The organism is Acetatifactor aquisgranensis (assembly GCF_943193215.1).
Lineage (GTDB): Bacteria > Bacillota > Clostridia > Lachnospirales > Lachnospiraceae > Acetatifactor > Acetatifactor aquisgranensis.
The window spans coordinates 115,343-167,297 of record NZ_CALPDH010000010.1; the positions used below are offsets into that span (position 1 = coordinate 115,343).

Annotated in this window: 31 protein-coding genes (1 of these 31 only partly in view); 21 read left to right on the top strand and 10 right to left on the bottom strand. The window is 54.1% G+C overall.

Features of this window, described 5'->3' with window-relative positions:
• Window positions 1-2,466: the 5' portion of a phospholipid carrier-dependent glycosyltransferase gene (locus NFS35_RS10630; protein ID WP_251207103.1), read on the bottom strand. The gene continues 621 nt to the left of window position 1, outside the view; the window shows 2,466 of its 3,087 coding nt (coding positions 1-2,466); it begins with the start codon at window positions 2,464-2,466; its stop codon lies off the left edge, out of view.
• A gap of 165 nt (window positions 2,467-2,631) precedes the next feature.
• Here NFS35_RS10630 and NFS35_RS10635 point away from each other — a divergent pair, with 165 nt between their 5' ends.
• The 10 genes from NFS35_RS10635 to NFS35_RS10680 all read left to right on the top strand — a co-directional run bounded on the left by NFS35_RS10635 (window position 2,632) and on the right by NFS35_RS10680 (window position 19,610).
• Window positions 2,632-3,336, top strand: a complete 705-nt coding sequence (locus tag NFS35_RS10635; RefSeq protein WP_251207104.1) for an ABC transporter ATP-binding protein — start codon at window positions 2,632-2,634, stop codon at window positions 3,334-3,336.
• Between the two features lie 4 nt (window positions 3,337-3,340).
• Window positions 3,341-6,730 (top strand): FtsX-like permease family protein, encoded by a 3,390-nt coding sequence (locus NFS35_RS10640; RefSeq protein WP_251207105.1) that lies wholly within the window; start codon window positions 3,341-3,343, stop codon window positions 6,728-6,730.
• 39 nt (window positions 6,731-6,769) lie between these two features.
• Window positions 6,770-7,561 carry a PHP-associated domain-containing protein gene (locus NFS35_RS10645; protein ID WP_251207106.1) on the top strand — a complete coding sequence of 264 codons (792 nt, stop codon included), beginning with the start codon at window positions 6,770-6,772 and terminating at the stop codon, window positions 7,559-7,561.
• A gap of 171 nt (window positions 7,562-7,732) precedes the next feature.
• A complete protein-coding gene (locus tag NFS35_RS10650; protein WP_251207107.1) occupies window positions 7,733-10,018 on the top strand; it encodes an extracellular solute-binding protein in 2,286 nt (761 codons plus the stop codon).
• A gap of 40 nt (window positions 10,019-10,058) precedes the next feature.
• Entirely contained in the window at window positions 10,059-10,991 is a 933-nt protein-coding gene (locus tag NFS35_RS10655) for a carbohydrate ABC transporter permease (protein WP_251207108.1), read from the top strand.
• The gene (locus NFS35_RS10660) at window positions 10,988-11,947 is read left to right on the top strand and encodes a carbohydrate ABC transporter permease (RefSeq protein ID WP_251207109.1); all 960 of its coding nucleotides are present in this window, start codon (window positions 10,988-10,990) and stop codon (window positions 11,945-11,947) included. Before NFS35_RS10655 ends, NFS35_RS10660 begins: the two co-directional genes overlap by 4 nt.
• 31 nt (window positions 11,948-11,978) lie before the next feature.
• On the top strand, window positions 11,979-13,865 hold the full coding sequence (locus NFS35_RS10665) for an HlyD family efflux transporter periplasmic adaptor subunit (protein WP_251207110.1): 1,887 nt from the start codon (window positions 11,979-11,981) through the stop codon (window positions 13,863-13,865).
• A gap of 21 nt (window positions 13,866-13,886) precedes the next feature.
• Window positions 13,887-15,188: an ABC transporter permease gene (locus tag NFS35_RS10670; protein ID WP_251207111.1), complete on the top strand. Its 1,302-nt coding sequence runs from the start codon at window positions 13,887-13,889 to the stop codon at window positions 15,186-15,188.
• The gene (locus NFS35_RS10675; RefSeq protein WP_251207112.1) at window positions 15,185-17,863 is read left to right on the top strand and encodes an extracellular solute-binding protein; all 2,679 of its coding nucleotides are present in this window, start codon (window positions 15,185-15,187) and stop codon (window positions 17,861-17,863) included. The genes NFS35_RS10670 and NFS35_RS10675 overlap by 4 nt, the downstream gene beginning before the upstream one ends.
• A 97-nt stretch (window positions 17,864-17,960) precedes the next feature.
• A complete protein-coding gene (locus tag NFS35_RS10680) occupies window positions 17,961-19,610 on the top strand; it encodes a beta-L-arabinofuranosidase domain-containing protein (protein ID WP_251207113.1) in 1,650 nt (549 codons plus the stop codon).
• Between the two features lie 21 nt (window positions 19,611-19,631).
• Here NFS35_RS10680 and NFS35_RS10685 read toward each other — a convergent pair whose 3' ends face one another.
• Window positions 19,632-20,060 (bottom strand): M48 family metallopeptidase, encoded by a 429-nt coding sequence (locus tag NFS35_RS10685; RefSeq protein WP_251207114.1) that lies wholly within the window; start codon window positions 20,058-20,060, stop codon window positions 19,632-19,634.
• Window positions 20,061-20,080: 20 nt separating this feature from the next.
• Entirely contained in the window at window positions 20,081-21,247 is a 1,167-nt protein-coding gene (locus NFS35_RS10690; RefSeq protein ID WP_251207115.1) for a cation diffusion facilitator family transporter, read from the bottom strand.
• A gap of 276 nt (window positions 21,248-21,523) precedes the next feature.
• Between NFS35_RS10690 and gpmI the strand changes: the two genes are divergently transcribed.
• From gpmI to eno, 5 genes are all read left to right on the top strand, one after another.
• Window positions 21,524-23,065, top strand: coding sequence for a 2,3-bisphosphoglycerate-independent phosphoglycerate mutase (gene gpmI / locus NFS35_RS10695; protein WP_251207116.1), 1,542 nt, complete (start codon window positions 21,524-21,526; stop codon window positions 23,063-23,065).
• A gap of 238 nt (window positions 23,066-23,303) precedes the next feature.
• Window positions 23,304-28,886 (top strand): fibronectin type III domain-containing protein, encoded by a 5,583-nt coding sequence (locus NFS35_RS10700; protein ID WP_251207117.1) that lies wholly within the window; start codon window positions 23,304-23,306, stop codon window positions 28,884-28,886.
• Between the two features lie 12 nt (window positions 28,887-28,898).
• Window positions 28,899-29,882 carry a hypothetical protein gene (locus NFS35_RS10705; RefSeq protein ID WP_251207118.1) on the top strand — a complete coding sequence of 328 codons (984 nt, stop codon included), beginning with the start codon at window positions 28,899-28,901 and terminating at the stop codon, window positions 29,880-29,882.
• 27 nt (window positions 29,883-29,909) lie between these two features.
• Entirely contained in the window at window positions 29,910-30,932 is a 1,023-nt protein-coding gene (locus tag NFS35_RS10710; protein ID WP_251207119.1) for an aldo/keto reductase, read from the top strand.
• A 145-nt stretch (window positions 30,933-31,077) separates the two neighbouring features.
• On the top strand, window positions 31,078-32,403 hold the full coding sequence (gene eno, locus NFS35_RS10715) for a phosphopyruvate hydratase (RefSeq protein ID WP_251207120.1): 1,326 nt from the start codon (window positions 31,078-31,080) through the stop codon (window positions 32,401-32,403).
• 245 nt (window positions 32,404-32,648) lie between these two features.
• Here the strand turns inward: eno and NFS35_RS10720 are convergent, their stop codons facing one another.
• From NFS35_RS10720 to NFS35_RS10750, 7 genes are all read right to left on the bottom strand, one after another.
• The gene (locus tag NFS35_RS10720) at window positions 32,649-32,840 is read right to left on the bottom strand and encodes a hypothetical protein (protein WP_251207121.1); all 192 of its coding nucleotides are present in this window, start codon (window positions 32,838-32,840) and stop codon (window positions 32,649-32,651) included.
• Between the two features lie 164 nt (window positions 32,841-33,004).
• Window positions 33,005-34,744 carry an ABC transporter ATP-binding protein gene (locus NFS35_RS10725; protein ID WP_251207122.1) on the bottom strand — a complete coding sequence of 580 codons (1,740 nt, stop codon included), beginning with the start codon at window positions 34,742-34,744 and terminating at the stop codon, window positions 33,005-33,007.
• The gene (locus tag NFS35_RS10730; protein WP_251207123.1) at window positions 34,719-35,738 is read right to left on the bottom strand and encodes an ABC transporter ATP-binding protein; all 1,020 of its coding nucleotides are present in this window, start codon (window positions 35,736-35,738) and stop codon (window positions 34,719-34,721) included. Before NFS35_RS10730 ends, NFS35_RS10725 begins: the two co-directional genes overlap by 26 nt.
• Window positions 35,738-37,681 (bottom strand): ABC transporter permease subunit, encoded by a 1,944-nt coding sequence (locus NFS35_RS10735; RefSeq protein WP_251207124.1) that lies wholly within the window; start codon window positions 37,679-37,681, stop codon window positions 35,738-35,740. Before NFS35_RS10735 ends, NFS35_RS10730 begins: the two co-directional genes overlap by 1 nt.
• 17 nt (window positions 37,682-37,698) lie before the next feature.
• Complete coding sequence (locus NFS35_RS10740) at window positions 37,699-38,727, bottom strand: ABC transporter permease (RefSeq protein WP_251207125.1); 1,029 nt, start codon at window positions 38,725-38,727, stop codon at window positions 37,699-37,701.
• A gap of 81 nt (window positions 38,728-38,808) precedes the next feature.
• Window positions 38,809-40,995 carry an ABC transporter substrate-binding protein gene (locus NFS35_RS10745; RefSeq protein ID WP_251207126.1) on the bottom strand — a complete coding sequence of 729 codons (2,187 nt, stop codon included), beginning with the start codon at window positions 40,993-40,995 and terminating at the stop codon, window positions 38,809-38,811.
• Window positions 40,996-41,381: 386 nt separating this feature from the next.
• Window positions 41,382-42,623: a tyrosine-type recombinase/integrase gene (locus NFS35_RS10750; RefSeq protein ID WP_251207127.1), complete on the bottom strand. Its 1,242-nt coding sequence runs from the start codon at window positions 42,621-42,623 to the stop codon at window positions 41,382-41,384.
• A gap of 338 nt (window positions 42,624-42,961) precedes the next feature.
• On the opposite strand from NFS35_RS10750, the gene NFS35_RS10755 reads away from it, so the two are divergent.
• The 6 genes from NFS35_RS10755 to NFS35_RS10785 all read left to right on the top strand — a co-directional run bounded on the left by NFS35_RS10755 (window position 42,962) and on the right by NFS35_RS10785 (window position 51,885).
• Entirely contained in the window at window positions 42,962-45,271 is a 2,310-nt protein-coding gene (locus NFS35_RS10755; RefSeq protein WP_251207128.1) for an ABC transporter substrate-binding protein, read from the top strand.
• Window positions 45,272-45,532: 261 nt separating this feature from the next.
• A complete protein-coding gene (locus NFS35_RS10760; RefSeq protein ID WP_251207129.1) occupies window positions 45,533-47,113 on the top strand; it encodes an ABC transporter permease in 1,581 nt (526 codons plus the stop codon).
• A gap of 5 nt (window positions 47,114-47,118) precedes the next feature.
• A complete protein-coding gene (locus NFS35_RS10765) occupies window positions 47,119-48,090 on the top strand; it encodes an ABC transporter permease (RefSeq protein WP_251207130.1) in 972 nt (323 codons plus the stop codon).
• A gap of 10 nt (window positions 48,091-48,100) precedes the next feature.
• Window positions 48,101-49,858 carry an oligopeptide/dipeptide ABC transporter ATP-binding protein gene (locus tag NFS35_RS28990; protein ID WP_275564677.1) on the top strand — a complete coding sequence of 586 codons (1,758 nt, stop codon included), beginning with the start codon at window positions 48,101-48,103 and terminating at the stop codon, window positions 49,856-49,858.
• Between the two features lie 8 nt (window positions 49,859-49,866).
• Window positions 49,867-51,171, top strand: a complete 1,305-nt coding sequence (locus tag NFS35_RS28995; RefSeq protein ID WP_275564678.1) for an ATP-binding cassette domain-containing protein — start codon at window positions 49,867-49,869, stop codon at window positions 51,169-51,171.
• A 93-nt stretch (window positions 51,172-51,264) separates the two neighbouring features.
• The gene (locus tag NFS35_RS10785) at window positions 51,265-51,885 is read left to right on the top strand and encodes a hypothetical protein (RefSeq protein ID WP_251207131.1); all 621 of its coding nucleotides are present in this window, start codon (window positions 51,265-51,267) and stop codon (window positions 51,883-51,885) included.
• The last annotated feature ends 70 nt before the right edge of the window (window positions 51,886-51,955 follow it).

Consider the following 51,955-nt stretch of genomic DNA (forward strand, 5'->3'; position numbering starts at 1 on the left):
GGCAGGCGCTGCCACGAAGAAAATCAGGCAGAACAGCACGGTTTTGCGGACATTTCCCGGGAAAGAGCGGATGATATGGGCATGGGAGATGCCGGAGGTTTCCCCGAGAGGATACTTTTTTGCGTAAAGATATTCGCGGTATCTTCGATACAGGGAAGAGAAGAACAACAGCGCAAGCCCTGCCCCGGCGTATATCCCTGTCCATTTGGAGGCGATGCCGAGCCCCATGCTGATGCCGCATGCGCCCAGCGGGAGCCAGGTCTTCTTCAGCGGCGTATCGTAGAAGCTTAAGGTAATATACTGATACATGAAATAATACATCAACAGCACAAAAAACGTTATGTAGACATCGATGGTGGCGATCCGCGTCTGGGCGAAGTGCATGAAATCGAAAGAAAACAGCACGCAGGCCAGAGCCGAAGAATAAGTCTGCCCGGAAATACGCTTTGCGAACAGGTACAGGACAGGCACCATGGCGATGCCGAAAAGCGTGCCCACGATGCGCCAGCCAAAGGGATTCATGCCGAAGAGGGCCACTCCCAGGGATATGAAAATTTTCCCCATGGGAGGATGGGTATTCTCATAGGAGGTGAGCCCGTGCAGGAATTCATAGGCTGTCCGCCCGTGGTAGATTTCATCGAAGTACATGCCGTTCCGGAAAGAGGGAGCTTCGGGGCATAGATCGGTCTCATCGAAAAGGGCAGGATAGTCCGCCGCATTCTCAGGCATGAGAGGCTTCCCGGCAGCATCCAGGAAGACCAGTTCCAGCAGCGAGGCCTGGGAGTCCGTAAGAGTGAGGCGGATATGCGCCATCGGCGTGTCCAGGGCAGCCTTCTGCCAGGTGAAGACCTTATTCAGGGACAATTCCCCCAGATAGGACCATTCCCTGTCCTTTTCGCTTTTCCCCTCCAGAATAAAAGTCCGTTCATGCCAGGGTGCGATGTAATAGGAAAGAGAGACAGGGGCCGCAGTCCCGAAATCCAGCGCTATGGACTGGTCCCGGTCCATGTCATAAGCGGTGACAGGGGCTTTCCTTTCACCCAGATCGTACAGGGCAAAACAGCTGTATACAGCGGTGACAGCCAGCATGCAGAGGACGTCCGCCTTTTTCAGGGAAGAACATTTGCGGGAGCCCGACGGGGGGATATCATGAAGAGGGATGGGGCAGCTGTAATGCCTGTAAGTAATGAAATAAAGAAAAGCCCCGCACAGCAGCATCCCCGCGGACACCAGCAGGATGGAGGCCGATTTCCTGTCATAAGCGGCAGGATTATAGAAGAACAGCACATCTGCCGTGTTGTAGAAATGCAGGGCGCTGAGGCAGGTATAGCAGACATAAGTGAGAGGGACAGGCTTATGGATATAGGCCAGCAACAGCAGCACCAGCGCAGGATAGAGATAGCGCTCATGCATGCGTACGGAGAACAGGAAGACGCTTACCACCATAAAAGCCGCCAGAAAAGGGTATTTCGCTTTTTCACGGCGGTTTTTCAGGCTGAGGAACAGGGTCAGCGCGACGGCGGCAGCGATGGCCAGCATGCCGAAGACGCGGTAGGGGACCCCTAAGAACGTGTTCTCCTGACTGATCCAGTTCAGGCCGAAGAGCCCCCAGAGATTGCAGGCGTTCACAGCGGCGTAAGGGTAGGAACCTAAGGTGTCAAGAAGCTGTGATATCACATTGGAGAGCCCGAAAGGGAGGCAGAGGATAATGACGCCCGCGGCCACGGAAAGGCATTGGAACAGGCAGTGCAGGAGTTTGGGCAGAAAAGGAGCCGCATGCTGTCCCGGTGCTTTCTTCCCGGGTAGGATATAGTCGATTGTGCCGGCCAGGAGCACAGGGCCCAGCAGCAGCATCTGGGGCTTGATCAGAAATCCTATGCCAAAAGCGGTGTACGCAGGATACATCTTTCCGCGCATCAGGGAAATGCACATGATTACTGCCGCCAGCGCTGTCAGGGAGTCCACCTGTCCCCACACAGAGGAGTTCAGAAAGACAGCCGGATTAAAGAGATAAGCGGCGCACAGAAAGAATGCATGGCGTACAGACAGCTTTTTTTCGGTTTCCCGTACAAGCAGCATGCCGCATGCCATGTCGCAGAGAATGGAGGGGAGCTTCAGCAGAATCAGATGGGCAGCGGAATAGCGCCCGATAGAAATAAGTCTGCCGATGCCTCCCAGGAGCCACAGCACATAGAGATATCCCGGCGGATAGTCGGAGAACGTATCCGGAGAGTAGAAACCTCCGGGCCCTGTCACACAGATTCTCTCGGCCCAGGCCGCGAAACAGGCCGTGTCGGTGCCGAAGCCTCCCGACAGGGCGGCAGAGACGAGCCTGATGAAAAGAGCGGCCCCGAACAGGGCGGCAAAGCATCCGGCGGAGGGAGCCGGACGTTGTTTCCCGGAGGCGGCAAAGCACGCTCCCATGATAAAAATTCCCGATATTGCGGCAAGGTGGATGAAAATCATAGTCTTCTGCTTCCTTTTTTATACTTGATAATGGATTTACAATCATTTCAGATATATTTTTAGATTTATTATAGCAAAAAAAGTGGTAGAAGAAAAGGTTTTGTGTTATACTAGTCAAATGTGAGTTAGTTCGATGCTATGGTACTTTAAGCTGGGGTAGGATACATGTGCGCGTTTGTGAGTTTTCAGAATGTAAAAAAGGTATACAGGACTGGCGAGGTGGAAATCACGGCCCTGCACGATGTGAATTTTGAAATCGAAAAGGGAGAGTTCTGCGTCATCGTAGGCAGCTCCGGCGCCGGGAAGACCACCATTCTGAACATTCTGGGAGGCATGGACACGCTGACAGAGGGGGAAGTGTCCCTGGACGGACAGATAGTGTCCTCTTTCAACAAAAGGCAGCTGACCGCTTACCGGCGCTACGATGTGGGATTCGTCTTCCAGTTCTACAATCTGGTTCAGAACCTGACGGCGCTGGAGAACGTGGAGCTGGCGGCGCAGATCTGCAAGAATCCTTTGGACGCGGCGGCAGTGCTGGAGCAGGTGGGGCTCAAAGACAGGGAGGCGAATTTCCCGGCTCAGCTGTCCGGCGGGGAGCAGCAGCGCGTGGCCATCGCCAGAGCCCTGGCCAAGAATCCGAAGCTGCTCCTGTGCGACGAGCCCACGGGGGCCCTGGACTACAACACAGGAAAAGCTGTGCTGAAGCTTTTGCAGAATACCTGCAGGGAGGTAGGAAAGACAGTCATCGTCATCACCCACAATCAGGCTCTGACAGCCATGGCGGACCGCATCATTACGGTTAAGAGCGGCACCATCGTAAGTATGGTGAAGAATACAAATATAGTCGATATTTCGGAAATAGAATGGTGAGTCTATGCGCGGAATCAGGAAGACTACTTTCAGGGAAATCAAATCTAGTTTCGGGCGCTTTCTGGCGATTTTTGGGATTGTGGCGCTGGGGGTGGGCTTTTTCGCAGGCCTGAAAGTGACGACGGAGGCCATGGTGGCCACTGTGACGGAATATCTGGATGTACATCGGTTCTATGACTTGCGCCTGGTGTCCACATTGGGGTTCGATCAGGAGAACGTGGACTCTTTTGCCGCCGCTGCGGATGTGGAGGCGGCGGAGGGCTCCGTTTCCTTTGACGTGCTCTATGAGCTGGGAGAGGACAGGCAGGGCGTCATCAAGACCTATAGCATGCCGAGAGAACTCAACACTCTGAAGCTGATATCCGGCAGGATGCCGGAGACAGGCGCCGAGTGCGTGCTGGACAGCGGCAGTTTCGGAAAATCTGTGATCGGCAGCACGCTTCGCCTGTCGGATGACAACGCGGAGGAGGACCTGGAACATTTTTCCCAAAAAGAATATACCATCGTGGGGCTGGTGCAGTCGCCTCTGTACATTCAGTTCGAGAGGGGCAATACCATTCTGGGATCAGGGCGGCTGGACGGTTTCGCCTATCTGGGGCCGGAAGGATTCGGCGTGGATTATTTCACGGAAGTCTATGTGAGCTTCCGGCAGGATTACGGCCTTTACAGCCAGGAGTATGATGCTTTTATCGACGGGAAAGAACCGGTCTGGGAGCAGATTGTGGAGATACAGGCCCGGGCCCGGTATGAGAGAATCTTCAGCGAGGGAAATGAAAAGCTGGCGGATGCCCGGACGCAGCTGGACGAGAACCGGACAGAAGGGGAAAAGGAGCTTGCGGATGCCGCCGAAGCCTTGGAGGAAGCGAAGAAGCAGCTGGAAGACGGAGAGAAGGCGCTGGAGGAAGCCAGAGAGGAGCTTTCGGAGGGCGAGGAGACCATCCGCCAGAAGCGGAAAGAGCTGGAGGACGCCAAGGCGACCATTGCCCGGAAAGAAGCGGAGCTTTCCGAGGGCGAGGCGATGATAGCCCCAAAGGAGGCAGAACTCGCGGAAGCAAGGACAGCCATAGACGCCAGCGAAGTGGAGCTCCGCAGGGGAGAGAGGGAGCTTTCAGACGGGAAAGCGCAGCTGCGAAGCGGCGAGGCGGCGGTGTCAGTGACCAGACGGGTCATCGACGAGAGCAGGCGCCAGCTGGAGGCCCAGTTGGAAGAACTCAGGCAGAGCGGAGAAGAAATAAGTGCTTCTCTTGTGGCCAGGCTGGAAGAAGCGCTGGCGCGTCTGGATGCCGCCGAGGAAGAGCTGCGGGTGCAGGAGCAGGAGCTGGAAGCGGCCAGAGCCCGGATTGAGGAGAGCGAGCGGCAGCTGGACAGCGGCTGGATAGCCATGTCTGCGGCCAGGACCCGGCTGGAGGACGGTGAGCGGGCCCTGGCGGATGCGAAACTGGAAATCCAAAGCGGCAGACAGCAGCTGGAGGATGCCAGGCAGACTGTGGAAGAGGGCGAAGAGGCCCTCATATCCGCCGGCGAGGAATTAGAAGAGGGCCGGAAGACTCTGGCGGAAAAGGAAGAGGAGTTGGCCGGGGCGAAACAAAAATATGCCGATGGGGAAAAGGAATACCAGGATGCCAAACGGGAGTTCGATGAAAAAATAGGGGACGCGGAAGTGGAAATCGCGGACGGTCAGACGGAACTGGATGAACTGACTGAGCCGGATACCTATGTGCTGGGCAGGGATACTAATGTAGGCTACGTCTGCTTTGAAAATGATTCCTCCATCGTGGAGGGCATTGCCAATATCTTTCCCGTGTTCTTCTTTTTGGTGGCGGCCCTGGTGTGCATCACCACCATGAACAGGATGGTGGAGGAGCAGAGAACCCAGATCGGCGTGCTGAAAGCCCTTGGCTACGGCGAGGGCACCATTATGTCCAAATACATGATTTATTCCGGCCTGGCGGCGTTTTCCGGTTGTATCTTCGGCTTCTTTTTCGGGACCTGGGGCTTTCCGAAAGTCATATGGTTCTGCTATGGCCTTATGTATGACGCGGATCCCATTGCCTATGTGTTCAACTGGAAACTGGCAGCGGTGTCGCTGACGGTATCGCTGCTTTGTTCCATCGGCACCACATGGCTCTCCTGCCGCATGGAACTGGCCCGGGTGGCGGCGGCCCTGATGCGTCCCAAGGCGCCGAAAGCGGGCAAGCGGGTGTTCCTGGAATACATTCCTTTCATATGGAAAAGGCTGGGCTTCCTGCGCAAGGTATCCCTGCGCAATATTTTCCGCTATAAGAAGCGCCTGTTCATGATGATAGTGGGCATCAGCGGCTGCACGGCGCTGCTGGTGACCGGTTTCGGCGTAAAAGATTCCATCGCTGACATCGGCGACAGGCAGTTCAACGAGATACAGACCTATGATCTGACTCTGACTTTAAAGGAAAACGCAGATGAAGAGATGCGGGCCGAACTGGACGGGAAGGAGGATATTTCCCGGTATTCCTGTGTCATGGAGAAAAATATGGATCTGGTCTCGGGAGCGGGGGTGAAATCCATCTATCTGGTGACCGGCACAGAGGAGGGGATGGCTCCTTTCCTGAATCTTCATACCACGTCGGGGGAACAAATCGCGTATCCCGCTTTCGGCGAGGCAGTTATTTCCAATAAGCTGGCGGAGGATTATAATGTCCGGATCGGTGAAATGATAACGCTCAGGGACAGCGATTTGAACGAGATGACTGTGAGAATATCGGGAATTTATGAAAATTATCTCTATAATTACGTGCATGTATCCGAAGAAACCTGGACGGATCAGATGGGAGAGGAGCCGGAGCGCAAGACTGTCTATCTGAATCTGGTTCAGGCGCCGGAGGAGGAAAGCCCCATCCTCTCCGACAGGCTTACCGATTATGAACTTTCCGCAGAGCTGATGCGGCTGGATCAGGTGGCGAATGTGAACGTGAGCTCGGACATGGTGGAGCGGATCGGCAGTATGCTCTCTGCCCTGGACATCATCGTGGCGGTAGTCATCCTGTGCGCGGCGGGACTGGCTTTCATCGTGCTCTACAACCTGACCAATATCAACATCACGGAGAGAATCAGGGAGATTGCCACGATTAAGGTGCTGGGCTTTTATAAGCGCGAGACGAACGCTTATGTGTTCCGGGAGAATGTGATGCTGACTGTACTTGGGACGATGATGGGGCTGGGGCTTGGGTTTCTGCTGCACCAGGTAGTCATGAATGAAATCCGGGTGGATATGATCGCTTTCTATATACACGTAAAACCGATAAGTTATGTCTACAGCGCGCTGCTGACGATGCTGTTCGCCTGGATGGTGAACCTGGCCATGGGCGGCAGGCTGGAGGCTGTCAGTATGACGGAATCGCTGAAAAGCGTAGATTGATTCACAGGAGGATATGGGAAATGGAAAGGAACAGAAAAAATGAGATTTGATATGCACTGTCACACGAAAGAGGGGTCGCTGGACGGCAAGGTGCCCATAGAGGAATTCGCCGCTTCTTTACGGGAAAGGGGATTTGACGGGATGCTGGTCACGGACCACGATTCCTACAAAGGGTACCGCAGCTGGAAAGAGAGGCATGCAGGTGCCCCCGATGGAGAGTTCCTGGTGCTGAAAGGCGTGGAGTATGACACCATAGACGCGGGACATATCCTGGTGATCATGCCGGAAGGGGTGCGGCTGAAGATTCTGGAGCTGCGGGGCCTGCCGGTACAGTTTTTGATAGATATCGTCCATAAGAACGGCGGGATTCTGGGGCCTGCGCACCCCTGCGGGGAGCGATACTTAAGCATCACCAATACCAGAAAGCACAGAAACCGCCTGGCCGTGATGGACAAATTTGATTTCCTGGAGGGCTTCAATGCCTGCGAGAGCCCCCAGAGCAATGCCACCGCCATGGAAATCGCCGCCAGATATGAAAAGCCTGTCTTCGGCGGCAGCGATGCCCACAAGGAGGACTGTGTGGGCTTCGCCTATACGGAGTTTGAGGGGCGGATCGGCTGTGAGTCGGATCTGATCAGGCTGGTGAAGGAAAAAGGGCGGGAGGCCTGTACCTGCGGAGGGCAGTACTACATGGGCACCACAAAGGAGAAGATAGGCAGGATGAACAGCCTGCTGGTGCAGTCTTTCTGGTTCTACAATCATCTGGCCAGCCTCCTGAGGGCCAGAAAGCGCAGACGGGAGCTGGGCAAGCTCTATATCCGCATAAAGTGACAAAAGCTACATGTTTGTTACAGAATTATTGCAAAAGAATGTTTTTCATTAAGCTTTCTTTTTCTGTAATTCATAAAATCTTAAGGTACATTTTAGCGATAGTGTGATATACTCAATATGTAAAACGGCATCGTTTACATATTGAGTTTTTTATAAAAGGAGTATAAGAAAATGAAGCTTATGAAAAAGAGTACGATTTGCCGGCGTTTTCTGGCGCTGGCCCTGGCGGCGGCCATGACATTTTCTCTGGCGGCCTGCGGCAATTCCTCAGGCGGCGGGACAGAGAAGAAAGAATGGGTCTGGGTACCGGAATTCATCACGATTGACGATGAGAGCGTTTCTTACTACGACATGCAGCTGGTAGGGGACGGGCTTTACTATCTCTCTTATAAGTGGGACGAGGCTACCGGGAAATCCTCCGAGAGCATCTGTAAATATTCCCTGACCGATGGGAATATCACGAAGACTCCGCTGTCTTACGCGGAGGAGAAGATTTGGAATCTGAACGGGGGCGTTTTCGCCAAAGACGGCAGTCTGTACTCTGTGGCGCATGTCTATAGTGAGGATTACAGCGTATCGGAAGTCTATCTGTGCAAGTTCGACGCCCAGGGCAATCAGCTATACGCGGAGGACATGACGGATTTGGTAGGTGATAGCTATGTGGATTCCGTGGCGGTAGACGGAGAGGGGCGCATCTATGTGTCGGGGGACACCAATGTCTGGCTGTTCGATGCGGAGGGCAGAAATCAGGGCACTATATCGCTGGATTCCGGCGGGATTCGGGCCATGGGCTGCAGCAAGGACGGCAAGATGTATGTCTGCTATTACGGCAATGACGGATATGAGCTGGCGGACATCGATTTTGAGGGAAAGAAAGTGGGCAGCACTTACGATAATTTCCCCAGCGGCAATAGTAACAGGCTGGTGCCCGGCATCGATAAGGATTTTCTTGTGCACGATGGCAGGACAGTGTATGAATATGACACCAAGAAGCAGGCGGCGGAAGAATTGTTCACATGGCTGGACAGCGATATCAACGGCAACTATGTGCAGAACTTCGGCGTGCTGGAGGATGGGCGCATCCTTGCCGTCACCATGGACTGGGAGACCAACGACAGCGGGATTTCGCTGCTGACGAAGAAGAAAGCCAGCGAGGTGCCCCAGAAAGAGACCATCGTCATCGGCAGCCTTAACGGCGGTTCCGATATCCAGTCCGCGGCGGTGAAGTTCAACAAATCCAGCGACAAGTACCATATCAGCATCCGGGGCTATCTGGATTACAACAGCTGGGACGGGAATGACTACGAGGCCTACGTGGCGGACGGCCTCAGCCGGATGAACAATGACATCACTTCCAATAACTGTCCCGACATTCTCGACTTAAGCGGCTTGAACATCAAACAGCTGGCTGCCAAGGGTGTCTTTGAGGATCTTGGAGGTTATCTGGACAAGAGCGACAAGCTGAGCCGTGAGGATTTCCTGGAAAATGTGCTGGAAGCCTATACCATAAACGGAAAGCTGATCAGCATTCCGTACAGCTTCCAGATACAGACCGTAGTAGGCAAGGGTTCGGATGTGGGAACGGATATGGGGTGGAGCATAGATGAATTGATTGCCTATGCGGATGCCCATCCGGATGCGCAGCTTTTCGATTATGTAAACAAGAACCAGATTATGATGTATCTGATGGTGTACAATGCGGATTCCTTTATCGACTGGAGCACCGGGGAATGCAGTTTCGATACGGACGAGTTCAAGAGCATCCTGAATTTCGTGAACCGGTTCCCGGACGAGGTGCAGTGGGATGAAGAGGATATGTCCACGCCCAACAAGATTCAGAAGGGAAATGTGCTCCTCTATGAGGCAAATATATATGACTTCCAGCAGATTCAGCTCTGCAATGAGATTTTCCAGGGCGACGCCTCCTATATCGGATACCCTACCATGGACGGCAGCGTGGGATGCATGCTCTCTGCATCACAGGCCTACGCCATCACCTCCAAGGGCGGGAATAAGGACGGCGCGTGGGAGTTCATCGAAGGGTTTCTGGCAAAGGAAGAGAATCCTGACAGAGGTGTCAGTTATTTCGGCTTCCCCACGATGAAATCGAAACTGGATACCTTGGCGGAAGATGCCGTGAAAGTGGAATATCATACGGATGAGAATGGGGAACTTATTCTGGACGAGAATGGCGAGGCTATCGTGATGGGCACAGGCGGCGGATTCTCCTACAGTGACGGCTGGAGCTATGATTACCGCATTCCTACTCAGGAAGAGGTAGACCTTACCAGAACCTTGATGGAGCTGGCGAAGCCGGTGACTTATTCCCAGGGGGATGAAGTCCTGAATATCATCAATGAAGAAGCGGCTGCTTTCTACAAAGGGCAGAAGGGCGTGGACGAGGTGGCATCGGTCATCCAGAGCCGCATCAAGATTTACGTAGGCGAGAATAAATAATGCCTGCGGCCTGTGGAAACAGGCGGATGGGAGTTTAAGAGTGGCTAGATTCAAAAAAGGCGGGAAAGCGCCGAAAGTTTCCGCCGAAAAACATCATAGTAAGACGACCAAAAGGATGCGCAAGATCAAGATTAGCTCGGGGGCGTATATTGCCCCCAGCTTTCTTGGGGTATTGGCTTTTTTCATCCTCCCTTTTCTGGTGGTCATTTACTATTCGCTGGTAGACAATCCGATTAGCGGAAATTTTGTGTTTCTGGATAATTTTTTCAGCATTGCAGGCAATACCGCGTTCCGGCGGGCCGTGAACAACACGCTTACCTTTTCGGCAGTGGCAGTGCCTCTGGCAGTGGTGCTGTCTTTGCTGCTGGCAATTGTGCTGGAGGCGAAGCTCCCTTTCAGGAGCCAGTTTCGGACCTTTTTCTTAAGTCCCATGATGGTGCCGGTAGCTTCCATCGTGCTGATCTGGCAGGTGCTGTTCCATTACAACGGCGCTATCAACGAAGTGCTGGTGGCGCTGGGGGGCGGAAAAATCGACTGGCTGAAGTCGGATTACGCGCTGATTGTGGTGGTCATCCTGTTCTTGTGGAAGAATCTGGGATACAATATGATTCTGTTCATGGCGGCCCTGGCCAGCATACCAAAGGATATCCTGGAAGTGGCGCAGCTGGAGAGCGCGAAGCCTCTCCAGACCTTTTTCTACATAAAGATTCGGTATCTGTCCTCCACCCTGCTGTTCGTGACAATCATGTCGCTGATTAACTCTTTCAAGATATTCCGTGAGGTCTATCTGCTGACAGGGGATTATCCCTATGACTCCATCTACACGCTGCAGCATTTTATGAACAATAAGTTCAAATCCCTGGATTATCAGACATTGTCCGCGGCGGCGATTCTGATGTCCCTGGTGATGATAGTGATTATCGGTATTCTTTTTGTCGCGGAGGACCGTTTCGGAAAGGATGTGGAAGGGTGAAGAAGAGAGCGGAAAACATGCCGGAGGCTGTCCTGGACCCGAGAGAGCGGGACAGGAGGCTGGCCTTGCGCAGGAAAAGGTTCCAGACGGCGAAGATCGCTCTGGCTACCGTGGTGGCGGCGACTTTCGCGATACTGTTCCTGATGCCCATTGTGCTGACTATCACGAATTCTTTCATGGCAGCCTCGGAGATTTCGGCCAACTATGGATCCATATTTGCCACCGATGCCAACGGCGGCAAAGTGTATATCGCGGAGAGGGTGAACCTGAAATTCATCCCCGATATGGTTTCTTTCAGCCAGTACAATACGGTGCTGTTCAAGAGTCCGGAGTATCTGTTCAAATTCTGGAACTCCGTGATACTGGTGGGACCTATCGTGGTTTTCCAGCTGATGGTGGCGTCCCTGGCTTCCTATGGCTTTGCCAGATACCGTGGCAGAATCCGGGAGATTATCTTTTTCATGTACATCATCCTGATGCTGATGCCCTATCAGGTGACGTTGGTGCCCAACTATCTGGTCAGCGACTGGCTGAACCTTTTGGATACCAACTGGGCCATCTGGCTGCCCGGCATATTCTCACCTTTTGCGGTGTTTCTGCTGACGAAGTTCATGCGCAGGATTCCGGAGTCGGTGCTGGAGGCGGCGCAGATAGACGGGGCGGGAGAATGGCAGATATACCGGAAGATATGCCTGCCCCTCTGTAAGGGTGCCATATGCTCCGCGGCCATTTTGGTGTTCATTGACTATTGGAACATGGTAGAACAGCCGCTGATTCTGATGTCGGATCCGGAGCAGCATCCGCTGTCAGTATTCCTAAGCAAGATTAACGCGGGGGAAATCGGGCTGGCTTTTGCGGTGGCCACGATATACATGGTGCCCAGCCTGCTGATTTTCCTGTATGGAGAAGAATATCTGGTGGACGGAATTACGTATCAGGGCGGCATTAAAGGTTAAATTCCATATAGCATAGAGGAGAGGAAAAGCGATGAACGAGAACGGAAAGAAGAAAAGGGAATGGGTGAAGACAGCGGCCATCATATTTTTGTCGGTGATGCTGGTTCTTACCTTTTTCTCCAACACCATCATGAACTATTCCCTGCCGGAGGTGGCCACGCAGTATGTGGAATCGGGGACCATCACGGCCAAGATTCGCGGTTCAGGGGTAGTGGAGAGCGGAAATCCTTATAATGTGGAAGTAACGGAGTCCAGAAAGGTGTCCCAGGTGGCTGTGAAAGTGGGAGACCAGGTGGAGAAGGACGATGTGCTGCTGTATCTGGAGGATGCGGAGAGCACGGAACTGAAGGAAGCCAGGACGCAGCTGGACAGCCTGAAAGCGGAGTACGACCGCGCCATCGTGACGGCTGATACCTCTTCCAGCATCGTGAACAAGGTAGAGAACGGCAATGTGACCTCCACGGAATCCAAGGTTGCGCAGATAGATGCCTATAATAACAGGATAGATGCCTTGCAGAACAATATTGATGCCTATAACAACCGGATCGCGGAGATTGACGCGGAGCTTGACAAGCTGGGGGATAACACTGTGGATACTTCCGGGGAGCAGCAGGCAGTCAACAATGCGCAGGCGGAGCTGGATAAGGCTACAGCGTGGATTGGAACTGCAAAGGAGAAGTTAGAGGCGGCACAGAGCGTGCTGGAGTCCGTGAATAGCGCAGTAAAAGTGGCTGAGGATAACCAGGCGGCATGTGAGACGGCTTTGGAAAATGCTAAGACAGAGAGGAGTGAAAGGGAAAAAAGTAAGAAAGACCTTGAGGATATGGCGAAACTAGGGGATTTGAGTGCGGAAGACCAGGCTAGGCTTATTCGACTGAGCGGAGAGGGCGAGGGCAGTGTAAAGGAGGCCCAAGTCGCTGAGGAAAATGCATATGTGGCGCTGGAAAATGCAAAGCAGGCTGTGATAAATGCTGGCAATTCTATTGAAGGAGACCGCGCCATTGCCCAGAATGCGGTGAACGAGGCACAAACAGAATACGACAACGCCCTGACTGCCAAAACCACTTGGGAAGGCAATCTCGCTGATGCCCAGCGCAACCTGGCCAATAAGCAGGCATCCAAGCCGGACAACAGCTACAGGGATGCCCTGAACAACGAAAAAGCTGATTTGAGTTTAAACTTAAGCAAAGCTACCACAGAAAAAGCGGATGTGGAGAAAGAACTCACTGAACTGCTTGCCGGATTCACCAAGGAAGTGGATTTGGTGGAGCTTTTAGGCAAGATTCGTGACCAGGAGGATTTGGTGAAAGAGCTGACAGAGAAATCCATCGGAGCCACCATCACAGCCCCTGTAGCAGGCACAGTGACCAGCTTAAGCGTGGTAGCGGGAGAGAGCACCGAGCCCGGGACCCCTGTGGCAGTCCTGCAGCCCGCAGGCAAAGGATTCAGCATGAGTTTTTCCGTCACCAATGAGCAGGCCAAGCGGCTGTCCGTGGGAGATGTGGCGGATCTGGTGAATGCCTGGAGATATGACGACCTTAAGGTAACCCTTGCGAACATCAAGCCCGACCCCAGCGAGCCGGGCCAGAAGAAATTGCTGACCTTTGACGTTGACGGCGATGTGACCGCAGGACAGACCCTGAATGTGTCCGTAGGCCAGAAGAGCGCCAACTATGACCTGATTGTACCCAACAGCGCTATCCGCGAGGACAACAACGGTAAATTCATCCTGATCGTGGAATCAAAGCCCGGCCCTCTGAACACGCGCTACATTGCGACCCGCGTGGATGTGGAAGTGCTGGCAAGCGATGACACCCAGTCCGCAATCAGTGCCGCGCTGTACGGCTACGAATTTGTAATCACCACCTCCACCAAGCCTGTGGAGGCCGGAAAGCAGGTCAGACTGGCGGAAGGTTGAGTGGGAAGGAAGGCAGTCCATATGAAGAAAATAGTACTGGGCATAACAGGGGGGATTTCCTTTCTCGTCTTCCTGATTCTGCTGCTGGTGTCGAACCGTCTGGGACGCAGCCAACTCACCCAGACAGTGGCGGAGAGGTGGAGCAGAGACGGAGACGTCTCCCAGGTTAGCTGCTTTTTCTCCGTTGCTTCTGGCATTACGGAGGATCAGATTATAGAATTTGAGCATACTGTTGACAGTGCCCTGACAGAAGCCTCTGTAATCCAGGAATCGGAGAATCCCGGCGCCAGGCTCTGGGCAGACGCTTACAGCGCGGATGGACAGGTGACGATATCCAATGACAAGACGAGCCTGACGGCTGATGCCATCGGCATAGGCGGTGATTTTTTTCTGTTCCATCCCTTGACTTTGCTGAATGGAGCCTACTTTTCGGGCAATGATCTGATGCAGGACTACTGTGTGATAGACGAGGACGCGGCCTGGCAGCTGTTCGGCTCCAATGACGTGGCGGGAATGACGGTCTATATCGGCGGCGTTCCGCATATAGTCACAGGGGTGGTCCGCAGACCCTCTGGACGTCTGGCGGAGGCCGCAGGTCTGGACAGCACGGTGGTGTATGTGTCCTACCAGACGCTGACGGAACTTGGCGACAGCCATGGCATCAACCACTATGAAATAGTGATGCCTGACCCTGTGACGGGTTTTGCTTATAACTATATCAAGGAAAAGCTGGGCACCGATGAGAAAGAGGTGGAGGTGGTGGAGAATACTTCCCGCTATTCCATTCTTTCGAGGCTGAAGCTCATCGGGGAATTCGGCACGCGTTCCATGAATGGGAAAGCCATCATCTATCCCTACTGGGAGAATATCGCGAGAGGATATGCGGATATCCTGATGGTGCTGACCCTGTTCGGCATTCTGTTCCTGGCGTATCCGGTGGTTCTGGCAATCGTGCTCTTCTGTATCTGGTGGCGGCATAAGGGATGGACCATGAAAGATGTCTGGCATAAGCTCCTGGATTTAGGAGAGCGCAGGATAGAGAAGATGCGCGGGGCCAGACAGGACAAAAAGCAGGGGGAAGGCAGGAAAAAAGGGCGGAAAAAACGCAAAGGGCGCAGAAAGCATGAACTGGATGAGTCTGAGGCTGACATCGAAGAGAGTCCCGAAAAGCCTGAGGAGTCGGATGGAGCGGAGAACCCTGACCGGCAGCCGGACGGGGGATCCGCACAGCAGGGAGGCGATGCGCCTTTGGAAAATGGACGCAAAAGGAGGAAAGGCTTTTGGCGCAGGCGGGGCAGGAAGAAGGATGAGGAGGAGTTATGAAAAGGAATAGGTGGAAGAGGGTATTGAGCCTGGGGCTGGTATGCGCTCTGACAGCAGGCCTGTGCGCCTGCGGAAATGGCGGCAAAACTAAGAATGCCGCGCTGGCAAAGGAAAATGTGTATAAGGTCCAGGAAATCGCTATGCCGGATATGGGAGGAGACGATTATAATGTCTATGCCTCTGCACACAGGGACGGATATGTCTATCTGATGGCAGAGGTGTACCATTGGGACAGCAGCGATGCCACAACGGATATCCGAGTGGTATCCATAAAGGATGACGGCACGGACGTACAGATGAGTCAGCTGGAGATTCCGGAATGGGAGTCCCGGATTGATTCGGATGCCGTGTCGAATACAGAACCGGAAGGCGGAGAAGCAGTACCTTATTCAGGGATGAGGACATCCTCCGAGGAAGATCTGAACACCGGGGACGGAGAAAATCCTGAAGACGCAGCAGAAGGGGATGGGAATTCCGAGGGGGAGCCTCAACCTGAATCAGAAAGAGAGGGAGACACCGGGGGAGAGGCACAACCTGAACCGGAGGGAGAGGAAGGAACCGGGGGAGAGACGGAAACGGGAGACGACCCTGAAGGAGCGGAAGAGCCTGCAGGCGAAGGGGATGCCGAAGGAACAGAGGACATTGACACTTCCATGGCGGTGGAGCCGGACATGCCCGTCGATACCTGGGAGAATTCCAATTATAATAACTACATCTTTGGCGCCGACGGCAGGATTTATGCCATCAGGTACTATTCTTACAGTGACTATGCCAATGACACCTATATCGACAAGAATTATATCGCCAGCTGGAACAGCGATGGAAGTTTCCAGTGGGAGAAGGAACTGGAAGGAATCCGGTCAGAGGAGGAGTATGTCTATATCAATGTCATGACGGCCTCCCCGGACGGCAGCGTGACGATATTGCTGTCCGGCGATAATGCCTACAGACTCACAGTGGACGCCCAGGGAAATATAGGCCCAAAGGAGCCGCTGTCGGAGGATACCGGCAAGGTGTTCAACAACTTTGACCGTGTCATTGATAAAGGAGACGGTACTTTCTTTGTGCTGTATTATGATGAGAATGACTGGACCAAGGAATATATCGCAACTTATGATCCGGCCACAGATACGCTGGGTCAGCCTGCCCCTTTGCCGTCCAATTTCGGATACAATGGGTACAACAACATGAGCGTGGGACTGAATTCCGATTTGGTGTGCAGCAACGGCGACGGGATTTTTACCTATAAGATTGGCGATGAGGCCCTTGCCCAGAAGATGAACTTCATCAATTCCGATCTCTGTATAGGAAATATCTCCAGCTTAGTGGAGCTGGATGGGAACACTTTCCTCGCTGTGTACTATGAGAACTATGAAGACGGCATGAAAGCGGGCCTGTTTAACTATGTGAAACCTGAGGATATCCCTGACAAGGCCGTCCTGGTGCTGGCAGGCAGCTATGTGGACGGTGATGTGGAGAGACGGGTCATAGAGTTCAACCGCAACAGCGAGGAATACCGCATCGTAGTGAAATCCTATGATTCTTTCAACACATACGACGACTGGCAGGCGGGATATACACAGCTGAACAATGATGTCACCACCGGCAATATGCCGGATATCCTGATTACGGATGGGCTCCCTGTGGAGAACTACGTGGCCAAGGGGCTCCTGGAGGATATTGGCAAGATGATCGAGGAGGACGAGGAACTGTCCCAGGTGGAATACGTCCAGAATGTCTTTGACGCCTATTCCGTGGACGGAAAGCTCTACTATGTGATTCCCTGCTTCACGGTGAGCACCATGATTGGAAAGGAATCCATCGTGGGCGACAGAACCTCATGGACCATGGCGGATATGCTGGAACTGAAAGCGAGCCTGCCGGAGGACACCCATATGATGGGGGAACTGACCAGGCAGGGCTTCTTCTCCACCATGATGCAGTATTGCGGAAGTGATTTCGTGGATGTGGATACGGGAAAATGCGATTTCGACACCCAGAACTTTATCACCATGATGGAGTTCGCCAAAGAGCTTCCGGAGGAGCTGAGCGAGGACTATTACGGCGAGGATTACTGGGCCACCTATGAGTCCCAGTACCGTGACGGAAGAACCATTCTGAGCGGGATGTCCATCGGAACCATCCGGGATACCAATTATATGATTAACGGTTACTTTGGCGGGGATGTGGCTTTCATAGGGTTCCCCACAGAAAACGGTTCGGGCTCGTATGTCTCGGCCACCGAAAGCTATGCGATTTCCAGCAAGTCCCGCAATAAGGAGGGCGCATGGGAATTCCTGAGGTATTACCTGACGGATGAATACCAGTCCGAGATTTCGTGGGGGATGCCTGTCCAGAGGAAACAATTCGACGAGATGGCAGGGAAAGGCACAGAGCGCCCTTATTATCTGAATGAGGACGGCACCAAGGAAGAATACGACGACTATTTCTACATGAACGGTGAGGAAATCAAGCTGGACCCCCTGAGTCAGGAACAGGTGGAAAGAATAGTGGGCTTCATTTTATCCGTTGACAAGTGCTATTACTACAATGAAAGCATCATGAACATCATTAACGAGGAGATGGACGCGTTCTATACCGGCCAGAAGACGGCTCAGGAGGTGGCGAAGACCATCCAGAACAGAGCCCAGCTCTATGTGGACGAGAACCGCTAAGGGATGATAAAAAGCGAAAAAAGGAACTGTCGATTGTCGGTGGTTCCTTTTTTTGCACCGGGCAGAGAGATTCTGACTGATTGGAGGGAAAAAGAAGATGGAAAGATTAAAAGGGCCGGATATCCGGGTAGAGGGAGAATTGTCTTACCGTATCTTAAAGAATTACAGCAGGCTGGAGGACATGTTCTATCATCCGGAAAATCTGTTCGGTGAAGACGGCTGGCCGGGCGATAAGGTAGGGCGCGTCTATCTGTCATGGATTCTGCTGTGGAAAGCCATGGGGAGAAAGCCCGCTTATCTGGAGGAGTTGCGGGATGCCATCGACAGAAAGATGAATGGCAGCGGGTATTTCGGGGAAATACTGCCTCCAGGGGAGGCAGATGAACAGCAGCTGTCCGGGCATAACTGGTTTCTCCGGGCGTTGCTGGAGGAATATCTCTATACGGGAGACCCTGTGGCCGCGGAGCGGGCAAAGCGGCTGGTGAGCCAGCTTTATCTGCCGCTGAAAGGGATGTATCGTTCCTATCCCATAATGCCGGACGGCAGAAACCGTTCCGGAAAGGCCAGCGGCGAAATCGTGGGAGTGAATCAGGATGGCTGGAGGCTTTCTTCGGATATCGGTTGTGCGTTCATGTCACTGGACGGACTGAGCCAATATTATGAAATTTTCCGGGAGGAGGAGGTATGGGCCCTGCTGGAGGAAATGCTGGAGCGATTCAAGACGATTGATTTTGTGGGCCTTTCCATGCAGACCCACGCTTCCCTGTCAGCTATGCGGGGCGTGGTCAGATTGTACTGCTGCAGGGGGGAAAAGCCCCTGCTCGACTTTGCGGAGGAGTTCTTCCGGCTGTATCGGGACAAGGGCATGACAGAAAACTATGGGAATTACAACTGGTTCGGCAAGCCTTACTGGACAGAGCCCTGTGCCATAGTGGATTCCTATCTTCTGGCGGTCATGCTGTTCGCGCAGACGCGAAAAAAGGAGTACGCGGACTGCGCCTCCCGGATATGGTTCAATGGGCTCGGACATGCCCAGCGCTCAAACGGCGGTTTCGGATGTGACAACTGTGCCGGGGCCGGGGAGGACTGGGACAGTCTGTCGGTAAGGAAAGCGGAATACGAGGCATACTGGTGCTGTACCATGCGGGGCAGTGAGGGGCTTGTCAGGGCAGCGGAGAATGCTGTACTCAGAGGAGGAGAGGATATTTTCATTCTGAACTATTTTCCCATGGAATATCAGGATAAGGGTATCTCTCTGAAGATGACGACAAGGTATCCTTATGAAGGAGAGGCAGCGCTGGAGGCGGAATCGGCATCCTGGAGTACGCTTTATTTCTATTTTCCGGAGGGGACGGATAGGGACAAGGTCAGGATACTCCGGAACGGTTCTTTGGAAGAGCTTGTTTGGGACGGCGGCTTTTGCCATGTGGCCGTATCCGGGAAAATCAGTCTGCGCATCTCATTTCCGATTGAAATGACACAGTGCGAAAGCAGGAATCATCAGGGCTATCTGTCGCTCTGGCATGGCGATTTGATGCTGGGAACCGTGAAAGGGGCTGACGATGGCGGAAAGAGAATGCTGCCGGCAGGAACTCTGAGGGCGGTTTCTCTGGGAAAAGGCTGCTACCGGATTGGGGAGTGGGAAGCAAAGCCTATAGACAGGACGATTTACTGTGAGAAGGAAACCATGCTTGAAAATAAGCTTCAAATATTATATGCCGATCAGCGGGAATGGTCTGATGAATGATTCCTGCCATATGCAGGAGTATCAGTCCAGCGTGACGGGAATCCCCATTTTCTCCAGATAAGCTGTCAGGTTGAGTTCATGCCCATGGTCGCGCAGCCACTTGCGGTATGTCTTGTGCTCCGGCATAATACCTGCCACCATGTCCCAGAAGTCCTTGGAATGATTCATATGGGTCAGGTGGCAGAGTTCATGGACTACCACATAATCAAGTATCATGGGCGGGGCGAATATGAGCCTGTAGTTGAAGGACAGGGTGCCCCGGGAGGAGCAGCTGCCCCAGCGGCTCCTCTGGTCCCGGACCGTGATGGAAGTATAATTTCCCCCGGTCAGCCGATGGTAATAGGCCACTCGGCTCTCGAATTTTGCCCGAGCGGCATTCCTGTATCTTTTTTCCAGTATCTCCAGCCGTCTGCTTTCCGCTGCGGCTATGTCCTCTCCCTGTGCTGGCATCTTTGGTTCCGGCTCCTTTCTTACACCATCTGCTTATCTATGTCTATCACGGTAAAATAGTTCGGGTTATCCTTTTGTACCCGCTCTCTGATGCGGTTGGACAGCTCTCTGTCTGGCAGGGGAAAGTCGTAGGGCGTCACCACATCGAAGATCAGGTTGGTGTGGGTAGGGCCGGTGACGATCCGAAAATCGTGCATGGTGAGCGATTCGTCGATTTCCGACAGATAGCCTTTGACCAGAGTCCGGAGGCGGGCGGTCTCCTCATCGCCTGTACAGACGGGATCCATATGTATCACCGCGTGGCATTTCAGGCTGTCCCGCAGCTCATGCTCGATGGTGTCTATGGTGTCATGGAGGGCCAACAGCTCTCCGTCCGCCGGGACTTCCGCATGGAGGGAAATCAGCACTCTGCCCGGCCCGTAATTATGGACAATCAGATCGTGGATGCCCAGGACGTCGTCATAGGACATGACGATATCGCTGATCTGCTGGACGAATCCTTTCTCCGGAGCCTGGCCCAGCAGAGGGCTTATGGTGTCTTTCGCTGCGCTGAAGCCCGCGTAACAGATGAACAGGCCTACCAGGACGCCGCACCAGCCGTCTATGGCCAGCCCCGTGAAATGGGCGATCACAGTGGCGGCCAGCACTACCGAGGTAGCCATCATGTCGCTTAAGGAGTCGGTGGCGGTGGCCAGCATGGCGGCGGAATCCAGCCGCTTCCCCAGCTTTCTGTTGTACAGGAACATATAGCATTTCACCAGAATGGAGCAGAGCAGGATTGCCAGCACCACGGGAGAAAAGGCCAGATCCTCCGGGCGGAGGATTTTTGCCACGGAAGATTTCAAAAGCTCCACGCCCATGAGCAGGATGACGATGGAGACCAGCAGGCCGGACACATATTCGATGCGCCCATGGCCAAAGGGATGGGTGGGATCCGGCTTCTGGCCCGCCATCTTGAAGCCGATCAGGGTGATGATGGAAGAACCGGCATCCGACAGATTGTTGAAGGCGTCTGCGGTGATGGCGATGGAGTTGCTGAAACGGCCTGCCAGAAATTTTCCCGCAAAGAGACAGAGATTCAGGAAAATCCCTACAGCTCCGCACAGGATTCCGTAGGCCTGACGGACGGTACAATCTTTCGTGTCGTTTTGATTCCGAATAAAAAGGTTGGCCAATAATGAAACCATAGAACAATCTCTCCTGTTTTTGATTATACTGTCTTAGTATAGCAATGTTGCGGGGAAAAAGCAAGCCGCGATTGGCGGAGGGCACGACAAACGCGGGCGGCAACCACGGCGCTCGGCAAATTTCCCGGGAAGAGGGTATTGCATGAGAACGGTTTTCAGTGTATAATTTGGGATAAAGTGTGGAAGCTTTCGGCATCTGCAGAGTTTAGAAGCAAGTAGCGTCCGCCGCGCTTTTGAGAGACGGATTTGCGGGCGGATACGGTAAGGAGAGTAGATATGAGCAAAAAACCGGTAGTTTTGATGATTCTGGACGGGTACGGACTCAATGACAGACAGGACGGCAACGCGGTAGCGCTGGCGAAGACTCCCGTTATGGACAAGCTGATGAAAGAATGCCCCTTTGTGCGCGGCAATGCCAGCGGCATGGCGGTAGGGCTTCCCGACGGACAGATGGGCAATTCCGAGGTAGGCCATCTGAACATGGGTGCAGGCCGCATCGTTTATCAGGAGCTGACCCGGATCACCAAGGAGATTCAGGACGGGACCTTTTTCGAGAATCCCGCCCTGCTGAAGGCGGTGGAGAACTGCAAAAAGAACGGCAGCTCCCTCCATCTGATGGGATTGCTGTCCGACGGCGGCGTCCACAGCCACAACACGCACCTCTACGGGCTGCTGGAGCTGGCCAAGAGAAACGGCCTGGAGAAAGTGTATGTACACTGTTTCCTGGACGGACGCGACACCCCGCCTGCCAGCGGCAAGGAATATGCCGAGCAGTTGAGGGCTGAGATGGACAAAATCGGTATAGGCAAGATTGCGTCTGTAATGGGACGCTATTACGTCATGGACAGGGACAACAATTATGACCGTGTGAAGCTGGCCTATGACGCCATGACAAAGGGAGAGGGATTGACAGCGGCCTGCGGCGTCTGCGCTATCCAGGAATCCTACGACCGGGGAGAGACGGATGAATTCGTGAAGCCCACGCTGGCAATGGAGGACGGAAAGCCCGTGGCGCTGGTGCAGGACGGCGATTCCATCATCTTCTTCAATTTCCGCCCCGACAGGGCCAGGGAGATTTCCAGGGCATTCTGCGATGACGACTTCAGGGGATTTGACAGAGGCCCCAGGAAGGACATCACTTATGTATGTTTTTCCGATTACGATCCTACCATCCCCAACAAGGAGGTGGCGTTCCACAAGGTGTCCGTCACCAATACGTTCGGCGAGTGGCTGGCTGCGAACGGTATGAAGCAGGCGCGTATCGCCGAGACGGAGAAGTACGCCCATGTGACATTCTTCTTCAACGGCGGCGTGGAGGAGCCCAACGAGGGCGAGGACAGGGTGCTGGTGAATTCTCCCAAGGATGTGGCGACATATGACCTGAAGCCTGAGATGAGCGCTTACAGCGTGTGCGACAAGCTCTGCGAGGCCATCCGTTCCGATAAATATGACGTGATCATCATCAACTTCGCAAATCCCGACATGGTAGGCCATACAGGTGTCCTGGATGCCGCCGTCAAGGCGGTGGAAGCGGTGGACGAGTGTGTGGGCAGGGCAGTGGAGGCCATCGAAGAGGTGGACGGCGCCATGTTCATCTGCGCGGACCACGGCAATGCCGAGATGCTGGTGGATTACGAGACAGGAGAGCCTTTCACGGCCCATACTACCAATCAGGTGCCTTTCATCCTGGTGAACTGCGAGGCCTATACTCTGCGCGAGAATGGCTGCCTTGCGGATATCGTGCCGACTTTGATTGAAATAATGGGCAGGGAACAGCCTGTGGAGATGACGGGCAAGTCTCTGCTGCTGAAGAAGTAGACTGATATCGGAGACGGTTTAACGTCAGGATTTGGACGATATAGAAGATTGGAGCCATGGATTGCGGATATTCAGCACGATTCACGGCTCCTTTTTCTGCCATAAGTGTCTTGCACGAAAACTCGTTTGATTGTATAATTCTGACAGGAGAAATAGAAAAAGAACGCTATGCCGATTGACCCGTGAAAATAGCAGGAGAGATTACCAGGGGACAAGGCAGGGGAGAAAGGATGAACATATGAAAAGGAAAGTGGCTACATTTTTGGCGGCTGTTCTTGTTTTAGCGGTGGGATTTTCCTCCTATGCCTCGGGATTGGATACAATTCCGCAGGCCGGACAGGGAAATACAGCAGCAGACAGTGAGGAGAGTACAGTGCCGGGAGAGGGGGCCGGGAACCCGGACGGCACGGGAACCGGGGAGAATCAGACAGACCCCTCTGCGGACGGCAGCCAGCCAGGCGCAGGCCAGTCTGGAAGCGGTTCGGGGGACAGCGCCCAACCGGGTGAGTCCGGGAATGGGGCCGGTTCGGGGGACGGTACTCAGCCAGGCCAGTCCGGGAGCGAAGCCGGTTCGGGAGACAGCGCCCGGCCGGGTGAGTCCGGGAATGAGGCCGGCTCGGGGGACAACGCCCAGCCCGGCCAGCCGGACAGTGCGGCCGGACCCGCAGACGGCGTTCAAACCGAGCCCGGAGCGGAGACCGGTTCAGGGAATAATGTACTGCCGGACAATACAGCCGGCACCAGGAGCCAGACCGGGCCTTTCGGACAAGTGGACGTGTACATAGGATCCGCGCTGATCCTTAAAAAGGATGTGACTTTCCGCGTTGTTTTGAGGGATGCCGACGGAAATGCCTGCGGAGACGACGGTTTCGTCTTGCTGGGCAAAGACAATGGGAAGAGTCCGGATGCAGGAATCGCGCGTTTCAAGGGCCTTGAAGGGGGCAGATACACCCTGACGGTATCTGCAGAGGGCTTTGGCTTTGCCACCTATACCCAGGAAATCGAGGTGGCAGGGGGCAGAAAGCGCGTGGAGCTGATGACAGGCTTTGTGGAGGGCGAGAGTATAAGCTATACGGCAGGAGCCGCCCACCCCGGCGTGCTGCTGATCGGCGACGTCAACGGAGACGGCCTTGTCAATGAGGGGGACGAAAAAATCCTGATGGAAGCCATAGAAGGAGACGGCATCGCGTCCCATCCCCAGGCGGATCTGAACGGAGACGGCGTGGTGGACCTGGTGGACCTGGAGTATCTGACCAAAGGTTCCAAAGGGGACAGGGATATTCTTTCCTATATTGAGAGCTCCGTCTCCCCGGCGGCAATGCAGCTGAATCTGGGTGCGGGCACCCGGGTGGAAAAGGGCAGCCTGGAGGAACTGCTGGAAAATGACGCGCCCCTTATGCTTAAGAACGAAAAAGGCGTAATTTCCAATGACAGCCCTGTGATGCTGGAATTCAACGTGAACGCGGCAGATGAGGACGCTATGTCCGACGGTATAGTAATTGAGACAGGGGAGGATACTGACATCACTTCCGCGTCTTTCAGGATTGAATATGTGGACGCGGACGGACAACGGGATGTGAAAGATATTCCCGTGGAAGAGGGAATCCATTTTCTTCTGGAGGATTCCGAGGTGCGGGCGCTTCGGGACAAAAACGGGAATATAGAAGTATATCTGGGCAGACAGGTGGCCATAAAAAGGGTGACTCTGACCATTAAGGCAGTGAAAGACGGAGAAGGCAATTCCGTGAACCTGGCCGAGATTTCAAAGGTAGAGTTTGTCAACGGTATGGAGAACCGGATTCCGGAGCCGGAGGCGGATATCCCCCAAAACTTAAGGGCATCCGTCGGAAGCGCCAGAATCTCTCTTTCCTGGGATGCCTGTATCAATATCACAGGCTATGAAGTGGAAATCGCCAAGGACGGCTCCGGTCTGGAGCCAGAGACAGTGATGGTCCCTAAGAACGCCCTTGACATTGTCTCCTTTGGCGGCAGGGAACTGGTGAATTATGAGGAGTACCAGGTGAGGGTGCAGTCCGTGAACGGCACCTGGCGCAGCGGATATGGGGAAAGGATCACGGTCACCCCGCAGCCCAGCGGCAAGCCGGACAAGCCGGATAATGTGTCCGCAGCGGGAGACTATCGGAGCATCAGGATCTCCTGGAAGCGTATGAAAGATACCCTTACGTATAATCTGTATTATAAAAAGAGCGTCGAGGGGGAATATCAGAAGATAGAGGGAATCACGGCAAACAGTTATACCATTACAGGACTGCCTGACGCTACGGAATACACGGTCTATGTCACCGGCGTGAATGAGTACGGCGAGAGCGGGCCCTCGCTGTCAGCGGCGGCTACCACATTTGACTCCTATCCCGCGGTCATACCCAAATACGGGATGATTAATTTCGAAGAGAAAGGAAAGGTCAGCGCCCACATCCTGAGCGCCTCCCTGGGCGGCGGCAAGATGGAACAGAGCCCTTTGGATGTGCAGGCAGGCACGGCATGGGGGACTGTGGACAATGACCCGTCCTCCTACTATTACAGAGGCACCTGGGACGACGGCGGCTACAACTGGATGGGAGCAGGCAACGGCCTTATCTATGAGTTCGACCAGGCTTACAAAATGGATACCTTTGCTTTCCACGATGACACATCCCGGGATACCGGCTACTTCTATGCGAAAGTCACCTGTTGGGATGAGGCCGGAAAGAAAATATTGGATAACAAGAATGTCTCGATCAGCCGCAAAGCGGATAAGGAAGGCAGGGTATACTATGTGGTAAAGCTGCCGGAACCTGCCAATATTAAGAAAATTCAGTTCGGCCTTGCCCGCTATGGGGCGCAGGGGAACCGCATCACAGTGTCTGAGGTCTGTTTCTACCATTATGATACCCTGTGGGCAGATATCATGGGACTGTATGCGGACGATCTCCATACCGTACTGCGGGAGGATGTGGAGCAGAAAGACATAGATGCCCTGAGGACACGCATCAACACCGCGGATCCGATCAGCAAGGAGTACCATCCGGATCAGGAACTGCTGGAACTGGAACTTGCCACAGCAGAGGCAATCTTAAAGGACGGCAGCCTGCAGGCTTCAGTGGAGATTCATGGCGGCATTACCACAAAGGATGTGAACAGGGGCTTTGGCGGTCTGAACGCCTGGCAGCCTCTGGGCGTGACTGCGGCTGCCCAGGAGGAAATCGTGGTCTATGTAGGCCATAACAGCAAGAAGACCGGAGAGGATGCCAGCCTTCAGCTGGTTGCTACCCAGTACCATGCGGAGGCGTCAGCCATGAGCAGCGTCGTGGGGACATTGAAAGTAGGCCCCAACAAGATTACCGTGACGAAGATATCTTCCACTACAGGAGTGGAATCCGGCGGCGCGCTGTACGTCCAGTATACGGGAAACGGCGGAGGGAATGACAGATATGCAGTCCGTGTCAGCGGCGGCGTGCAGGTTCCGAGACTGGATCTCTACCAGGTGACGGACGAAGCCGAAAGGCTGGAGCGGGCGACGGCTTACGTGGAAGCGCTGGATGCCTTTGCAGGACAGATGGAAAGCAGGCACGGGGAGGTCCATCAGAACGCCGGTAATCCTGTGGTAAACTATAGCTATGAGGAGACGAACTGTATTCTGGGCGCTTCGGATATCCTTTTGGATACTATGATGCTCTCGCTTCCTGCCAAACAGATTCTGGCCGGCACGGGAACCGGAACGGCGAAAGAGCGGGCCGGCAGACTTTTGACCTCCATGAAGTCCGTTGAGGATGAGATGTATTTGTTCTATCAGCACAAGGGCCTGAATGACACGGCGCCGGAGGAGAAGAACAAGATTCCCAAGGGACATCTGAATATCCGGTATCAGCGGATGTTCTCGGGGGCGTTCATGTATGCGTCAGGCAACCATATCGGTATTGAATGGGGCTCTGCGCCCGGTCTTACATCCTCTCCGGGACTTGTGGCGGGAGCGGACGGAAAGTATGAATCCGGGCGGCTGTTCGGATGGGGGATAGCCCATGAGATAGGGCACTGCATCAATCAGGGATCCTACGCGGTGGCGGAGGTCACCAACAACTACTACGCGGTGCTGGCACAGGCAAAGGACCGTAACGACAGCGTCCGCTTCCAGTATGCGAATGTCTACGAGAAAGTGACGTCAGGCACAAAGGGGCCGGCCGGGAATGTGTTCACCAGACTGGGAATGTACTGGCAGCTACACCTGGCTTATGACAGGGGATATAATTATAAGACCTATGAAAAATATGAAGAGCAGCTGGCGAATCTGTTCTTCGCAAGAGTTGACACTTATGCCAGGGATACGTCCAAGGCGCCCAGTCCCAACGGCGTGAAGCTGAAGCTGGCCGGGGACAAGGACCAGAATCTGATGCGCCTGTCCTGTGCGGCGGCACAGAAAAACATTCTGGAATTCTTTGAACGCTGGGGCATGACGCCCAACGAGGAGACCCGGGCTTATGCCGCGCAGTTTGCAGTGGAGACAAGGGCCATCTACTATGTATGCGACGACTCCAGAGTCTATACGCTCCAGGGCGGGAGCAGCATCCTTGGAACAGAGGGCAAAGTGGAGGCCGTGGGAGATGCGGTGACTGCGGTGGTCAACGCTGCGGACGCCAATCAGGTGGACATCGCTCTCAGCTCAAAAGCGATTCCGGCAGATGACGTATTGGGTTACGAAATTGTCCGCTGTTCCTATTCGGGCGGTAGGATCCAGAAAGAGACAGCCGGTTTTGCCGCAGGCGGGAGCGGTACTTTCAGCGACAGGGTATATATGAACAACCGTGTGGTATGGTATGAAATCACGGTAATCGATCAATACCTGAACCGCTCTGCGGTGAAGACGCTGAATCCTTTGAAGATAGAGCATGACGGCAGCCTGGACAAGAGCTTCTGGACGGTGAGCGCCAACGGTCTGACGGCTGTTGACGTCCCGGAGGCGGCGGGCGACGACAATGATCCCTGCGCGCCGGAACCGGAGAATGTGGCGGAGCGCGTCATAGACGGCGATGTATCTACAGTATATACGGCGACGGCAGGCAGTGGCGCGGAGATTGTTCTGGAATTCAATAAGACCCTGACTGTGGCGGGCTTTAAGTATCGCACAGGGGCTGAGATGGACGGTAATTATACCGTGCAGGCGCTCTCCGACGGCATATGGGTGGAGGCTGCATCCGGCAGCTTCGCAGGAAAGCAGAGCGATACGATTTATTTCGCCAACCCGGACGGAAAATATGTGAGCACCTATGGGGCCACAGCCGTGAAGCTGATCTTAAGCGGTCAGAGCAGCCAGGTATCCATAGCGGAGCTGGACGTGCTGGGCGTCACGGGCGACAATGTGGACTTCAGGCGGACGCAGGACAGTACGGCGGCAATCGGAAAGCTGGCGGAGGACTATCGTTACGGCCAGGCGGCAGGGGACGTGATTCCTGCAGGATCCATTGTCTTTACGGGAAGCTATAAGGGCAATCCCGCGTATAATGCGGTGGTGCTCTTCGATCAGGACGGCGATATCGTCGGAGGAACGGATGCCGACGGGAACCTGAAAGCACAGTTCATCATATTGGCGGATGTGCCGCCTGCGGGCAATATCCAGAATGTATCGGACGGCACATGGATTTATTGGATAGAAAGCGGAGGACAGGAGTCCCTGATCGGGGTCGCGAAGGTGCGGGCAGAGCTTTACCGCGTGAACGATGCCCTGACAAACGAGGGCCAGAGGCTTGTCAGCGACTCTCTGTTTGAAGCTGTGCCGGAGAAGCTGCCGGAGATTCATTTCAACGGCGGCACGGTGCCGCAGGAGTAGAAAGGGGACAGCGTGAAGAAAAAACGGATTTGTATCTATATGACGGCGCTTTCGCTTTTGTTGTGCCCCGTGCGGGCACGGGCGCAGAGCGGCGACAGCTTTCAGCTGGATTCCTCAGGACAGGTTACTCTGGATTCTTTCCATGCGGAAAAAGAAGGGATTTCATCCATGAGTTTTTCCCTGACCGTGGAGCCGGAGGATGCGGCTAAGGTGGAATTCTTGTTTGCCGGAAGCGGCGCGGAGATTCTGGAGTATACTTATCATGCGGAGGAGAAAGAACTGAATATCTACATGGCGGGGACAGACCCTCTGTTCGCAGAGGGCGCAGAGTCCCTGGCGGTGGGCAAAGTGGTGGTTACGGATGGGAACGGACAGAGCGTCAAGGCGACAGTGGGAGTCGTGCCGGACTCGCTGAAATATGTCTATGGCAGCAGCCTTAAGTGTGTGGAGGGAGTGGGGATACCGGAGAATGTGCAGATCGGGGGGACGGAGGCAGCCACTCCCACCCCGGAACCGCCCCCGGCCAACACTCCCGGGCCTGCGGAGACGCCCGTCCCCACCCCGGAGCCATCCGGGAATCCGCCTGTGCCCACCCCGGCCCCGGCGGATACAGGACAGAATTCCGCACCATCGGATTCTGCGCCGTCAGACTCTGCATCGTCCGGCATACCGCTGGTGGTGGCGCCCAGGCCGGTAGCGCCCACAGCCACTGCCAGGCCGACGGCCCGCCCCCAGGAGAACGAGAGCGATTCCGGGCAGGCAGAAGACATCTATGAGCTTACGCCCATACCGTTGGAGCCGGAGAGCACCGGCCCCGAGCCTGATGATACGGAGGAGACTGTTGAAGAGGCTTTTTTTGGGGGCGGAGACGAGTCCGAACAGGAAAGCGGTTTTCTGGGAGAGATGAAGCTGATTCTGGCGGGGCTGGCGACCGCGACGGTAGTGGCAGGAGCAGGCGGGGCAGTCGTCGCAGTGCTGGTAAAGAAACCCAAGTAGACAGGAATAGATAAGGAGGAGATTTTAATGGTCAAAGTGACATTGGGCGGCACAGGGATCACGGTAGAGAAAAATGCGTTCGGAGCGCTGCCTATACAGCGCATCTCCGCCCAGGAGGCGGTGAAACTTCTGCGCAAGGCGTATGACAGCGGCGTGACATTTTTTGACACGGCCCGTTTCTACACGGACAGCGAGGAGAAGCTGGGCGAGGCCTTCGAGGGCATGAGGGATAAAATCTATATCGCTACCAAGACCGGCGCTGCCGACGCGGAGGGTTTCTGGAAAGACATCCACACCTCCCTGAAGAACCTGCGCACCGATTATATCGATATCTACCAGTTCCACAATCCCGCTTTCTGCCCAAAGCCCGGAGACGGCAGCGGCCTTTATGAGGCTATGCTGGAGGCCAAAGAGAAAGGCATGGTGCGCCACATCGGCATTACGAACCACAGGCTGAGAGTGGCCCATGAGGCGGTGGAGAGCGGCCTCTACGAGACGCTGCAGTTTCCTTTCTGCTATCTGGCCACGGAGAAGGACATCGAGCTGGTGGAGAAATGCAAAGAGGCGGGCATGGGCTTTATCGCCATGAAGGCTCTCTCCGGCGGCCTGATCACCAATTCCGCGGCGGCATACGCGTTCCTGGCCCAGTACAGCCATGTGCTTCCCATCTGGGGCGTGCAGCGGGAGAGTGAGCTGGACGAATTCCTTTCCTACATCGATAATCCGCCTGTCATGAATGAGGAACTGGCAGATGTGATTGCTCGTGACAGGGAGGAGCTTTTGGGAGAGTTCTGCCGGGGCTGCGGATACTGCATGCCCTGTCCTGTGGGGATTGAAATCAACAACTGCGCACGCATGAGCCTGATGATCCGCCGCTCCCCGTCCGCCGGGTGGCTGACGCCCGCGGCCCGGGAGAATATGAAAAAGATAGAGAACTGTCTCCACTGCGGCAAGTGCAAGTCCAAATGTCCTTACGGCCTTGACACGCCGACGCTTCTGGAGAAGAATTATAAGGATTACTGTGAGATTCTGGAAGGGAAAAAGTACTAACCTGAGCGGTTTGAGCCTAATGCAGCAGACTGCGCTGCAAATCACATAATTTCTCCCGCAGAGGATATACTAACGGCAGTGGAAAACGGATAAGCGTTTTCACTGCCGTATTATACTGCATAATTATCCAAAGGAGGAATTTCATATGATCACATATCTGGAAATCAAGTCTGTCCATGCCAGAGAGATTCTGGACTCCCGGGGGAATCCCACGGTGGAGGCCGATGTCTTCGTCCAAAGCAGCGCCGACGGGCAGTACTATATCGGCACCGCCGCCGTGCCCTCCGGCGCCAGCACAGGCAGGTTCGAGGCCGTGGAGCTGCGGGACGGGGAGCCGAGGTATTTCGGCCTGGGCGTCCAGCATGCTGTGAAAAATGTAAACGAGAAGATAGCACCGGCGCTGACAGGAAAGAACGCCATGGACCAGATTGCCATAGACAGGCTTCTGATAGAGCTGGACGGCACGGAGAACAAGAAGAACCTGGGCGCCAACGCCACTTTATCCGTATCTTTAGCCTGTGCCAGGGCCTCTGCCAAGGCGCTTTCCATGCCGCTCTACCGCTATGTGGGCGGAGCTGGGGCGCATCTGCTGCCTGTGCCGATGATGAATATCCTCAACGGCGGAAAGCATGCCGCCAACACGGTGGATTTTCAGGAATTCATGATTATGCCCATCTGCGCGGACAGTTTTGCCGATGCCTTGCGGATCTGCGCCGAAGTCTACCATAATCTGAAAAAGCTTCTGCAGGACAAGGGGCTGTCCACGGGAGTGGGTGACGAGGGCGGCTTCGCGCCGGATCTGCCGGATGCGGAGAGCGTGCTGACATTCCTGGTGGATGCCATCCGGGCCTCCGGATACAAGCCCGGCGAGGACGTGTGGATTGCCATAGATGCGGCATCCAGTGAATTGTATAACGAAAAAACAGACATGTACCACTTCCCCGGGGAGAGCAGCTTAAAAGGCGAGGAAGTCATCCGCAGCACGGACGAGATGATTTCCTATTTTGAGAAGCTCACCCAGAGCTTTCCTATCATATCCATCGAGGACGCCCTGGCGGAGGACGACTGGGACGGCTGGCAGAAGCTGACAGGGAGGCTGGCCGGAAAGGTGCAGCTGGTGGGCGATGACCTTTTCGTCACCAACAAGAAGCGCCTGGCGGCAGGCATTAAGCTTGGGACTGCCAACTCCATCCTGGTAAAGGTGAACCAGATAGGCACCCTTACGGAGGCTTTCGAGGCCGTGGAACTGGCCCACAAGAACAATTACACAGCCGTCATGTCCCACCGCTCCGGCGAGACGGAGGACACTACCATCGCCGATCTGGCCGTAGCCTGGAACACCGGGCAGATCAAGACCGGCGCCCCCTGCCGCAGCGACAGAGTGGCCAAGTATAACCGGCTGCTGCGGATTGAGGAAGAGCTGGAGGCAGCTGCGGAATATCCCGGGCTTACGGCTTTTCATGTGCAGTGAGAAAGGAGCTGCTGTCAGATAGCTTCTGTTTTCATAAAATACTGTCATGAGGGATTCGCGTCAATTGGCGGGAATCCCTCATGTTTTATTCCGCTCCGTGAACCCTGATATAACGAAAATGGAAGACAATCACGCGCCTCGCCCTAATACTTATTATAATAACTGCACATTGATTTACCATTACCGACTGAATTAAATCAGATAAGGCGGTTAATGCCCATGCTTTCGCTTTTGTATATCCCGTCTTACAGCCAGACAAACAATAGATAACAGGCTCCGCCAAGCAGCAGCAGAATCAGAAGAACCGGTAGAAAGACGGTTATGACAGATGCCAGAAGCATAGCAGGCAAATCCCCTTTTTCCAGAGGTTCCTCTCTGAGCTGTTTCTCCTTTTCCGAATCTATATCCTTTGGTATTCTCCGCCAGGCTTTCCACATAGCGTTGCCCCTCCGTTTCGTTCTTGTTCCAGAAGTAGGTTTTATTTGCAAAATTTATCACAAATGTCTCCAGGTATGGCTCAGGGGTTCTAAGGCAGGGACATTCTTCCCGGCCTCAGAAACCCCTGCTCTATGGCAAAATACTGCTTTGCCTCATACCTGTTTTATCGTTGTACCGTTGTGAGACTAACGTCAAACAGATAATTCCCCGCCTCGTCCACTTTCCGCTGTTCCGCAAAATGACATGCCACATAATGCCCGGGCTTCACCTCCGTAAGCGGAGGCGGAGCCACCTTGCACTTGTCGCAGGCCATGAAGCACCGGGTATGGAACTTGCACCCGGAGGGCGGCTTGATGGGACTGGGGATATTCCCCTCCAGAATGATGCGCTGCCTGGTCAGGCTGTCCGGATCCGTTGTGGGGATGGAAGAGAGCAGCGCAATGGTGTAAGGATGGCGCGGGTCGCTGAAGATTTCGTCCGTCTCCGCCACCTCTACCATATTGCCCAGGTACATGACGCCGATGCGGTCTGAGATGTACCGCACCACCGACAGATTGTGGGAGATGAACAGATAGGTCAGGCCCTCTCGCTCTTTCAGTTCCTGCAGCAGATTGATGATCTGGGACTGGATGGATACGTCCAGGGCGGACACGCACTCGTCACAGACCACGAATTTCGGCTTTACGGCCAGAGACCTTGCGATGCAGATGCGCTGCCTCTGCCCGCCGGAGAACTGGTGGGGATAACGGTTGTACATATAGTTCTGGAGACCGCAGGAATTCATCACCCTGAACACATACTCCTGCATCTTCCGGGAACCGGCCTTGAAGAACCTGTGGGTCACCAGCCCCTCCTCGATAATGCGCCCAACGGTCATGCGGGGGTTCAGGGAGGAATAGGGATCCTGGAAGATGATCTGCAGGTCTTTGCGCAGATGGCGCATTTCATTGTATTTCAGGCGCTTCAGGTCTACGCCGTCATCCAGCATGGACTCGTACCTGGCAAATTCGGAATCCTTTTCATAGGGGGCTTTCAGCTGCCGGATCTTCGCATCGATTTCCGCGGCCGCTTCCAGGAGCTTTCCCTGCTGCGCGGTCAGCGCATTTCGCTTCTGCGTCAACTTATCTATCTTTTCCCGAATGCTCCGGCCTTTCTGTTCTGATTGCTCCGGTGGAATCTCCTCCAACAGTCCCTCTTTCACGTCTATCTTCAGAGAGATATCTTCCGCCTGAGCGGCCAGAGCCGCAGCCTGGAAAGCGAGCCTGTATCTGTCGGACAACAGGGAAGCGCCTTTGCGAGTCTCGCGCACCATGAATCCCCCCAGAATCTTGGCACAGCCCTCCAGCGCCGTCCGGGCATCGCACAAAGCCAGGTTCTTGCTCTGCAAATCGAAAAAAGTGGCGTTTTCCCCGAGCTCATCGCATTTTTTCGTCAATTCCTCCGCATGGGCCCGGGCCTTATGGTACTTTTCGATATACTTTTCCGCGTGGGAGAGCGTATCCATCACATAGCCGGGGGCCACCTCTTCCAGGGTCCGCCCGTAATACATGGTGCTGCCCGCAGTCTGCTCATAGAGCTGGAGCAGCACCCGGCCCAGCGTGGACTTGCCGCAACCGGACTCGCCCACCAGGCCGAAAGTCTCGCCGCGGTAGATGTCGATAGAGATGTCCTCATTGGCACGGACATACATCTGCCTGGTGAAAAGGGAGGACTTCGCCACGGGGAAATATTTCTTCAGGTTCGTGATGGTCAGCAGTTTTTCCCGGGACGGTGCATGCCCGGCAGCCGCCCCTGCCTCCGGCGGGGTTCCGTGATCGGCAGAAGCTGCCGTGGATGGCCTGCCATTTGTAAGCTTTGCTTTCTCTGCGGGTGATATTTCATTTTCGGACTGTGAGTTTCCCATGTGCGTCACTCCTCCTTTCTTCTTTATCCGGATAGAAACAGCGAATCAGCTGCCCCTCCGCAATCTGCTCCAGAGAGGGCTCTTCCTCCACGCATTTTTGTGTACAGTACTTGCACCGGGGCGCGAATTTGCATCCCCTGGGAAGATCCAGCGGATGGGGCACCACGCCGGGGATAGGGTCAAGCTTTGCCCGGTCATCGTTCAGCCGGGGAATAGAGAACATCAGCCCCTCCGTATAGGGGTGGCTCTGCCTGCAGTCCGCGAAAATCAGCTTCGCGGGGGCCTGTTCCACCACCTGCCCGCAGTACATGACTACGACATCGTCAGCCATCTCGTTGATGACTCCCAGATCATGGGTGATGAACATGATGGCTGTCCCGTTCTCTTTCTGCAGATCGTTCATCAGCTTCAAAATCTGGGCCTGGATTGTCACGTCCAGGGCAGTGGTAGGTTCGTCGGCAATGAGGATGTCCGGCTTGCAGGCCAGAGCCATGGCAATCATTACCCGCTGCCGCATGCCGCCGGAAAGCTGATGGGGATACTGGCGCGCCACGGCCTCCGGATTGGGAATCTGCACGGCTTTCAGCATCTCCACGCATTTTGCCTCGGCCTCTTTCTTCTTCATGTTCTGATGAATCATAAAAGGCTCGGACAGCTGGCGCCTTATGGTAAAAACCGGGTTCAGGGAAGTCATGGGCTCCTGGAAGATGACGGAAATCCGGTTGCCCCGGATATGGTACATCTCCTGAGTAGATACCTTGGCCAGATTCTGCCCGTCAAAAGTCACCGTGCCGCCTGCGATATAGCCGTTGGCATCCAGCAGCCGCAGGACGCTCATGGCAGTGACGCTCTTTCCGGATCCCGATTCGCCCACGATACCCAGTGTCCGGCCCGGATAGATAGAATAGGAAACATCATTCACGGCCTTTACAGTGCCGTTCCTGGTCTTAAAAAATGTACGAAGGTTTTTCACCTCCAGCAAAGGTTCAGCCATTATTTTTCCACCTCCGATTTCGGGTCAAGCACATCGCGCAGGGTATCGCCGATGATATTGATGCAGATTACCACTATGGAAAGGAACAGCGCGGGGAACACCCATCTCCACCAGAAAGACTGTATTACCAGAGCGCTGCGGGAGCCGTCCAGCATATTTCCCCAGGTAGGGCGGGGGAGCTGTACGCCGAAGCCCAGGTAGGAGAGGGAGGATTCGGTCAGCATACAGCTGGCGAAATCCAGCGTCACCGTCACCAGAATGACGGACACGATATTGGGCAGGATATGCCGGAAAGCAATCCTCTTCTCCCTGACGCCCATGGAGCGGGCGGCAGTGACGAATTCCTTTTCGCGCTCCGCCAGAATCTGTCCTCTTACCAGCCTGGCCAGCCCGGTCCAGGAGAGTACGCCCAGGATGAGCATGATAATGACTATCCTGGTGTCTTCGTGTATGTCGGAGCCCTGGAAGATGGCGGACAGGCACAGGGCAAAGGGCAGGAAAGGAATGGCCCCCACGATTTCCGTCAGCCGCATCAGGAGCATGTCCACGGCGCCGCCGAAGTACCCGGAGATACAGCCGATGATGATGCCGATGATGGTGGAGACGATGACGGCCACGGCGCCTACCGTCATGGTCATCCTGCCGCCGTTCATGATGCGGTTGAACACATCGCGGCCCATGTCGTCCGTGCCCATAAGATACCCTTTTAAGCCCCAGCTGTCCACGAACTTCCCATCCTTGAAAGCATAATTCTGGAAGCCGCTGGCATATACGGTGTCCACGGCCCCGGCCTCAGTGAGCTTTGCAGGGATATTGCACTGATTGCGGTAATTCTGCCCCCAGGCGTAGACCCTGCCCTGGTCGGTGGTCAGCACGAAATGCCTGGTTCCGCCGGAGACAGTGACCGCGTTTTCGCCCTCCGGAAGCTCGGGCAGGGGCTCTTTCATGCCGCTGACTACGATTTCGCCGTCATCCAGCACCAGAGCCAGCGCGTTGCCGGAAGCGGCGATATCCACTACCTTGCGGTCTTTGATGTATTCGAACAGGTCGGTGCTCACAGCGCGCCCGCTCTCGTCCGGCACGCTGATGATGTTGTACTTGGTGCTCTTGCCGCAGACAAAAGAACCGTTCTCATCGATTCCGTAGATGCCGTCATTGGTAAAGGCCAGCTTGACGATTTTGCTTTCATTCTTGCCATGCTTGATGACAGAGGAGAGGTTGGTGGCGGAGAGCCCGTCGTTGCCCCAGGCGTAGATGGTCCCGTCCTCCATGAGGATGGCCGTCACCTGATTGCCGCAGATGAGCTGCCGTACCTGGGAGGCGTCTATGGTGCCGTTTAACAGTTCGTCCGGCTCTTTCCTGGCAGAGGCGATCATAGAGCCCTCCAGGCCGTACTGTCCGTTGTCGTACTCGCCCCAGGCATAGACATGTCCATCCTGGGAGATGGCCACGCAGTGGTCCGAGCCTGCGGCCACATGAGCGATTTTGCTGTTCTTTACTTCCTCCGGGATATTCATCACGTCCCTGGCCGGGTCTCCGGAGATATTCACGTACTGGCCCCACATGGATACCTTGCCCTCCGTGTCCACGCCGATAGTGAACGTGCCCCGGGAGGAGATATCCACCACACCGTCTTTCATGCCCTCCGGCAGCTTCATCAGGCTCTGGGTAGGGGCCATATTGGTGTGCAGCATCTCGCTGCCCGTCTCTGTCAGGTCCGCCGGCGCGATGGCCGAGCCGATGAAGACGAAGAGGAACATCCCCGCGAGGATGATGACCGCGCCGGTAGCCAGGGGCTTGCGGAAGAAACGCCTGACGGCCAGCTTGGAGGGACTGTCATAGCGCTCGTCGGCAACTGTCAGTTCCCTGGAACCGCCAAGGAGTGTTCGGGATGCTCCGTTGAACATCCTGTACAGCCAGCGGAAAGGTGTGAAACTTTTCATGTTAATCTGTCCCTCCTTTACTTATTCACGCGGACCCTGGGGTCTGCCAGCCCGTAGGCGATGTCTACAATCAGGTTGCCCAAAAGCCCCAGGATGACATAGAACATCTGAAGCAGCAGAACCACCTCAAAGTCCTTGCTGTTCAGGCTGAGTATATAAATGCGGCCTACTCCGTTCAGGCCGAAGATATTCTCGATTACGATAGACCCTGAAAAAATGCCTACGAACCACCCGATTACCAGCGTGATGATGGGAATCAGCGCGTTGCGGAAAGCGTGGCTGTAGATGACCGTCTTCTCTGCCAGGCCCTTGGCCCTGGCGGTGCGGATGCAGTCAAGGGAAAGCGCCTCCGACATGGAAGCCCGAACATAGCGGGTCATGCCGCCCAGAGAAGAGAAAGTCATGACAATCAGAGGAAGCGCCATATAATACAGTCGGTCTTTCAGCTCGGCAAGGCCGGTATAACTGGAACCCGGCGTCTTCATGCCTGAGACCGGGAACCACTTCAGCATGATGGCAAAAATCCAGATGAATACGATTGCGATGATGAAGCCCGGGATGCTGTAGCCGATGATGGTGCCCACCTGGACGGCGGTATCCCGTTTGCTGCCCCTGTGGACGGCACAGAAGATGCCCAGGGGAATCGTTATGCCCAGCCCCAGAACCGTGGCGAAAATATTGATGAACACAGTGTTTTTCAGCGGATCGGCCAGAACTTCTTTCGCCGGCCTGTCATATTCGTAGCTGTATCCCAGGTTCCCCTGAAGAATTCCGTTGTACTTTCCGTTGATGGGCCCCAGGCCGATCCAGCCCAGATAGCGCACCAACACATTCTGATCCGTCCCCAGCTCTTTTCTCAGTTCCTCTATCCTTGCCAGGTACAGCTCAGTGGCGTTTTCCGTGGTCTTAAGCCCTTTCCTGTAAGGTTCCGCCTCGGCCACGGCCCGGTCAAAGGGAATGAGAGAGTACACGAAGAACATGAGGAAGGAGAGAATCAGGAGGACTACAACCATATAGCCAAACCTTTTCAGTATATACTTGCCCATATCATACCCCATTTCTGATAATGATGTAAAAAGGGGCAGTCGTCTTGACGGCCGCCCCACTCCAAATCTCAAACCTGTCGTTTAGAAGCCCTTTACATTTGCGTACAGAAGAGCCGCAGCCGGACCGCGGAACGGACTGGTATGGAAATTCTCAATCTTGGAATTGAAGACATCATAGTAGTAATTGGAGTACAGAGGGATATCGGGCATCAGCTCGTTCCATCTCTCTACGTAGCCCATGTACCACTGGTTGAACTCATCCTCCGTGGCGGCATTGTATACCATTGCCATGGACAGATAGTCCATGCCCAGCTTGTCGCCGGAAGCTTCCACGGCAGCCTCATAACTGAGCTTCTCGCCTTTCAGGTCATAAGGGAAGTCCAGGTCATAAGGGTCATAGAGCTTGTTGGAAGAGTTGGTGAACCATGCAGGGTCATGGGACCACTGATAGGAAGTGTCAAGGTTCGTCAGCGCCGAAAAGCCGGTAGCCAGGTTGTACATGCCATAGGTGGGAACGCCATTGTAGCCGTAGCTGGGCTCACGGTAGATCTCACCGAGAAGCTTGTTGAAATCGCCTGTGGTGGAACGGATTACCATGCCTGCCGCTGCCAGGTCGGAACTGTTGGCCAGGGTGGTGGAAATCAGGTCAGTCACTTCGTTGGGAGTGGAACCGAACCAGTTGATGGCCAGAGGCATATAGTACTCGCCGCCGATCTCTACAGTTTCATAGGTCACGCCGTCTGTGTTGGAAACGGAAGCGTAGGTCTTATTGGCGCCGTCCAGGGCGTTCGCCTCTTCGGCGGTCAGCTTCTTGTAACGGACCGCATCGACTCCGTCAGCGCCCTCCACGAAGTCTTCCCCCTTGGAGTTGTAGATCCATCCGCCCTGCTCCAGGAGCGCTTTCGCGGTCTCGGGAGAGAAAGAGTAATCAATTAGCTCGACGTCATCCTGTACCGCTTTCCAGGGACCAAGGTCAGGGCTGTAAGGGCCGTCCACCACCACGCCGTAGCCGCCGGTAAAGGTCTGGCAGAACTCGGTACGGTTCAGCAGATAAGCAATTGCCTGGCGCACTTCCTGGAACATGGTAGGACCAAAGTCGCAGTCGAACTGGATTTTGCCGTAACCGGCTCTCTGATAGTGGACTTCGGAGAAATTCTCGCCGTCCACCACTGCCAGGGCAGCGGTGGTGTCCTTGCCGCCTGTGACCTCGCCCAGGATATCGGTGCCGCCGCTGGTAAGCTCCTCCAGCTGGGTTTCCTGAATCAGCTTCACATAGACAATGGTCTCGATGGAGGGAGTCTGTCCCTCGTAATTGCCCTTGAATTCGGGATTCAGGGTCAGGGTGGCCTGCTTTGTGGAGGCATCCCAGTCGGAGACCACATAGGGGCCGGAGAAAGGATACTTGGTCAGATCATAACGGTTCTCCTCGATTTCCTTTGCCTTTACAAAGCTGTCGCCGTCCTTTTCATAGAAATTCCCGGTCAGATATGCGCCGTTGCCGTCGTCTGCGATATCCACGCCCTCACCCAAAAACAGGCCCATGGGATAGGGGTCGAGACCGGCATAAGTATAGGCGAAGTAATAGGGATAATAATCGGAAGATACCGTCACGGAATAGCTGTAGTCGCTCAAAAGGCGGACGCCCGCGAACTCCTTGGAAGTGCCCTCCGCTTCTTCGCCTGTGTAGGCATGGAATTCATCAAATCCTATAAATGCATTGCCTGCCATGCCCGGATGCCCTGCCTCCATGGCAACGGGGCTGGAAAAAGCCAGAGCCCTTACCAGGTAATTCTTGGCGGTGATGGGCGTGCCGTCGCTGAAAGTCAGCCCCTCGTTGATTTCCACGGTGAAAGTGGCTGTGCCGTCTTCGTTTTCCGTCTTCGTGTGGCTTTTTACGGCAGTGTCGTTCCACACCAGATTGCCGTCTTCCGCCACTTCCTGGGTTCCGTATCCTATGGTCAGACGCCCGATATCCTGGTCGGACGCGCCCACGGAGCTGGTGCCCCAGCCCGGATAGCGGAAATCGCCGGTCAGGTCGGTGGTGTTGCCCATGATGACCTTGTTCTCGTAAGTGCCGTCGCCTGCCGCGGCAGAACCCTCATCTGGGGGGGCACTTTCCGAACCCTCATCGGATGACGGCGCCTCGTCAGATTCAGCCTGGCTTGACGAATCGCTGCTCTCTGTCGGCGTGCCGCCGTTTCCGCAGGCCGCCATACTCATGGCCATGGCGGATGCCAGCAGAAGAGCAAGTAGCTTTCTTCTTTTCATAATGATTTTTTCCTCCTATATTTGTAATCCTGGATATGATACGCGCAGCATTGAATACTTGTATACAATAAAACGCGGCATAATACCAGTCCAATTTAGTATAAATTACACTTCTGTAATTGTCAAGATTTTTTTGTCTATTTCTTAACACAAGACAGTGAATTGTAGTATAGAATGCCAAACGTTTTTGGTCATTTTCACCCATATTATCTTTATTTTTCCTCTTTATTCAAACGATATGAAATATATTCCGACAAACATTTCAGAAAAAGTGCCAAAACAGGAATGCGAGAATTTTATAAAATATGCAAAACGCATATTATGCCATTTTTCGTAAAAATGAAGCGGAATTGATTTCGGTATGATAATCGTACGGCAACAGGTTTTCAGATATTTGTCTGTATGAATGCGTTCAGCTTGTCGCTGGCCGCCCTCTTCTGTTCCTCAAAGCTGTGGGCATAGATGTTCATTGTGGTGGAACAGCTGGCATGGCCCAGATATTTCGAGATATCTACGATATTCACGTCCAGATAGTTCAAAAGCGTCGCACAGGAATGCCTCAGACCATGAAGAGGGATGGCGGGAAGCGCCTCCAGCCCCTCCTGCCGCGCCTCCTGCGGATGTATCTCCACCCAACGGTTATAGCGTTTCAGATGTTTTACAAAGTATTGATAGGTAGTCGTATGCCCCATGAGTTTTCCGTCCGACTGGATGAAAAGATTGCCGTTTCCGCTCCACCTGCTGCCCATAGTCTTTTTCAGAGCATTGTATTCCTGACGATATTGCGTCAGCACAGGCAATATGCTTTCAGGGAAAGGCACCCTGCGCACAGCTGTCTGGCTTTTGGGCGCTTTATAGCCGAATCCCTCCCGGGTTCTGCCTATGGCTTTCGTAATAGATATCTCCCGGGTCTCGAAATTAATATCCTCCCAATTCAGCGCAAGAGTCTCCCCTTTCCGAAATCCGCAGAAGATGGACAGCATGAAGAAGACCCTGAACTGGACCGGTACAGTATATTCCCTGCTCTCTGCCGGATAGGACAGATTAAGGGATTTCAGAAAAATCAGGGATTGCCGGGGCGTAAAATAGCGAAGCTCCTGCTTCTGTTTCTGCTTGGGCTTTCTGGCATCCCTGCAGGGATTCCCATCCAGGATATTCCAGCGCACGGCAGTCTGGAAAATGCAGCTGAGCACATTCGCGTAGCGCCGGATCGTCCCGGCGGAATATTCGTCAGCCAGCATCCCATAAAAGGTCTCGATATCCGATGTCCTCACGCAGGCAAGCTTATATGCCTTGAAAAAGGGGAGGATTCTGCTCCGGAGCAGCTGCTCATATCCCACATAAGTGCCATAAGCCAGCTCCTCTTTCACACTGTCCAGCCATTTACCGGCGAAATTCTCAAATGATATTTTCGCTGAATTGCAGCTGCAGCCGTATTTCAGTCTGTCCTCCATATCCATGGCGTATTTCAGCGCTTCTTTCTCCTGCTGCCTTGTGCTTGCAGACTGATTGACCGAATAAGTCAAATTCTTGACCAGCTTATTGCCCTGGCTGTCATATCCAAGACAGATGACGATACGATAGACGACCCTCCCGTTTTTATGTGTGATTCTCTTTAGTGATGGCATACTCTCAACACCTCTTTCTCTTTTTTTGTAAGCCGGATTATATCAAGCCGTTTTCCAAAAGTCCAGATTCCTATGCAATGCCGCAGCGATACCTCCGCACAGATTCCGGGATGAGAATAGTATAAAGGAACTGTACAGTCCGTGCGCTTATGACGGATTCTTATGGGATTATCCGGGCATCATTCGCAGGCTGAGTGTAATTTATACTATCTTACGATAACTGTATACACCGGTACATTGTATACAAGTATTCACAAGACGGTATACGAATCAAAACGGCTTACAGTTATAGTTATGGCACTTTCAACATTTTTAAAAAGTAAAGAAGGAGGAAGACTATGAAAAAGTGCAAAGCACAAAAAGTGCTGGCATGTGTGCTGACAGCCTCTATGGTGTTCGGTCTGGCTGCCTGCGGCAATGACAATAGCGGATCATCTGCTGATTCATCATCGGCTGCAGACAGCGGGGAGAGCAGCGCCGCAGAAGAGAGCAGTGCGGAAGATGCCGGCGAATCCACTGAGGAAAGCGAAGGCGGAGAAGTCGCGGAGGACGGTGTGTATACCGGACCCGATTGGGCTGCCATCGACGCCATGAGCTATGATGAGAAGTCCGATGCCCTGTATGACTACAACCTGGGCGAATTCAACGAGCACTATCAGGCGGCGAAGCAGGAGGTGGATGATCTTGACCTGCGCATGGCCCTGATGGCTGTTTCCGAGGCGAAACTCCTGGAGTCCGGCGTATTCCTGCCGATTCAGAGCAACGGCGGCGCCTATGCCATGACCCGCGTGGTGCCCCGCAGCATCTCTACCGTTCTCTGGGGACTGGACGAGTACAAATGGCATAACGTACTGGTTGCCAATGAATTGCTGAAATCCGAGGACAGAGCGGAACTGATTTCCATCTGGGGAGGGTCGGAGTCTGCGGACGCATGGCTTGACAGCGCCAGAGCTTTCCTGGATGAGAAGGGCTATACGCTGAACGATACCTATAACTTTGCCAGCAGCTATGAGCTGGCCACCTGGGACGTGATTGCCACCAGCCAGACCAGTGACTCTTACTTCGTTGCCTGTACATATACAGGACTGCTGGAGTATGACTCACTGAACCAGCAGCAGCCCGCTCTGGCTGAGAGCTATGAGGTTTCCGAGGACGGCCTGACTTATACGTTCCACATCCGTCCCGGCGTGAACTGGGTGGATCAGCAGGGCCGTGTCCTGGGCGAAGTGACCGCTGACGACTGGGTTGCCTCCCTGCAGCATCTGGCTGACAATGACGGTGAGCTGGGCTATCTGATGAGCGCCGACGGCGGCTGCGGCATCAAGAATTATGACGCATGGGTCAACGGCGAGATTGCGGACTTCTCTGAGGTAGGCGTTGAGGCTGTGGATGACCACACGCTTGTCTACACACTGGAAGCTCCGTTCCCTGCTTTCCTGACCATGCTGGGATATGGCTGCTTTGCTCCCCTGAACCGTTCTTTCTATAAGTCCCAGGGCGGCACTTTCTCCGCGGAGGGCGATGAGTACACTCCCGGCAATTACGGCACCAGCCCCAGCAACATCGCATACTGCGGCGCTTACCTGATCACCAACTACACCGAGCAGAATGTGACCAGCTATGCGGCCAACCCCGAGTACTGGAATCCGGAGGCGGTGAACACCCATGCTGTGAATATCTACTTTAACGATGGCTCCGATACGACTCGTTCCTATAATGAGGCGAAGGACAATACCATTGCCGGAGCAGGCTTCAACTCTTCCACACTGGTGCTTGCCCGTGAGGAGATTCCCGAGGGAGAGGAAGCGACTTACTTCGACCTGTATCATTACACCAGCGCTACCGATGCTACCACTTTCTGCGGCTGGATGAACGTGAACCGCGCTACCTGGACCAACTACAATGACACCAGCGTAGGCGTTTCCACGCAGACAGACGAGGATAAGGAAAGGACAAAAGCCGCTATGAGCAACCAGAACTTCCGTCTTGCTCTGGCAATGGCATTTGACCGCGGAGGCTATTGCGCGGCGTCCGTAGGAGAGGAACTGAAATATACCAGCCTCAGGAATTCCTATACGCCCGGAACGTTCCTGACCGCAGAGAACGAGGTGACGGTGGACATCAACGGCGAGAGCAGGACTTTCCCTGCAGGAACCTATTACGGAGAGATCATGCAGGCCCAGCTGGATGCGGACGGCGTTCCCATCAAAGTGTGGGATCCTACCGCGGATGACGGCGTGGGATCTGGCGACGGCTTCGACGGCTGGTACAATGCAGATAACGCTGTGGCGTTCCTGGATGCCGCTATCGCTGAGCTGGCACAGGTGGGCGTAGAGGTTTCCGCTGAGAACCCTATCTACATCGATGCGCCGACTCCTCTTTATAATGAGTCTATGAACAATCAGAAGAATGTGTTCAAGCAGTCTGTCGAGAGCGTACTGGGCGGAAAGGTAATCGTGAACCTGGTGGGATATGAGGATTCTACAGGTTACAGTGACTGCTATTACCGTACCAGCAACGGCGCTGAGATGAACTATGACGTAAACGCCGGCGGTTCCGGATGGGGCCCTGACTATGGCGATGCGCAGTCCTACCTTGATACCATCCAGCCTTATGCTTACATGGACAGGAATATTGGATTGTACTAAGATGCAGCAGTGAATAAATGGATGAATGCATTCCATTGGAAGGAAATCATTCCAGTCAAAAGCACTGACGGGAGGGCGGAGGAGTCTTACTTCTCCGCGCTTCCTTATATAACGGAAATAGGAGAAGTGCATTCCGATAAAATGTGCTTCTTCCATGGAAGAATAGTATTCCGACCGGGGAATACCATTCCATGGAAGAGGCGCATTCCAATGGACGAATACATTCCATAAAAAAGAGCGTTTCAGGGAAGGGATAAGAAAGTGGCGAAATATATACTGCAACGAATCATAAAAGGTATACTCTCTGCGGTCTGCGTGGTAGTTCTTATCATGATACTTGTGTATTCTCTGATGGAGCGGAGCGTAATCTTCGCGGGCGACAGCAATTACAGCAAGACCCAGAGCAATGCGAGAATCACCTATGAACAGACCCGGTATGAGGCTTTCGGCTATGTGGATTATGTGAACTATTCCGAATATATCAATGAGCTGATAAAAAGGGGAGAACTTGACGAGGAGTCAAGGAAAGACGCGGCCTTTGTAGCGGCCACGCCGGAGCAGGACTCCGAGACCGCGGCTGCCTATATTGAGAAGTTTACTCAGGAATACGAGGCCGGGGGCTACACGGTCGTGCGCCTGGACGCGGACAAGAAGACCAACGGAAGAGTGAAGGACGGCGGACAGGCCACCATCTTTGCCACCAGGGATAAGCCTATCATCAGCCGTGTCATTTCCTATTTTACGGGAATCTTCTTCATCGACAACATTCACTATGTGGATGAGTCCACGGACATCGGAAAACGGGGACTTACCTTTACACTGCATGATCCGCTCTATGGCGGGGAGAAATTCTCTCCGGCCATTATCGGAAACGGCACGAAACACAAATATCTGCTTTATTTCGATAATAAATTCCCTTGGATTCATCAGAACCTTCTGACGCTGAATCTGGGAGAATCCTATACGGTGAACCGCGGCGTGGATGTATTCGAGACCATGACCGCCTCCCAGGGCAGCTATGTGCTGAGCACGGTCAGCTATCCAACGGGGCATGTGGAGCAGAGTGCGGACGACCTGCACACGGCCACATATGCGGAGGGGTCCCTGGCGCTGAGCGATATGTATGCCGGCAGGTTCGTGGATGATTATACCCACACGATCACCCACAAGAACAGCATGTCGAAAATGGGATATTCCTTTGTGATCGGTATCATCTCCACTATTTTGGCATATGCGCTGGGCCTTCCCATCGGGATTCTGATGGCCCGGTTCAAAAACGGCCTTCTGGACAGAATCGGCACCGTGTATATCATCTTTATTATCGCGGTACCGTCCCTGGCATATATTTTCCTGTTCAAGGCGATTGGCGGAAGCATCTTCAAGCTGCCCACCCTGTTCGACATGGATTCCGGCAACAAGCTGATGTTCGTCCTGCCCATCATATCCCTGGCTCTGCCCAGCGTGGCCAATCTGATGAAATGGATGCGCCGCTATATGATCGACCAGATGAACAGCGACTATGTAAAGTTCGCAAGGTCAGGGGGGCTTAGCGAGACGGAGATATTTACGAAGCATATCTGGAAGAACGCGGCCATTCCCATTGTCCACGGCATTCCGGGGAGCATCCTCTTCGCCATGACGGGAGCCATCATCACCGAGCGCGTGTACTCGGTTCCCGGCGCGGGCAATCTGCTGACCCAGGCCATCAATAAGTATGACAATGGCGTAATCGTAGGCGTCACCCTGTTCTACGCGCTGCTGACGGTAGTATCCATACTTTTGGGCGATATCCTGATGTCCAGCGTGGATCCGAGAATTTCGTTTACATCAAAAGGTAGGTGACCGACATGTACGAGGAATTGAAAAACAAGACAGGCTTAAAGACCGAGGAGCTGTTCAGCCCCGTGGCCCACAGCGACACGGAATCCGAAAGAATCGCGGCTCCGCGGTACTCCTACTGGAAGTCCGTGCTGCGTGTGTTCTTCCGGAATAAGATTAATATCGTGATATTGTGCTTCCTGCTGTTCGTGATTGCGTTCGCCTATATCTATCCTGCGGTGACGGAGTACGACCCTTACGCCAATCTGATGGATACCACCGGCAAGCATCTGTCTCCCGGCGGCGCCATAGAGCATTTCGGCTTCAACCTGAAGTGGATCCTGGGTTCAGGGGCCTCTGGTGAGCCTACCTTTGACGCGGTCTGGAACGGGGCTCGGATATCCATATCCCTGGCTCTGGTCTGCGCCGCCATCAACATGGTCATCGGCGTGCTGCTGGGAGCGGTATGGGGCTTCTCCAAGAAAGTGGACATGGTCATGATGGAGGTCTACAACATCATCGCGAACGTACCTATGATTCTGATTATTTCGGTGCTTTCCATGCTGTTTTCACCTACTTTCTGGACCATGGTGTTCGCGCTTACGATTGTGGGATGGCTGGGCATCGCGTATTTCATCCGTACCCAGGTGCTGATCATCCGCGACAGGGAATATAACCTGGCCTCCAGGTGTCTTGGCACATCCACGTTCAAGATTGCCCTGAAGAATATTCTGCCCTTTATGACATCCATCATCGTGACCCTGCTGGCCACAGAGCTTCCGTCCTATATCTCCTACGAGGTGTTCCTGGCCTATATAGGCATGGGCATGAGCGACATGTCCCTGGGACGTCTGATTTATTCGGCAGAGGCGGCTATGGTGACGCCGGGCTGGGAGCTGGAATTCTGGAGTCCTGTGGCAATCGTTTCCATCATTACCATCGTGCTGTATGTGGTGGGACAGAATCTGGGCGACGCATCCGATCCCCGGACGCATATGTAGGAGGTACATTATGGATAAGAAGAAAGTATTGCTGTCCGTCGGGAACCTGGAGGTAAAATTCCGTGTCCGCGGACGGATTCTGAAGGCCATTCGAGGGATATCCCTGGATATCTATGAGAATGAGTCCATTGCCATCGTGGGCGAGTCCGGATCGGGTAAATCTGTTTTTACCAAAACCTTTGCCGGCATGCTGGATTCCAACGGCTTTGTCAGCAATGGGCATATCATCTTCCGGGACGAGGAATTGTCGGATACCCGCGCACAGTTGAACGACATGGCGCGTCGGAGCATCGCTTCCTTTAAAGAAAAACTGGACGCTTTTTCCAAGCTGGAGCCTGGCGCCGGCCTGTATCGGGAGATGCTGGCCCTGCAGGCGGAGAAAAGAGAACGCTCCTCCATAGGCGAGGAGGAGCGGGCGGCCCAGGAGAAAGAGCTTAATGAGCTACGCTTCCGGAGGACGGAAGTCTACAACCGCAGGACGGCCCTGGACCGCACCAAGGACAGGGCAGAGATAAAGCGCGCCCAGGAGGAAATCTCCAAACTGGATGCCCAGATAAAAGAGCTGGAAAACCGTAATAAGGAAGAGCAGCGCAGACAAAAAGAGGCTGCCGCCCGGGACACGGAGTACCAGCAGCAGTATGCCAGGCGGGAGGCTGAGCTGAAAGCGAAGTATGACAAGCTGACCCAGGCCGAGATTTCCCCGGCCGTTTCGGAGCGGAACGAGACCCTGGCCAAGGAGATTTACCTGTCCGTCGCCAGAGGTGACCTGATACGCCGCAGAAGAGTCACCAAAAAGCTGCTGGATGCTTTTCGGGAGGCCATGAAGCTGGGAATCGACTGGAAGGATGAGACACAGCGCAACGGCATCTACGACGGCATCACCCCCAGGGTGAAATATGTCAGCGAGACAGCCACCGAGCTGACCGGCAGCTGCATCCTGGATTTGTCTTCCATGCAGTTCCCCAAGGACTGGGCCCAGATCCGCGGGACGAAGATTGCCACCGTATTCCAGGATCCCATGACATCCCTGAACCCTATCATCACCATCGGGAAGCAGATTTCCTCGATTATCGTAAAGCACCAGAACTGCTCCGAGGCCCAGGCCAGGGCCCAGGCTCTGGATTTGATGGAGAAGGTAGGCATTCCCAATCCCGCCGCCCGTTATGACGACTATCCGTTCCAGTATTCCGGCGGTATGCGCCAGCGCATTGTCATAGCCATCGCGCTTTCCTGCCAGCCGAAGATTCTAATCTGCGACGAGCCTACTACAGCGCTGGACGTGACTATGCAGGCCCAGATTCTGCAGCTGATCAAGGATTTGCAGAAAGAATTTAACTACACGATTGTCTTCATTACCCACGACCTGGGCGTCGTGGCCAATATCGCAGACCGTGTGGCTGTGATGTACGGCGGACAGATCATCGAGCTGGGAACCGTGGAGGATGTGTTCTATGATCCCCGCCATCCGTACACATGGGCGTTGCTGTCCTCGCTGCCACAGCTGGCGGACCGCAATACGGAGCTGTACTCCATCACGGGTACGCCTCCTTCCCTCTATAATGAGATTACGGGAGATGCCTTTGCTCCCAGGAACCCATATTGCATGAAGATAGATACACTGTTGGAGCCGCCTATGTTCCAGGTGAACGACACGCATTTTGCCAAGACGTGGCTGCTGGATCCGGATGCTCCGAAAATCGAGAAGCCGGCGGTTATCTGCAATCTCCATGAGAGGCTCATGCAGGCATATAATATTCAGGGGGTGTGATTGTGTCCATGTTTAATTCAAATTCAAAAGCAAATACCGCCGCCGCATTTCCCGAGCATGGCCCGCTGGACAAAAACGGAAGAGAAATCCTGCTGTCGGTCAAGAACGTAGACATTACTTTCGGAAAAAAGGACAATGCGGTGAAAGCCGTGCAGAACGTTTCCTTTGATATATACAAAGGAGAGACATTCTCCCTGGTGGGAGAGTCCGGATCGGGCAAGACCACCGTGGGCCGGGCCGTCATCCGGGTAAATTCGCTGGCGGGCGGTGAAATCCTGTATAAGGGCGTCCGTATATCGGGCAAGATTCCCCGTTCCCTGGACCGCAGCGTGATTCGGAATATCCAGATGGTGTTCCAGGATCCGGCGGCCTCTCTGAACGACAGGGCGACGGTGGATTATATTATCTCGGAGGGACTGTACAATTTCCATCTCTTTTCCAGCAAGGCTGAGCGTCAGCAGAAAGTGGAAAAGATGATTAATGAGGTGGGGCTCCTGCCGGAGCATCTGACCAGGTACCCGCATGAGTTCTCCGGCGGACAGCGCCAGCGCATCGGCATTGCCCGCGCCATGGTCATGGAGCCGGAGCTGGTGGTGGCGGACGAACCCATTTCCGCACTGGATGTGTCCATCCGCGCCCAGGTGCTGAACCTGATGAAGAAATTCCAGCGCGAGAAGAAGATTACCTATCTCTTCATTGCCCATGACCTTTCTGTGGTACGGTTCATTTCTGACCGGATAGGCGTCATTTATAAGGGCAGGATTGTAGAAATCGCGGAATCGGAGGAACTTTTCAACTTCCCTCTGCATCCCTACACCCACTCCCTGATTTCGGCTATCCCCATTCCGGATCCGCAGCTGGAGAAGAACAAGGTGCTCTATACCTATGACCCCTCCATGCATGATTACAGTAAAGAGCAGCCGGAACTGGTGAACATCGGCCACGACCATTATGTCTATGGGAGCAAAAAGGAGATAGAGGAATATAAGGCCCTCAGGGATAATAACGAGCCGGTGAAATCCATCACCATAGCCTTTTCCGGTTCCGAAAAAACCCGGGAAGCGCAGGCGGCGGAGACGGCTGTCCCCAAGGAGGGAATTCAGCTTCCGCCTGTGCATGATACAGGATTCTTCCTCTACAAGCTTTTGTCTTTCTTCCTGCCGGTACCCGGACTGATTGCCGCCTTTTTATTCAGGCGCGTCAATTATATCCGCAATTACAAGGCATGTAAGAAAGGCGCTGTTGCCGGCCTGATTACGCTGGGCGTAGTCGGCGTCCTCTTCCTGCTGTTGTTATGGCTGGCGGTAATATGAAAGTCAAAATAATTTGAGATTCTGAGACGCACGGGAGTTCAAGGACTCCCGTGTGCGGCGTCAGAAGAAAAATGGAAAGATAGGGAGGGTAATTTGAGGGAGACCAGAACCGGAGGGAAAGGAAGAGACTTCCCTCACCCAAAACCAGTGAACAAGATTGAACTTTCCACAGAGCATGGGCGTCTGAGGCTGATTCTGACCATTGTGTTTCTGGCAATCGGAGCAGCGGCCATTGCCTATGGCGTGTCCGGCCTGTCGTCAAAGGAGGCAGGGTGGACTGAAATAGAAGTCAGTTCTTCGGAATTAAACTGCAGCGCCGATTTTGTGTTCCTGTATTGCCTGGGAGAGAGCGGTGTTTCGGCCACAGCTGAGAACAAGGCCATTACCGCATGCTATTCCGACGCCACAGAATATGCTTTCCGGATGTTCACAAATGATGTGGAATATGAGGACAGCCACAATATGCACTATATCAATCGCCATCCGAACGAGGAGATAGAAGTGGATGAGGTCCTCTACCGGGCATTTTCCCTGATTCAGGAATCCGGGGACAGAAGCCTTTATCTGGGGCCTGTCTATGAACAGTACAATGGCCTGTTCAACTGTACGGAAGAATATCAGACAGTGGAATACGATCCCTATCTGAATCAGGAGACGGCAGATTACTATGCCGCCATAGCAGGCTTTGCGGGCGACGAACAGATAATAACCTAAAAGTCGAATAATCAGTACTCAAAACATCAGAACGCTGGAACCCCCAGTTTGTCAAGAAATAATTGGTCCC

Coding starts and splice junctions, on each gene's coding strand:
- NFS35_RS10635 (WP_251207104.1), top strand. CDS start 2,632: ATGTGCGCGTTTGTGAGTTTTCAGAATGTAAAAAAGGTATACAGGACT.
- NFS35_RS10640 (WP_251207105.1), top strand. CDS start 3,341: ATGCGCGGAATCAGGAAGACTACTTTCAGGGAAATCAAATCTAGTTTC.
- NFS35_RS10645 (WP_251207106.1), top strand. CDS start 6,770: ATGAGATTTGATATGCACTGTCACACGAAAGAGGGGTCGCTGGACGGC.
- NFS35_RS10650 (WP_251207107.1), top strand. CDS start 7,733: ATGAAGCTTATGAAAAAGAGTACGATTTGCCGGCGTTTTCTGGCGCTG.
- NFS35_RS10665 (WP_251207110.1), top strand. CDS start 11,979: ATGAACGAGAACGGAAAGAAGAAAAGGGAATGGGTGAAGACAGCGGCC.
- NFS35_RS10670 (WP_251207111.1), top strand. CDS start 13,887: ATGAAGAAAATAGTACTGGGCATAACAGGGGGGATTTCCTTTCTCGTC.
- NFS35_RS10675 (WP_251207112.1), top strand. CDS start 15,185: ATGAAAAGGAATAGGTGGAAGAGGGTATTGAGCCTGGGGCTGGTATGC.
- NFS35_RS10680 (WP_251207113.1), top strand. CDS start 17,961: ATGGAAAGATTAAAAGGGCCGGATATCCGGGTAGAGGGAGAATTGTCT.
- NFS35_RS10685 (WP_251207114.1), bottom strand. CDS start 20,060: ATGCCAGCACAGGGAGAGGACATAGCCGCAGCGGAAAGCAGACGGCTG.
- NFS35_RS10690 (WP_251207115.1), bottom strand. CDS start 21,247: ATGGTTTCATTATTGGCCAACCTTTTTATTCGGAATCAAAACGACACG.
- gpmI (WP_251207116.1), top strand. CDS start 21,524: ATGAGCAAAAAACCGGTAGTTTTGATGATTCTGGACGGGTACGGACTC.
- NFS35_RS10700 (WP_251207117.1), top strand. CDS start 23,304: ATGAAAAGGAAAGTGGCTACATTTTTGGCGGCTGTTCTTGTTTTAGCG.
- NFS35_RS10710 (WP_251207119.1), top strand. CDS start 29,910: ATGGTCAAAGTGACATTGGGCGGCACAGGGATCACGGTAGAGAAAAAT.
- eno (WP_251207120.1), top strand. CDS start 31,078: ATGATCACATATCTGGAAATCAAGTCTGTCCATGCCAGAGAGATTCTG.
- NFS35_RS10720 (WP_251207121.1), bottom strand. CDS start 32,840: ATGTGGAAAGCCTGGCGGAGAATACCAAAGGATATAGATTCGGAAAAG.
- NFS35_RS10725 (WP_251207122.1), bottom strand. CDS start 34,744: ATGGGAAACTCACAGTCCGAAAATGAAATATCACCCGCAGAGAAAGCA.
- NFS35_RS10730 (WP_251207123.1), bottom strand. CDS start 35,738: ATGGCTGAACCTTTGCTGGAGGTGAAAAACCTTCGTACATTTTTTAAG.
- NFS35_RS10735 (WP_251207124.1), bottom strand. CDS start 37,681: ATGAAAAGTTTCACACCTTTCCGCTGGCTGTACAGGATGTTCAACGGA.
- NFS35_RS10740 (WP_251207125.1), bottom strand. CDS start 38,727: ATGGGCAAGTATATACTGAAAAGGTTTGGCTATATGGTTGTAGTCCTC.
- NFS35_RS10745 (WP_251207126.1), bottom strand. CDS start 40,995: ATGAAAAGAAGAAAGCTACTTGCTCTTCTGCTGGCATCCGCCATGGCC.
- NFS35_RS10750 (WP_251207127.1), bottom strand. CDS start 42,623: ATGCCATCACTAAAGAGAATCACACATAAAAACGGGAGGGTCGTCTAT.
- NFS35_RS10755 (WP_251207128.1), top strand. CDS start 42,962: ATGAAAAAGTGCAAAGCACAAAAAGTGCTGGCATGTGTGCTGACAGCC.
- NFS35_RS10765 (WP_251207130.1), top strand. CDS start 47,119: ATGTACGAGGAATTGAAAAACAAGACAGGCTTAAAGACCGAGGAGCTG.
- NFS35_RS28990 (WP_275564677.1), top strand. CDS start 48,101: ATGGATAAGAAGAAAGTATTGCTGTCCGTCGGGAACCTGGAGGTAAAA.
- NFS35_RS28995 (WP_275564678.1), top strand. CDS start 49,867: ATGTTTAATTCAAATTCAAAAGCAAATACCGCCGCCGCATTTCCCGAG.